This is a genomic window from Streptomyces sp. NPDC059009 (assembly GCF_042740175.1).
Classification (GTDB): Bacteria; Actinomycetota; Actinomycetes; order Streptomycetales; family Streptomycetaceae; genus Streptomyces.
This window is the reverse complement of record NZ_JBHYJB010000058.1, coordinates 1-57,162: the sequence shown is the minus strand read 5'-3', so window position 1 is coordinate 57,162 and position 57,162 is coordinate 1. Positions and strand designations below refer to the sequence as shown.

Genomic DNA, 57,162 nt, shown 5'->3' with positions numbered 1-57,162 from the left:
ACCGTTCTTGCGGACCTGGGCGAGGGAGACGTACACGTCGTTGGGACCGGGGAGGTAGCCCGACGTACGGATGAACGCGTAGTTGTCGAGGATGTCCAGGATGCCCGCGACGGGGATCAGGACGTCGTCCTCGGAGACCTGCGGCTCGTTGCCGAAGTCGTCGCGGCCGCGGCGGCCACGACGGTCCCGGTAACGACCGCGGCGGCCGCGGCGGCCACCCTCGAAGTCGTCGTCGTCCTGCGGGCCGTTGTCGCGCTGGCGGTCCTGGCGGTCCTGACGGCCGCCCTGCTGCTGGCGGTTGCCGCCCTGCTGGTCGTCGCCCTTGTTGCCGCGGCGGTCACGGTCGCGGCCACGGCCCTGACGGTCGCGGCGGCCCTGGCGGCCCTCCGTGTTGCCGTCCCCGGAGCCGTCGTTGTTCTTCCCCTCGGGCTGCGCGTCGGCCTTGGCCTCGCCCTTCGCCTCGGCGGTGACGGTCTCCGGGCTGCCCGCGTCGGCGGTGGCCCGGCGCCGGCGGCGGTCGCCCGTGCCCTTGTCGTCGCTCGCGGGCTGGCCCGGGATGTCGATCTGCTGCTGGCCCGCGGCCTTCGAGGTGGCCTTCTCGGCCTCGCTCTTGTCGGCGCCGCCCGCCTTCGCGGCCTTGTCACCGCTGTCGCCCTTGCCGGCCTTCTCCGCCTGGTCGGCGGCGGCCTCGCCGGTGCGGGCCTTCGAGGTGGCCCTGCGCTTCGGCTTGGTCTCGGCGGCGGCGTCGGCGGCCTTCGCCGGGGCCCCTCCCCCGGCCTGCGCCTCCTTGATGACCTCGATCAGCTGGCTCTTGCGCATCCGCGCGGTGCCCCTGATGCCAAGGCCCGATGCGACCTGCTGCAGCTCCGCCAGCACCATGCCCTCAAGGCCGGTGCCGCGGCGCCGCCGGGACCCGGCCGAAGCACCGGTGGCAGGCGCCGCAGAGGCGTCCGTGGCGGGCGTGTCGGCAGTCACGCCCATCAGATCGGTGGTGTCGCTCACGAAGGGTCCTTCCCTGGAGCGGACGTCGGCCTTCTGGCTCGGCGACCGGTTGTGCTGTCCGGCGGTCCTTGCTGTGTGGACCGTGCCGGGGCGGTGGTCCGCCAACGCGGCGGAAGAATTCACTGGTGATGGCGATTCCCGATGCGATGCCACAAAGGAGCTGTGTCACCCGGCTCGGTCACGCCGGTTCCGGAGCGTGCTCGGCACCGCTCAGTGCGGGGCACAGAGCAGTTTGGGAGGCTCCCGGAAGGATGGTTGTCCCGGACGGGGACACGAAGCACCTCGCCATGGATGGGTCGGGTGCAGACTTGAGGTTAACACTACCGGATCCAACAAACATTCCCCCTCTCGAAATCCGGCGACCTACCGGACATCACTGCGTCAGGGCGCAAGCGGCAGCACGCTCGCCCCCGCGGAATCAAGGGCGAGACGGTTGGCCGCCCAGCCCTCGCCCGCAAGCCGTGCGACCTTGTCGGCCGCACTGTCGTCGACCAGCGCGAGGACCGTGGGTCCGGCGCCGGAGATCACCGCGGGGACGCCGTCCGCGCGGAGCCGCTCCACCAGGGCGGCGCTCTCCGGCATCGCGGGAGCGCGGTATTCCTGGTGCAGCCGGTCCTCGGTGGCGGGCAGCAGCAGCTCGGGGCGCCTGGTCAGGGCCTCGACGAGCAGGGCCGCACGGCCCGCGTTGACCGCCGCGTCCACGTGCGGGACGGTGCGCGGGAGCAGCCCGCGGGCGGTCTCGGTGAGCACCGGCTTCCCCGGTACGAAAACCACCGGAACGATGGAATCGACGGGGTCCATCCTGATCGCACGCGCCGCTCCCCCGTCCATCCAGGAGAGCGTGAATCCACCGAGCAGACAGGCCGCGACATTGTCGGGGTGTCCCTCGATCTCGGTGGCGAGCTCGAGCAGCGCGGCGTCGTCGAGCCGGGCGTCGCCCCCTATCGTCACGGCGCGCGCGGCGACGATGCCCGCGCAGATGGCGGCGGACGAGGAGCCGAGGCCGCGGCCGTGCGGAATGCGGTTGGCGCAGACGATTTCCAGTCCGCGCGGCTGACCGCCGAGGAGGTCGAAGGCCGTGCGCAGGGAGCGCACGAGCAGATGCGACTCGTCGCGCGGGAGCGTCTCGCCGCCCTCGCCTGCGATGTCGATGTTCAGGCCGGAGTCGGCCACCCGGACGACCACGTCGTCGTACAGCCCCAGCGACAGGCCGAGGGCGTCGAAGCCCGGGCCGAGGTTGGCGCTGGTGGCGGGGGTGCGCACCCGGACGGCGGCGGCGCGGAACGCGGGACCGGCCATCGCTCGATGACTCTCCTTGAACTGCGTGATGTGTGGGACGTGCCACCGACGTGCCGGATGAACGACATCGCCCGAAGGCCCTGGGCGGCGGCAGTCCCGCGGCATATGCGGCGGGACGGGTTCGGTACAGCCTATCGAAGGAAGGTTCTGTGGCGACATAGGGCGCACAGGAGGCGCACGATGCGTGTCGCGAGCCCCCTGTGCACCCCCAACGGACGGCCGCCGGATGGAGCTTGAGGTTCCGGGGCGTAGTGCCCCCGTCGAGGAAGGTTATGCCAGGCCGAGGCGCTCGGCCGCGGCGGCCGCGTCGACCGGGACCGTGACGGGCTGCGGGGCGCCCGCGACCGCCCAGTCCGGGTCCTTGAGGCCGTTGCCGGTGACCGTGCACACGATCTTCTGGCCCTTGTCGACCTTGCCCTGCTCGGCGGCCTTCAGCAGACCGGCGACCGAAGCGGCCGACGCGGGCTCCACGAAGACACCCTCCTGGGACGCCAACAGCTTGTAGGCGCGCAGGATCTCACGGTCCGTCACCTCGTCGATGAAGCCGCCCGACTCGTCGCGCGCGGAGAGCGCGAAGTCCCACGACGCGGGGTTGCCGATGCGAATCGCGGTGGCGATGGTCGAGGGGTCCTTGACCACTTCACCGCGGACGAGGGGCGCGGAGCCGGACGCCTGGAAGCCCCACATGCGCGGCGTGCGCGTGGAGACCGAGTCCGCCGCGTACTCCTTGTAGCCCTTCCAATAGGCCGTGATGTTCCCGGCGTTGCCCACCGGCAGGACGTGGATGTCCGGGGCGTCGCCGAGCGCGTCGACGATCTCGAACGAGGCGGTCTTCTGGCCCTCGATGCGGAACGGGTTGACCGAATTGACCAGCGCCACCGGGTAGTTCTCGGAGAGGCCGCGGGCCAGGTTCAGGCAGTCGTCGAAGTTGCCGTCGACCTGGAGGATCTTCGAGCCGTAGACCAGCGCCTGGCCCATCTTGCCGAGCGCGATCTTGCCCTGGGGCACCAGGACGGCGCAGACCATGCCCGCGCGTACGGCATAGGCGGCGGCCGAGGCCGAGGTGTTGCCGGTGGAGGCGCAGATGACGGCCTTGGCGCCCTCCTCCTTGGCCTTCGTGATCGCCATCGTCATGCCGCGGTCCTTGAAGGACCCGGTCGGGTTGGCGCCCTCGACCTTGAGGTGGACCTCGCAGCCGGTGCGCTCGGAGAGCACCTGCGCGGGCACGAGCGGCGTGCCGCCCTCGCCGAGCGTGACGACCTGCGTGGTGTCCGAGACCGGGAGGCGGTCCCGGTACTCCTCGATGATTCCGCGCCACTGGTGGGTCATTGCTGGTTACTCTCCTTCAACCCGCATGATGCTGGCGACACCACGCACGGTGTCGAGGTTCCGCAGCGCGTCGACGGTGCCGCTGAGGGCGGCGTCGGGCGCGCGGTGGGTGACGACGACGAGGGACGCCTCGCCGTCCTTGCCCGACTGGCGGACCGTATCGATGGATACGCCGTGCTCCGCGAAGACCGTCGCCACCTGGGCGAGCACGCCCGGCTTGTCGGCCACGTCGAGGCTGATGTGGTAGCGCGTGACGACCTCGCCCATGGAGCCGACGGGCAGCTGGGTGTACGCGGAGTCGCCGGGCCCCGTGGCCTCGGCGAGCTTGTTGCGGCAGACGGCGACGAGGTCGCCGAGGACCGCGGACGCGGTGGGCGAGCCGCCCGCGCCGGGGCCGTAGAACATGAGCTGCCCGGCGGCCTCCGCCTCGACGAAGACGGCGTTGTACGCTCCGCGCACCGAGGCCAGCGGGTGGCTGAGCGGGATCATCGCGGGGTGGACGCGGGCGGTCACGGAGCCCCCGTCGGCGGCCCGCTCGCAGATGGCGAGCAGCTTGATGGTGCAGCCCATGCGCTTCGCGGACGCGAAGTCGGCGGCGGTCACCTCGGTCATGCCCTCGCGGTGCACGTCGTCCAGACGCACCCGGGTGTGGAAGCCGATGCCGGCCAGGATGGCGGCCTTGGCGGCGGCGTCGAAGCCCTCGACGTCGGCGGTCGGGTCGGCCTCCGCGTAGCCGAGCGCGGTGGCCTCGTCGAGGGCCTCCTGGTAGCCCGCCCCCGTCGTGTCCATGGCGTCGAGGATGAAGTTCGTCGTCCCGTTCACGATGCCGAGGACGCGGTTGACCTTGTCGCCGGCGAGGGACTCGCGCAGCGGCCGGATGAGCGGGATGGCGCCGGCGACGGCGGCCTCGTAGTACAGGTCGCGGCCGTGCTCGGCGGCGGCGGCGTGCAGGGCCGCGCCGTCCTGGGCGAGGAGCGCCTTGTTCGCGGAGACGACCGAGGCGCCGTGCTCGAAGGCGGTGGTGATGAGCGTGCGGGCGGGCTCGATGCCGCCGATGACCTCGACGACGACGTCGATGTCGCCGCGTTTGACGAGCGCCGTGGCGTCGGTGGTGACGAGGGCGGGGTCGATGCCCTCCCGCACCTTCGAGGGGCGGCGGACGGCCACCCCGGCCAGCTCGACCGGGGCGCCGATGCGCGCCGTGAGGTCATCGGCGTGCGTCGTCATGATGCGCGCCACCTCTGAGCCGACTACCCCACAGCCCAGCAGCGCCACCTTCAGTGGACGCGTACGCATCATGCGACCTCGTTTCCTTCTACTACTTACGACGGGTTAAGTCTCACCCACCGGAACGGACTTTCTAGCCCTTGTCCGGATCGTGAGACGTATATTTCATTAGCCGACATCGAGACGCAGGAGATCTTCCTCCGTCTCGCGCCGGACGACGACCCGCGCCTGACCGTCGCGCACGGCGACGACCGGGGGGCGCAGGGAGTGGTTGTAGTTGCTGGCCATGGAGCGGCAGTACGCGCCGGTCGCGGGCACCGCGATGAGGTCACCGGGCGCCACGTCGGCGGGCAGGAACGCGTCCCGTACCACGATGTCGCCGCTCTCGCAGTGCTTGCCCACGACGCGGGCGAGCATCGGCTCCGCGTCCGAGGTCCGGGAGACCAGGGCGACGCTGTACTCGGCGTCGTAGAGCGCGGTGCGGATGTTGTCCGACATGCCGCCGTCCACGGACACATAGGTCCGCAGGCCCTCCAGCGGCTTGATGGTGCCGACCTCGTACAGCGTGAAGGCGGTCGGCCCGACGATGGCGCGGCCCGGCTCGACGGAGATGCGCGGCATGCGCAGCTTCGCCGCCTCGCACTCGCGGGCCACGATCTCGCCCAGCGCCTTGGCGATCTCGTGCGGCTCGCGCGGGTCGTCGTCGCTCGTGTACGCGATGCCGAGGCCGCCGCCGAGGTCGATCTCGGGGAGCTCCACGCCGTGCTCGTCGCGCACCTCGGCGAGCAGCTGCACGACGCGGCGGGCGGAGACCTCGAACCCGGCCATGTCGAAGATCTGCGAGCCGATGTGCGAGTGGATCCCGATGAGTTCGAGCCCGTCGAGCTTCAGCGCGCGGCGCACGGCCTCGGCGGCCTGCCCGCCGGCGAGCGCGATCCCGAACTTCTGATCCTCATGGGCGGTGGCGATGAACTCGTGGGTGTGTGCCTCCACGCCCACGGTCACGCGGATCTGCACGGGCTGCCGCTTGCCGAGGCGCTCGGCGGTGTGCGCGACGCGGACGATCTCCTGGAAGGAGTCGAGCACGATGCGGCCGACCCCGGCCTCGATCGCCCGCTCGATCTCTTCCTGCGACTTGTTGTTGCCGTGGAAGGCGATGCGCTCGGCGGGCATCCCGGCGGCGAGGGCGGTGGCGAGCTCGCCGCCCGAGCACACGTCGAGGTTGAGCCCCTCCTCGTGCAGCCACTTCACGACGGCGCGGGAGAGGAACGCCTTCCCGGCGTAGAAGACGTCGGCGTCGGGCCCGAAGGCGTCCCGCCAGGCGCGGCAGCGGGTGCGGAAGTCGTCCTCGTCGAGGAAGTACGCGGGGGTGCCGAACTCCTCGGCGAGGCGCGTCACTTCGATCCCGCCGACGGACACGGCGCCGTCGGCGCCCCGGGTCACGGTGCGGGACCAGACCTTCGGGTCGAGGGCGTTCAGGTCGGTGGGCGGGGCACTGTAGTGGCCCTCGGGCAGGACGTCGGCGTGGCGGGGGCCTGCGGGGTGTGCGGAACGGCTCATGTCTCAGTCGTCTCTCTCACGTCTCACAAGTACTCAGGGGCGCTGATGCCGAGCAGGGACAGGCCACCGGCGAGCACCGTCCCGGTGGCTTCGGCGAGGGCGAGCCGGGACCGGTGGGCGGCCGAGGGTTTCTCGTCACCGAGCGGCAGGGCCGTGTGCTGGCAGGCCAGGAAGGCGTCGGAGGTGTCGACGAGATACCGCGCGAGCCGGTCGGGTGCGTGCCGGCGGTCGGCGGCGGCCAGGGTGCGGGGGTAGTCCGCGAGGGCTTCGAGGAGCGTACGCAGGGGCGCGGCCCGCTCCGCCGCCTCCGCCCTTTCCATCCTTACGTCACCGGGCTCGGCCTCGAGACCGAGGTCGGCCGCGTTGCGGAGGAGGGCGCGGGTGCGGGCGTGGGCGTACCGGACGCGGAAGAGCGGGTTGGCCTCGCCCTGCACCAGGTGGGAGCCGTCGACGCGGGGCCGGTCGTGGGCGGCCGGGTGCAGCAGGGCCCAGCGGGCGGCGTCGGCGCCGAGCCGCAGCAGTTCGGCGTGGTCCGCCGGGCGGACGGGCACGGGCCGGAGAACAGCGATCCGGTCCTCGGCGGGCGGGACCCCGTACCCATCGGCGTGCACCCCGAGCACCTCCACCCAGGCGGGCTCGGGGGCGGCGTCGCAGCTGACGCGGACGAGGGCGCCCTGGGAGCGGAGGATGCGGCGCAGGGCGTCGGCGAGGACGAGGGCGCGGGGCTCGTGCGGGGTGTGGAGCTGGACGAGGCGCTGCTCGGGGCCGCCTGCCGCCTCGGCGGGGTGGACGTGGCCGTAGTGCGGCCCTTGCTGGAGGATGTCGCGGACGACGGCGGCTTCGGCGCCCGAGGCGGACCCTTCGCCCCCCTGGGAACCACTGCCTCCGAGGTCTCTGGGGCCTCTGGGGTCTCCGGCGGCTTCGAGGGTGATGTTGAGGAACCCGGGGCCGGTGATCCCGACGTCGCCGATGCCGGGCTCCTGGCGGAGCCGGGCGGAGAGGATCTCGGCGACGCTCAGCGGGGGCTTCCCGGCGTCCCGCGCCACCTGCAGGGCCAGGTTCGTCGCATAGTCCCCGTGCCCCCCGGCCCGCGGCCGCTCCACCAGGACGCGCTCGGGCACGTCGCCGCGCAGCTCACCCGCGTCCACCGCGCGGCGCATGGCGCGCAGCACGGTACGGGAGAGCTCGACGGGGGTCATGGGGCAAGGGTATGGGAGGAGGGGGGACCGACCGCGACCCGGTTTCCCGATTGCGGGGCCGCCCGGGGCTGTGCGGACCCGCCCGTCCACGTCGAGCGGTCAGCCGCGGGTGCGCCCGGCGCGCTCGGTCTCGCCGGTCCGGTCCCTGGGCTCCAGCGGGTCGACACCCGATCCGGCCGCCGTCCCGCCCGCGGCCCGCTCCCTCAACTGCCGTACGGTCCGCACGAGTTCGGTGGGCTCGAAGGGCTTGGCCACGAAGGCGTCCACGCCGACGTCGAGGCCGCTCTCCACCTCGTACTGGGTGCAGGCGCTGACGATGACGACGGGGACGGCGGCCGTCCGCGCGTCGGCACGCAGCCGCGCCGCGGTCCGCAGGCCGTCGAGCCGGGGCATCACCACATCGAGCGTGACCACGTCGGGCCGCACTTGGTGGATGACGTCCAGGCACTCGGCACCATCGGCCGCGGTCACGACCTCGAAGCCCTCCAGCTCGAGGTTGACCCTGATCAGTTGCCGAATGACCTTGTTGTCGTCCACAACAAGCACGCGGCCGGACACGCCTGACACAACTCGAGAGTAGGTGCGTGCCCACCGCCGCGTCCGGGTTTTCCCCACTTCCGCCCCGCGCGGGGGCTCGGGCGGCGGCGGGGTTCCGCCCCGTGCGGGGGCTGCGGCGGGGTCGGGCCGGACCCCCGCGGGTGCGGAAATACCTGTTCATGGAGAGCCCGTGGGAGCTGGTAGGGTTCTACCCGTCGCCGCGCCCGCCGCGGATGACACGCCCCCGTAGCTCAGGGGATAGAGCAACGGCCTCCGGAGCCGTGTGCGCAGGTTCGAATCCTGCCGGGGGCACTCGCCGAGGATCAGCGGAAATCAAGCGCTGACCAGGGTGGATGCCGATTGAAGAGGGCGAGAGTCAGTCTCACTGACTCTCGCCCTTTCTCATTGTCTCTCGGTGTTCGCAACACACCTCCGACACGTCATGAACTCGCGGGAGAATTTCCACCAGGTGAGGTCCAACTCGGCCTCAGACTCGGCAACTTCTGCCGCTTCGCCCTGCCGCACTTCCGACTCAGGCGGACGCTGCTCAGGATCTACGCGGGCAAAGAGGGAGTGATCTCGGCCACGAGTCTGGGCCACAGGACGACGGCGTGAGGAACCGGCGCTCCGTGCTGATGGTGCGCCATGCCCTCGGCGGTGAGGACCAGTGGTCCAGCCGCTCCGACATGCGCCCATGGCCCCTGGAACGTGGCGCTAATGGCCCGGTCCCGCCTGGCCAGGGCGGGTCATGAGTGCCGCTCGGGGGGACCAGGGGCGGCGGCCCGTGCGGAACATGACGTCGGTGCGGCACAGCGCGCCGGTGCGGAGCTCCTCGACTTGCCCCAGGGACGCCAGCCTGGAGGCGGACTCGTCACCGAGGTAGAGGGAGCCCAGGGCCTGGACGGTCAGGCGGATGTCGGGGCGGCGCGTGGTGGGGGCGCATGACGAGCTGTCCGGGCCGCCGTCGAGCAGCCAGCGGCCCTGAGCGTGGCCCGCGGGGTCGTCGACCTCCAGTACCAGGGTGCCCTCGGCCGGATACGTGCGCGCGGACAAGGTGTGCGCCACATCCAGGATGCGCAGCCACATGTAGTCGCTCAACGCGGTGAGGCGCGCGGCCCGTGGGTCGCCGAGCCACAGGGGTGCGAGGGTGTCGGGCGCGCGGTAGGGCAGGTGCACAGTGCTCGCCCAGTCGACGGTGACCGCGTAACGGAGCAGGGCGCGTTCCGCCGCGGAGGTCAGGGTGACGAAGTCCGTGGTGCGCAGCGGAGTCTGAGGGAGCATCGATCCCCAGGTCTCCTCCGCCGTGAAGCAGAGCAGGCCGTCGGTCCTGCCGGTGCCCGGGTCGGTGTACAGGGCGTAGAAGGGCTCGGCCTGGGCCGTTCCCTGGTGCTCCCGCCGGTCGGTCGCGTCCCGCCACCAGTCCTCGGGGCGGCGCAGGGCGCCGGGTTGTGTGGCGCGGAAGCGCTCATACACGTCCGGAGCGCGCTTGAAGTACTCCGCGGCGTCGACGATCTCGACGCCGTCGAGGTCCGCGGTGTGGCGGCGGTCCAGGGCCGCACGGTGCACGTCGATCTCATACCAGGCCATCGTCGTCGCGGGGCCGAAGCCGAAGCGACCGTAGATCGGGTACTGCGCGGCGTCGAGGACGACGGCCGGGACCTGACGGGCGACCGCGTCCCGCAGGTCCATGTCCAGCATCCTGCTGAGCAGGCCGCGCCGTCGGTGGGTGCCCGCGACGGACACCTTGGAGACCGCCGCGACCGGCAGGTGGGCTCCGCCGGGCACCGTCAGCTCCTGGGCGGAGCTGCGGTACGTGCCGACGCAGCGGTCCTTGTCGAACGCACCGATGACCTGGTCCCGCGCCAGGGCATGGCGCAGGACCGACACGGCGTCCTCATCGACTTGATGGAGGTATCCGGTGCTCCAGGCGCGGACCCATTGGGGCAGGTCTTCGTTGGTGATGTGCCGCACGTCCACGGCGGTTTGGCTGTTCATCGCTGCACAACTTGCATCTCTCACGGGGTGGTTGGGCGACTGCCCGACGCAACTCTTGAGCAGGCTCCATGCCTTGGCAAGGCGATGCGTGTACGAGATGCGACCCGGGCGCGTTCGGTACGTATCGAACGTGCGCCGGTCAGGTCGTCCGGCGCAGGCCGAGTGACCTGATCAGGTCGAGCAGTTCGCTGCGGTAGAGGCCCCGGGGGTCGCGCGTCTCCTGGTTGAGGCGGCCGAAGACCTCGAGGGCCACCAGGCCGTACATGCGGCCCCAGACGCGGAGTCCGGCGGCGAGTGCGCTGGGCGGCAGGTGCGGGAAGGACTCACGGGCCAGGTCGGCGAACTCGGGGTGGAAGTCCGACCACGCGACGTCGGCGCCCGACACCTCCTGCGGCACGTGGTCCCAGGCGCCGTCGACCAGGCCGAGGAGCAGCAGGCAGGAGCGGCGGTCGGCCTTGGCCAGGACGCCGCCGTCCGCGGGCTCGTACCCCTTCAGCGGTTCGCCGTACACGAGGCAGAAGCCGGCGGGGTTACTGATGGCCTCCTCGCGGAACGCCTCGCCGACCGCGAGGACCCGGCCCGCCGGATCACTTGCGGGGACCTTGGCGAGCGCTGCCTCCTGGGCGTCGGCCGTCTTGGTGCAGAAGTCCTCGATGAGGGCGGCGAGGAGGTCGTTGCGGGTGTCGTAGTAGCTGTAGAGCGCGCTGGGCGTCATGCCCATCTCGCGGGCGATGCCCCGCAGCGTGATGGACGAGGCGCCGCCCTCCTCGAGGTGCTTGAGCGCGATCGCCTTGATGTCGCGCACCGTCTCCGCTCTGAGCCTGGCCCGTCGGCCCACCGGTTGCAGCTGCTCTGCCTGCTTCGTCGTAGTGCCCATGTTGACAGCGTACAGCGCTCGATGTTTTAGTCCCGTTCGAAACCAGAACAGTGTTCTGTAAACGTACGGCGCTCTCTCTTCCAGTAAGGCTCGCCCGTGACTGCACCACTCAACTCGCCGCGCACCGGCTCCGGGGCCCGGCTGGCTCTGCTCGCCTTCGCGCAGTTCATCATCACCATCGACTACAACATCGTGTACGTCGCGCTCCCCGACATCGGCAACGCGGTCGGCTTCTCCACGCAATCGCTGCAGTGGGTCGTCAGCGCCTACGCGGTGGCCTTCGGCGGGCTACTGCTGCTCGGCGGACGGGCCGTCGACCGCATGGGCGGACGCCGCCTGTTCATGGTCGGCCTCTCCTGCTACGCCGTCTCCTCCCTCATCGGCGGACTCACGACGGACCAGGGCGTCCTGCTCGCCGCGCGCGCCGTCCAGGGCATCGGCGGCGCCCTCCTCTTCCCCGCGGTACTCGCCCTGATCGCCACCAACTTCACGGAAGGCGCCGAGCGCAACCGTGCCCTCGCCGTCTGGGGCATGGCGGGCAGCTCCGGTCTCTCCGCGGGCGCGCTGCTCGGCGGCGTCCTGACCGACGGCCTCGGCTGGGAGTGGGTCTTCTACGTCAACGTCCCGCTCGCGGCTGGTGCCGCGCTGCTCGCGCCGAAGCTGCTCCCCGCCGACGCGCCCCAGCGCTCGGGCCATCGCGGCGGCTTCGACATACCTGGTGCCCTGCTGGTCACCGTGGGCGTCTCCGCTCTTGTCTTCGGCCTGGCCACCGGCCCCGAGGTCGGCTGGAGCGCGCCGCGCAGCGCCGGTGCGCTCGCGCTCGGTGCCGTGCTGCTGATCGCGTTCCTGCTCGTCGAGGGACGCAGCCGTGACCCGCTGATGCCGCTGCGGATGCTGCGCAACCGCAGCCTCGTGGTGGCCATGGCGATCATCTTCGTCTTCCAGGCCGCGCTTGCCGGCGGCTACTACTTCTTCACCACGTACGTACAGCCCGTCCTCGGCTACAGCCCGCTCAAGGCCGGCATCGCGTTCCTGCCGCTGACCCTGCTGTCCATGCTGGGGGCCGGAAAGCTCGCCGCCCCGCTGATCGCCCGCTGGGGCATGCGTGCCACCCTCGCCCTCGCGCTGGCCGTCAACGGCGTGGGCATCGGAGCCACCGGCCTCGGTATGAGCGTGAACGGGTCCTACTGGGCGGTCCTGCCGGGCATCGTCATCTGGGGCATCGGCGGTGGCGCGACCTTCGTCGCAGCCTTCGCGGCCGCCGGTTCCGGTGTCGCGCCGAACGAGCAGGGCGTCGCGTCGGCGCTGGCGTCCACCGCGCAGCAGGTCGGTGGCGCGGTGGGTCTGGCGATCCTGGTCGCCATCGCCAACTCCACGCTGGTCGACGGGGGTTCGGGCCCCACCGCCGCCTCCACCGTCGACGGCCTCCGGCTCGCCGGGCTGATCGCCGGGGCGACGCTGATCGCCGGGGCGGTGCTGGCCCTCGCCCTCAAGAAGCCTGCCGCCGCGGGAGCTTCGGACGTGGTCGCGTCGTCCGGTGACGCCGCCAAGGACCGTGTGCCCAGCGGACGTTGAGTCGGCCCACCCGAACGCCGTGCCACCCCTCGCTCACTGAGGGGTGGCACGGCTCCTGACGTACTGCCGAAACGGGGCCGTGCGGAACCCCAACGGTCCGTCGCGGCAAGGGTGTTCAGGAAGCGGGGAACGAGGCTTCGCACCGGCTCGGTGCGGAGTCCGGTACAGCGGAGTCCGGTACGTCGGAGGCCAGCCACCAGCCAAAGGAGGTGACCGCCGTTCCGATCACGACCCCCACGAGGCTCCCCCGCCAGCCCACCACGCGGCGCTGTCTGTCCGGTGCGACACTCTCCACCGCGCCGCCGTGCCCGCGCGGCTCCGCCGAGCCCTGCGGATACTGCTCACCGCGGGCCAGCCGGTCCCGCTCGCGCACCCACGCGTCGACCTCTTCCGGGTCGCGGCCGCAGGCCCGGACGAACGACTCGACGACTTCCCTGCGCGGCAGGCTCTCCCGCTTCAGCGCGGACGCCAGCGTGCTGTGCGGCAGCACGTCCCCGTTTTCGGCAGCCCGTCTCTCCAATTCCCGGTAAGCGAACCCGGATCTGTCCTTGACCTCACGCAATCGCTCCACAAACTCTCGCGAAGAGACCGACTGCCATTCCTCTGGAGTCCTGACGGAGTTCGCCATGGACTTCCCCCCTCTGTCTCATCATGCAGATGTAGCCGTCATCACAGGTGAGCGGCGTTCCGCTCGTATCGAACGCGCTCCGAACATACCCCGTACATGTCTTGCCTTGCCAAAACGGTGGTGTCGGAGAAAAGTTGGCGGCGAGGTCGATCAAGCCTGGCGGATCACATTTCGCAACAGCCTTGAATATCCCCGGGATTCGCTGATGCCCACCGAAGTGGAGCTGCTGCGAATTGCTTGATCTCCCACTTGTCTACGTAATCTTTCCTATGGGGGGACCGCAGTGAGCCATGGGCTCCTGTCCACCGAGACCACCGCTGATCTCCGTTCGGTGATGCGCCGCTTTCCCACCGGAGTGGCACTCCTGAGCACGGGGCGGGGCGACGAAGCGGTGGCGATGACGATCAACGCACTGATGTCCGTGTCCCTCGAGCCACCACGGATCCTCGTCAGCGTCCTCGACCACGCCCGGGCGCGGCCGGTCCTGGAGCGGACCGAGGAGTTCACCGTGAACCTGCTCGCCGGTGAACAGGCAGAGCTCGCCCGGCTCTTCGCCTCGCGGACGAAGCCGACCGGCGCCGGGCTCACGGACCACCTGCAGGCCATGAACCGGAACGGCACGGACTGCACTGTCCTGCCCGGCGCGCTCGCCACGCTCAGCTGCTCCGTGGAAGCCACCTACCCCGTCGGCGACCACAGTCTGTTCCTCGGCAGAGTCGAACGGGTCGTGGCCCCGGCAGACAGCTCCGCGCCCCTGCTGTTCCACCAGGGCGAACTCGCCGGCATGCCCGCCCTCGCGACGACCGGCACGCACTGACCCGCTCGTTCGCTTCTTCCCTCGCTCCATCTCCTTCGTCCGTCTCTTCCTCCCGTGAGGTGTGCCCGATGTCCGCCGTCCCCTCCGAAGCCCCCGTCACCAGCAGCCCCGGTCTGCGTGACCTGATCGACACGGTGATCCAGGCCGTGGGCGAGGACCGGGTCCGGTTCGCCGCCCCGGACGGCTCTGTGCCGCTGGCCCCGGGGGTCAACGTCAGCATGTTCCGGCCGCGTGACGTTCTCGGTGTGATCCGTCCCGGCACCGTGGCACAGGTCCAGGACGTCGTCAGGGCCTTCGCGGGCCGCGCCGAAGCGCCCGGCCTGCACGTGGTCAGCACCGGCCGCAACTGGGGTCTCGGCTCGCGCGAACCCGCCATGGACGGCGCCGTGACCCTGGACCTCGGTGGCCTCGACCGGGTGCGCGACCTGAACACCTCGGACGGCTGGGCCGTGGTCGAGCCCGGCGTCACCCAACTCGAACTCGCCACCCTCCTGTCCGGCACCGAGCGCATGCTCAACGTCACCGCGTCCTCCGGACACACGAGCGTCCTCGGCAACGCCGTCGACCGCGGCGTCGGCCTGCGCCGCCAGCGCACCCTGGACCTGGTGGGCCTGGAGGTCGTACTGCCGGACGGGGAGCTGATCCGCACCGGCTGGTGGCCGGAGCCCGGCCGCCGGACCCCGGTGAACGCCCACGGCCTCGGTCCCGCCCCGCTCTCCCTGTTCACCCAGTCGAACCTCGGCGTCGTCACCGCCGCCACGGTGCGCCTGCTGCCCCGGCCCGAGGCCCAGCGCGTCCTGCGCCTCAGCTTCGGCCAGGAGAACCTGACCGCGGCCCTCGACGAGCTGCGCCGCTGGACCGCCCAGGGCCTGGTCTCCGGGGTGCTCAAGGTGTACGACGCCGTGTCCACGGAGTCCTACGGTGGCGCGGGCGCCGAGTACTTGGCGCACGTGTGCGTCGACGGCACGCCCGCCTCCACGGCGGCCATGGCCGACCTGCTCGTCCAAGAGGCCCACGCCAGCGGCCTGTTCACGCGGGTCGTACGCAACGAGGTCGAGCCGGTGGCGCCGGACGACCTGGTCGCGCGCGTGGTGGAGTCCGCGTACTCCGGAGACCCCTCGCACAACGACACGATGCTCAAGTCCGCGGTGGGCCGGTCCGCCGACCTGGTGGACAGCGAGGGCGGCGGCTGGCTGTTCTTCCTGCCGCTCGTCCCGTTCGACGGGTCCTCGGTCAGCCACGCGCTGGCCCTGCTCGATCAGGTGCACGCCGAGACCGGGGCCCGGGCCGGGTCCACCATCAACGCCCTGGACCCGGACGTCATCGACCTCGTGGTCTCCTTCCGCTTCCCGCGTACCAGGGAGGCAGCCGAGCGCGCCCACCGCGCACTCGACCGCACCTACGCACTGTTCGCCGAAGCAGGCTTCATCCCCTATCGCCTGGACTCCGACCACCAGGCATGGGTCGACCGGCTCTCGCCCGACGACTCCGGCCGGGCGTTCGTGCGGCGGCTCAAGCAACAGCTCGACCCGAACCAGGTCATCGCCCCGGGCCGCTACGCCTGAGTGCCCACTCCGCCCTCGTGCGACACCCCCTCCGCCCCACCCGGTCCGCCGGACCGCCGACCCTCTCAGGAACCACCCATGACCATCATCGACACCCCCGCCCCGACGAGCGTCCCCAGCTCGGCGGCGGACATCCTGGCGCACGCCCGGCAGGCCGTGCCGGTACTGCGCGAGCAGTCGGCCGCGATCGAGGAGAACCGGCACCTGCCCGCCGCCACCGTGGCGCTGCTGCGTGAGTCAGGCGTGTTCCGCGCCGCCATGCCCGCCGCGTGGGGCGGCCCCGAGCTGACCTCCATGGAGCAGACCGAACTGGTCGAGACGCTCGCCACCGGCGATGTCTCCGCGGCTTGGTGCGCCATGATCGGCATGGATTCCGGCATCTACTCCGGTTACCTGGAGGAGGGCGTGGCCCGGGAGCTGTACCCACGGCTCGACATGGCCAATGCCGGTTGGATCCATCCCCAGGGCCGCGCGGAGCGCGTGCCGGGCGGCTACCGGGTCTCCGGCCAGTGGCGGTTCGGCAGCGGCTCCACGCATTGCGACGTCCTCGCGGCCGGCTGCGTCGTCCACCGGGACGGCGAGCCGGAGCCGGACCCGGTCACCGGCGAGGCGCGCCAGTGGCGGGTGATGCTGGCCCGGCCCGACCAGTACGAGATCCACGACACCTGGTTCACCACGGGTCTCGCGGGCAGCGGCAGCCGGGACTACAGCGTCACCGATCTGTTCGTGCCCGAGGAGCACTCGTTCTCCTTCGCCGCCCCGCACCGCAAGGGGCCGCTGCACGACTCCCAGGACGCCATCCTGCGGAAGATGGCGGGAGTTCCGCTCGGCATGGCCCGGGCCGCGCTGGACCACGTCCGCGGCCTGGCCGCCACCCGGGTCGACCGGGAGACCGGTACACCGTGGGTCGCGGACGCCCGGGTGCAGTCGGCCCTCGCACAGGCGGAGATGGAGCTGGCCGCGGCGCGGGCCGGGGTGTACTCCAGCCTGGAGGCCCAGTGGGCGGCCCTGGAGCTCGGCGGTGAGGGGGCCCGCGAGCATCGGGCGACCACCGCGCTCGCTCGCTACCACGCATTCCGTACCGGGCGCCGGATCGTGCACTCGCTCTTCGATCTGGTCGGCGGCGCCTCGGTATACCGCAAGAAGTCGCCGCTCGACCGGTGGCTGCGGGACGCCAACACCATGTGCCAGCACGCCGTCGCACAGGACTCGGTGCTGCGGACCGCCGGTGAGCTGCTGCTCGGCGGCGACCCGCGCAGCCCCTTCATCTGATCCCCCACCCGGGCCGCAGCGTCCGGGCCGATCCCAGTACGCACCAGGAGATTCAGTGTCCGACCACGCAACTCCCCGCAAGGTCATCCACGTCCGGGCCGGTGAAGGACCGTCGACCTGGCTCAGCGGCGACGCCTACACCGTCAAGCTGCGCCACGAGGAGTCCGGCGGCTCGCTCACCTTCATGGAGGCGTCCGTACCGCCGGGCGGCGGTCCGCCGCTGCACGTCCACGCCGATGCCGACGAGGCGTTCTATCTGCTCGCCGGCGAGCTGGAGATCACCGCGGACGGCGAGACACATCAGGTCGGCGTCGGGGACTTCGTGTTCGTCCCGAAGGGAACCGCCCACAAGTTCCGCAATCCGGGCGTCCACACGGCACGCCAATTGCTGCTCTTCACTCCGTCCGGTGTGGATCGATTCTTCCTCGAGGCTGGAAAGCAGGCCGTACCGGGAACTCCGCCACCCGCACCGGAACTTGAGGATCTCGCATACGTGAGCGCGGTCGGCGAGCGTTATCAGCTCTTCCAGGCCGACGCCTATCAAGGATCCGCTCGACAGGCTTGAGGCGAGAAATAGCCCCGAATCACTCGCTCTGAAAAGGAAATTGGCTCACCCATGCCGTTGGCAGTCTATGTACTGGGCCTTGGAATATTCTCCCAAGTCACCAGTGAATTCATGGTGGCCGGACTCATGGCCGAACTCGCGGGTGATCTCGGGGTTTCGGTCGCACAGATCGGCTATCTCATCTCCGTGTATGCGGCGGCGATGACGATAGGCGGCCCGCTCATGACACTCGGCCTCCTCAAAATGCCCCGCCGCCGGGCGCTCCTGTTGCTCTTCGGGGTCTTCCTCGTCGGCCAGGTTCTCGGCGCCACCGCCCCCGGCTACGAGGTCATGGTGGTGGCCCGGCTCATCACCGGAGTCGCCGCATCCGCTTTCTACGGCGTGGCGCTCGCGCTCTGCGCCGAGGTCGTGGGCCCCGAACTGCGGGGCAGGGCCATGTCGATCGTGCTCGGCGGCATGATGGTCGGCACAGTCCTCGGGCTGCCCGCCGCCTCCCTGATCGGCAGCAACTTCGGCTGGCGGGCGAGCTTCTGGGCCGTGGCCGCCCTCGCGGCGCTGGCCGCGCTCATCACCTACCTGCTGATCCCCGCCTCTCCACGGCCGGAAGTCTTCGGTGTGCGCGAGGAGTTGACCGCGTTCCGCAGCGGCCGCCTGTGGGCCGTGTACGCCACCAGCCTGCTGGTCATCGGGGCGACCTTCGCCGCGTTCAGCTATTTGACGCCGATCCTGACCGACGTCTCGGGGTTCTCGGCCGGTACGGTTCCGCTGCTGCTCGTCGGCTACGGAGCGGCGACCGTCCTCGGCAACTTCGTCGTCGGGCGGCTCGCCGACCGATTCACCCTCGCCGTACTCGCCGTCGGAGTCCTCGCGCTCGCCGTCTTCCTCACGGTCTTCGCCATCGGCGCGGGCAGTGGTGTCGTGGCCGTCGCATCCCTGATCGGCATCGGTCTCGTGGGGATCACCATGAACCCGGCCCTTGCGACCCGGGTGGTGCGTACCGCCAACGGCCGCCCCCTGGTCAACACCGTCCACACCGCCGTGATCACCCTCGGCATCATGATCGGCTCCTGGGCCGGCGGGCTCGGAATCAGCCAGGGCGGCGGACTGCGCTCCCCCCTGTGGATCGGCCTCGGCCTGGCCCTCGCGGGCTTCCTCACCCTGGTGCCCGACCTGCTGCGGCGCCCGGCGGCGGCGACGCCCGAGAACGCCCCGCTCCCCCTCTCCGAACCCACCGAACTCTCCACACCCGCCGAACTCTCCGAAAGGCACTGAACCCCTATGTCAAGCAACAGCGTCACACCCGGCCGAAGCCTCCCCCTGGCCGGGAAGGTCGCCCTCGTCACGGGCGGCAGCCGGGGCATCGGTGCGGAGACCGCCCGTCGACTCGCCGCCGACGGGGCGGACGTCGCGCTGACCTACGTCCGGGGTGCGGAACCGGCCCGGGACGTGGTCGCGGACATCGAGGCACTGGGACGGCGCGCCCTCGCCGTCCAGGCCGACGCCGCGGACCCGGCGGCCTCCCGGGCGGCGGTGGAGCGCACCGTGGCAGAGCTGGGGCGGCTCGACATCCTGGTCAACAACGCCGGGACCTGGTCCGGCGGGCCGCTCGAGGCCCTGACTGTCGCGCAGTTCGACGAGATCATCGCGGTCAATGTGCGGTCCGTGTTCGCCGCCACGCAGGCCGCCGCCGGGCACCTGGGAGAGGGCGGGCGCATCGTCACCATCGGCAGCTGCCAGGGCGACCGGGTCACGGGGCAGGCGCAGACTCTCTACGCGATGAGCAAGTCGGCGCTCAACGGCTTCACCAAGGGGGTGGCCCTCGAGCTCGGCGAGCGCGGCATCACGGCGAACCTCGTGGCCCCCGGCCCGATCCGGACCGACATGACGCCGACCGACCCGCAGCTCGTCGAGGGCTTCCGGTCCCGGACCAAGGTCGGCCGTCTCGGCACCACGACGGAAGTCGCCGCCCTGGTCTCCTACCTGGCGGGGCCCGACGCCGGATTCACCACCGGCGGGATCTTCGCCGTCGACGGCGGCACCAACATCTAGGGGCTGTCCGGCTGTTCGACAGACCCCGCAAGACCGCGGTCAGCGGGGGCCACCCCCGCTGACCGCTCGTTCAAACCCGATCGGAACTCCTCGTCTCATGTCCGGCAAGACCCAACTGTCCCGGCTGCCCTCGCTCACCGGGATGCGGTTCATCGCAGCGCTGCTGGTCTTCCTGTTCCACACGTCGCTGACCAGCGCCCCGGCCCTCAGCCCCTTCCACGGCGAACTCGCGGAGAGCTACCAGCGCGTACTGGACAAGGCCGGCTGGGTGGGGGTGTCCTTCTTCTTCATCCTCAGTGGCTTCGTACTGGCCTACTCGGCCCGCCCGGGCGACTCCCTCGGCGCCTTCCTGCGGCGCAGGCTGGTGAAGCTCTACCCCAACCACCTGGTCACGTTCGCCGCCTCCATGATTCTCTTCGCCGCGGCTGCGTCCACCTGGCGGCAGTGGCTCCCCAACCTCTTCCTGGTGCACACCTGGATACCCCGCACCGACAGCTTCTTCAGCGTCAACCCGCCCAGCTGGTCGCTGACATGCGAGGTCTTCTTCTACCTGTGCTTCCCGCTGCTCTTCCGCTGGATCAAGAAGATCGACCCGGCGTGCCTGTGGGCCTGGGCGGGTGCCGTCACCGCGGCCATCGTGCTCGTTCCTGCGGTCGCGTACCTGTGGCTGCCCGACGGCGTCATGCCCAACGGCTACCCGGTGTCCGAGTGGCAGTACTGGGTCGTCTACATGCTTCCGCCGGTCCGTACGCTGGAGTTCGTCCTCGGCATCCTGATGGCCCGGATCGTCCTGGCCGAGCGGTGGATCGGCGTCCGCGTCCTGCCGGTGACCCTGCTCCTCATCGCCTGCTACGTCGTGGCGCTCAACGTCCCCTGGCTGTTCAGCCTCAACGCCGCGACCGTCGTCCCGCTCGCACTGCTCATCCCGGCCGTCGCGGCCGACGACCTGCGGGGCCGGCCGTCGCTGTTCCGCGGCCGGGTCATGGTCCGGCTCGGCGAGGTGTCCTTCGCTTTCTATCTCGTCCACGCCGTGGTGATCACCGAGGTTCTCGAACTGGTCGTGAGGGGGCGGGAGTTGTCCGCCCTCCAGGGCGTCGGCGTCATCGTGCTCGAGCTGTCGGTCAGCCTGGCCCTCGCCTGGCTCCTGAACATCTGGGTGGAAGAGCCCGCGATGAAGCGCTGGAGCAGGCCGCGCCGTGACCGGATGCGCCCGCGCCCCGCGGCGGTGACCGCGGCCGTGGGCCAGGAACCGGCCGTGGTCCGGGAACCGGCCGCCGACCGTGAACCTGCCGCCTCCGGACAGACGTCCTGATGCGCGGCAGCACGCTGAAGGCCCGGCATCTGACGATGCTGGGCCTGGGCGGGGTGATCGGTTCCGGACTCTTCGTCGGATCCGGCACCGGCATCGCCGACGCGGGCCCCGGCATCCTGATCTCCTACGCCTTCGCCGGCGGTCTGACGGTGCTCATCATGCGGATGCTCGGGGAGCTCTCCGCGGCACTGCCGGACAGCGGCTCCTTCTCCTCGTACGCGGAGAAGGCGTTCGGCCCCTGGGCCGGGTTCACCGTGGGCTGGCTGCACTGGTGGACCCTGTGCATCGCCATCGCCGCGGAGTCGACCGCGGCCTCGGCGAGCCTGCACGCCTGGCTCCCGGCCGTGCCTCGCTGGGCTCTCATGACCGCCGTGATGGCCTTGTTCACCGCCGTGAACCTGACGGCGGTCGGTGTGTTCGGGGAGTTCGAGTTCTGGTTCGCCGGGATCAAGGTGGCCGCGATCGTGGTCTTCCTGGCCGTCGGCGCGGTGGCCGTCGTGGGCGGGCTGCCGGGCACGGCCGCCCCCGGCCTGGCTCATCTCACCGGGGACGGCGGGTTTCTGCCGCACGGCTGGGCCGCGGTCGCCACCGGGTTCATCGCTGTGCTGTTCGGCTTCGGCGGCATGGAGGTCGTCACCGTCGCCGCGGCGGAGTCGGACGATCCGGCCGCCGCGGTGGCGAAGGCGGTGCGCAGCGCCGTGTGGCGCGTCCTCGTCTTCTTCATCGGGAGCGTCGCGGTCATCGTGACACTGCTGCCAAGGGGCGAAACCGGCGCGGACCGCAGCCCGTTCACCTCGGTCCTCGACCGGCTCGGGGTTCCCGCCGCGGCCGGGATCATGGACGTGGTGGTGCTGATCGCGCTGCTCTCGGCACTGAACGCGAACCTCTACACGGCGTCGCGAATGGTCCATTCGCTCGCACAGCGCGGCGAGGCCCCCCGAAGTCTGCGACCGCTTTCCCGGCGGGGCGCGCCGTGCCGCGCGGTCCTGGTCTCCGCCGGCTTCGGCTTTGTCGCCGTGCTGCTCACCTACTGGTGGCCCGACACGGTGTTCCCCTTCCTGGCCAAGACGATCGGCGCGACCATGCTCTTCGTCTGGCTGTCGATCGCCGCCTCCCAGATCGTGCTGCGCCGCCGCTTGGAGGCGGACTCTCCGCACCTGCTGCGGCTACGGATGTGGGGCTTCCCCCTGCTGTCGTGGCTGGCTCTCGCGGCGATCTGCGGAGCCCTGCTCCTGATGGCCGTCACTCCGGGAGCCCGCGGTCAGCTGGCCGCGACGTCAGCCGTGGTGGCGGTGCTGTTGTGCGCCTCGGCCGCCCGGAGCACGCGCGTCCGACCTCACGCCCCGCCCTCGACCACCGCAGTGGGCATGCCCAGTGAGACGGCGACCGGGACTCGAACCAGCAGCTAGCTCTTCCGACATTTACCGGTTCCAGGCGATTTCACCGAAGCTCTCCCCATGCTCCGCCCCCCGCCGCCCCGCCACCGCCGCATCCGTCGTCACCCTGTCGGCGCCGGTCCAGCCTCCGGGCCCGGGCGGCGAACCCGTGTCCGCCTAGGGCCTGTCCGGCGGATCAGGCCGCATGATTCCGAGCCGTGCCACAGCCCGCGACCGCGGCAAGATCCGCCGGACAGGTCCTAGCCCTCAGAGAAGGCGTCCACGCCCGTGAGTTCGGCCGACAAGGACCAGAGGCGGGCGGCCGCGATGGGGTCCGTGGCGTAGGCGCGTACGCCTGTCCATGCTTCTTCGCTGGTGGTGAGTTCGGCGATGTCGCAGTCCTCGCAGTAGGCGCCGCCCCGGTCGTCGAGGAGGGGGGACGTGGCCGCCCAGACCGTGGTCGCCGCGCCCTGTTCGGGGGTCTTGAAGTCGGGGTGGATGACCGTTCCGGCTTCGTCGATCCAGCCCTTGGCGATCAGGTCCGCCCGGTCGAGGTGGCGCAGGAGCGGGGTGACGATGGCGCCGGGGTGGAGGGAGTAGGCGTGGATGCCGGAGGGGGCGGCGAGGGTGTCGAGGTGTGTGGCGAAGAGGGCGTTGGCCGTCTTCGCCTGGCCGTAGGCGAGCCACTTGTCGTAGCCCTCGGTGAAGTGGGGATCGTGCCGGCGGATGTCCGAGAGCTGGTGGCCCGCGGAGGAGACCGCGACGACGCGGGCGCCGGGGGCGAGCGCGGGCCGGAGGTGGTTGACGAGGGCGTAGTGGCCGAGGTGGTTGACGGCGAACTGGGCCTCCCAGCCGGGGCCCACCCGGCGCTCGGGGCACGTCGCGATGCCCGCGTTGGCGATGAGCAGGTCGATCGTGCGGCCCGTCGCCAGGAGGGTGCGGGCGAAGTGCTCGACGCTCGACAGGTCGGCCAGGTCGAGCGGTGCTGTCTCTGTTCGGGGGATCGTGGCGGTCGCCTGCTGCGCCGTCGTGGGGCGGCGGGCCGGGACCATGACGTGTGCTCCCGCGCGGGCCAGTGCTCGGGTGACCTCCAGGCCGAGGCCCGAGTAGCCGCCGGTGACGACGGCCAGCCTGCCCGTGAGGTCGATGCCGTGCAGGACCTCGTCGGCGGTGCTGCGGGCGCCGAACCCCGAACCGATCTTGTGCTGCGGTGTTCCCATGGCTGGGACCGTAGGAGCTCGACCTCGGTCTAGGTCAACGACGTCGTAGCGTGGGGGCATGGTTGATGGGGTCGGGGTCGGCCGCAGGGGCGGGCTGAGCATCGGGCAGGTTTCCGAGCGCACCGGATTGAGCGTGCACACGCTGCGGTTGTACGAGCGCGAGGGGCTCCTCATCGGTCCGGTGCGGCGGGATTCCGGTGGCCGTCGTCTCTACAGCGAGCTAGACGTGGAGTGGCTCGGCAACTGCACGAAGTTCCGGGCCTCCGGGATGCCGCTCGCCACCATCCGCCACTTCGCCGAACTCGCCCGCCGGGGACCGGGGAACGAGGCGGAGCGGCTCGCCCTGCTGCGGGAGCACGAGGCGGAGGTCCGGCGCCGGATCGAGGAACTCGACGCCTGTCTGAGCCTGATCCGGCGGAAGGTCGGGGTCTACGAGGAGCTCGTGGCGAACGGTGTGGCTGAGGATCCTTGGAGCTCCCGTCCTGACGGCCCCCGTCCTGAGAGCACCCCATCTGAGACCCGTCCTGAGGGCTCCCACTCCGGGAGCACCTATTCCGAGAGCTCCCATTCCGAGAGCGGCCACTCCGCGGCGGGGGCGTAGAGCCCGGACCGCGAGAGGGGGCCGGGAGCCCCGTAGGGCTCAGGCCGACGCGCGCTTCTTCGGTGTCGTCTTCTTCGCCGTCGCCTTGGACTGCGCCGTCTTCTTCGCCGTCGCCGACTTCCGCCCGCTCGTCGACGACGACGCCGTGCCCGTCTTCTTCGTCGATGCCGACGCCGATGCCGACGTCGACTTCGCCTTCTTGGCCGGGGCCTTCTTCGCCGACTTGGCCGTCTTCGCCGTCGACTTCTTGCCGCCCACCTGCTTGGGCTCCGCGCGGGCCGACTTGCGGGCGGGGAGGGGGGTGACCCGGGCGACCTTGCCGTCGTCCTTGCCATCGGCCTTGCCGTCGTCCGGTTCCTCGCCGCGGGCCGTGCGGGCCGCGCGGACGCTGTTCTCCAGGGCGGCCATCAGGTCGATGACCTTGCCGCCGCCCGCCTCGGCCACGGGGGCCGGGGCCTCGGGGGTGCCGCCCGCGACCTTCGCGGCGATGAGGTCCTCGACGGCCGCGCGGTAGTCGTCGTGCAGCGTCGAGATGTCGACCTCGCCCAGGGTGTCCATCAGGGCGTCCGCCAGGTCGAGTTCGGCGTCCCGCACGGTCACGTGACTGTCGGGGGCCACGCCCTCGGGGACGCGGATCTCGTCGGGCCACAGGAGGCCGTGCATCGCGATGACGTCGTCCACGACGCGGAGCATGCCGAGGCGCTCGCGGCCGCGCAGGGCGAACTTCGCGATGGCCACCTTCTGGCTGCGCTTGAGGGCCTCGCGGAGGAGTGTGTAGGGCTTGGCCGCCGGGACGCCGTTGGCCGACAGGTAGTACGCCGCGTCCATCTGGAGGGGGTCGATGCGGTCCGCGGGGACGAAGGCCACGATCTCGATCGTCTTGGCCGTGGGGATCGGGAGGGACGACAGGTCCTCGTCCGTGATCGGGATGATCGAGCCGTCCGCGTCCTCGTATCCCTTGCCGATCTCGGCCTGGGTGACCTCGCGGTCCTCCAGCTCGCAGACCTTGCGGTAGCGGATGCGGCCGCCGTCCTCCGTGTGGATCTGGCGGAAGGAGATCGAGTGGTTCTCGGTCGCGTTCACGAGCTTGATCGGGATGCTGACCAGACCGAAGGAGATCGCACCGTTCCATATGGATCGCACGTCCGGCACCTCACACCAGTAGGGAGGGGGGTGGGGGAAGGTAGCCCCGCCTTGGGGGCAGGCAGTCCCCGGCTTGGCGGCAGTTTGTCCGCGTTTGTGTGAGTCTCATCGTATGACGCCGATCACAGAGGTGGAGGGCCGACGCCTTGCGCTCAGCAATCTCGACAAGGTCCTCTATCCCGCGAGCGGCTTCACCAAGGGCGAGATGCTGCACTACTACGCGACGGCCGCGGGGTCGCTGCTCGCCCACCTCTACAACCGGCCCGTCTCCTTCCTGCGCTTCCCCGACGGGCCCGACGGCCAGCGCTTCTTCGCCAAGAACGTGCCGCCCGGGACCCCCGCCTGGGTGCGCACCGCCGACGTCCCGCGCTCGGACGGCACCGCCCGGCAGATCCTCGTCCAGGACATGGCCACGCTGATGTGGGCGGCCAATCTGGTGACGGAGTTCCATACGCCGCAGTGGCAGGCCGACGCCCCGGGGCGGGCCGACCGGCTCGTGCTCGACCTCGACCCGGGCGCTCCGGCCACCGTCGTGGAGTGCTGCGCGGCCGCGCTCTGGCTGCGCGACCGGCTCGCCGCCGACGGGCTGCACGTCTGTGCCAAGACCTCCGGGAGCAAGGGGCTGCACCTGCTCGCGCCGCTGGAGCCGACGCCGTCCGAACGGGTCACGGCGTACGCGAAGGAGCTCGCCGTCGAGGCGGAGCAGGCGCTGCCGGAGCTCGTCGTGCACCGCATGACGCGGAGCCTGCGCCCCGGCAAGGTCTTCGTCGACTTCAGCCAGAACGCGGCCTCGAAGACCACCGCCGCCCCGTACACGCTGCGGGCCCGGCCGGAGCCGACCGTTTCCACGCCGGTGACGTGGGAGGAGGTCGAGCACTGCCGGGAGGCGGCGGACCCGTCACCGCTCGTCTTCCGGGCGCCGGACATCGCGCCGCGGCTGCGGCTGTACGGCGATCTGCTCGGCCCGCTCATCAACCTCAACCGCGCCCGGCCGCTGCCGTGACCGCGCTCCCCTTTCCCACCCCGGTCTCGGTCGAGCTCGCCAAGGCGGTCAACTCGCTTCCGGAGAGCGGGGGTTGGGCGTACGAGCCGAAGTTCGACGGGCATCGGCTCGTCGTGCTCGTACGAGGCGGGGGCGGGAACGGGGGCGAAGGTGGTGTCGGGCTGCAGGCGCGGTCCGGGCGGACCGTCACCGGCGCCTTCCCCGATCTCGCCGCGGCCGCGGAGCGGCTGCCGCCGGGCACGGTCCTGGACGGGGAGGTCGTCGTGTGGCGCGACGGGCGCATCGACTTCGGTGCCGTGCAGCAGCGGGCGAACGGCACGCGCGCGCGTGCCGCCGCGCTCGCCCGCTCGCTGCCCGCCTCGTACGCCGCCTTCGACCTGCTCGCGGAGGGCGGTGCGGACTGCCGGGGGCTGTCCTACGAGGAGCGGCGCGAGCGTCTCGTACGGCTGCTCGGGCCGCTCGGGCCGCCGCTGCAGGCGGTGCCGATGACGACGGACCGGGAGCAGGCCCTGATCTGGTACGAGACGCTGCCCGCGACCGGGGTGGAGGGGCTGGTGGCGAAGCGGCTCGACTCGGTCTACCGGGGTGGGGCGCGGGCCTGGCTGAAACTGCGGCACAGCGATACGCGTGACGCGGTGGTCGTGGGCTTCACGGGGAGCCGGGGGCGGCCGCGGGCGCTGGTGGTGGTGTTGCCGGGGGACGGGAGTCCGGTGGTGTCGTCGCCGCTGGCGCCGGGGGTGCGGGTGGAGGCGGGGCGGGTGTTGCCGGAGCCGGTGGGGGTGGGGGTGGCTACCGCCTTGGGGATCGGGGAGGTGAGCTACTCGGCGTTGCCGGGGGAGCCGGTTGTCGTGGTGGAGGTGCTGCAGCGGTCTTCGGAGCGGCATGGGGTGGTGGGGGTGGTGCGGGTTCGGTGAGCGGGGGCGTAGGTGGGGTGCGGGTGGAGGGTGCGGGTGGAGGGTGCGGGTGGAGGGGGTGCGGGTGCGGTGCCGTCTCGGGTGTGGGGGTGCCGTTGTCGTGGGGACCGAGGTAGTGGGTCGCAGCCCGGCGACGTCGGGGGCCGTCCCGTGCCCACCCGTGCCGCCCCCTGGGCGGCCCAGCTGCCCACGGGACGGCGGACCCGATCGCAGGGTGGCGGGCCCGACCGGCACGAGCGGCCCGGTCGCCCACGGGGCGGTGGGCCCGGCCACGGGGCGGTGGGCCCGGCCACGGGGCGGTGGGCCCGGCCACGAAGTGGTCGGCCTGATGGTGGTGTGATCGGGGTCACTGGTAATCAAGTTTGACTAATGGAGGGGTCGGGCATATCGTTCTTGTCAGCTGGTCAAACTTGACTTGCTGGAGGGTGAAGTGACAGGAGAGCGCGTGACCTTTCTTCCCGAGACCGGATATGTGCCGACCGACGAGGATCGAGCCGGCCTCGATGCCTGGTTCGCTGCTTATGACGTGCAGAGCGGCAAGCGCGATGTGGAGGGCATGGCCGACCTGGCCGTGTTCCCGCTCAACCTGGTCAGCGACGACTCCGCGGGGAACGGGCGGACGGCGCAGTGGGACCGGGAGCAGTTCGTCGCGACCATGACGCAGGTGATGGGGGAAGGGAGTGAGGACATCGTCTTCGAGTCCCAGCGGACGCCCGTCTTTCTGTCCTCCGCCCTTGCCGTCGCGTTCACCGACTCCACGATGACCGCGGGCGGCGAGAGCCAGCAGCTGCGGTACGCCGACATCCTGGTCAAGCGGGACGGGCAGTGGGCGTTCCAGACCATGATTCAGGGCGGGTGGGGCGACAACCTGTGAGGCCGTGCGGTGCCGAGCGAGGGCTGCGGTCAGACCCGTAGCCAGGTGTGGCGGTCGCGGGCCAGTGCGTGCAGGGCCTCCACGTCCGCCGACTTCAGCACGGCGCCCGCACGGGCCAGCGCCGCCACGTCCGTGTCGTACACGATCCGCACGTCGCGTGGCGGTGCCGCGACATCGAGGTCCGCTCCCCCGGCCACGGCCAGGACGGGGCGGACCTCGGCCGTGAGCGCGAAGGAGGCGCGGCTCGCGTCCGCGCGGAGCGTGCGCAGGACGGGGCGCGGCTCCGCGCGGCCGACCGTGACCATCGGGTCGGCGATGCGCACTCGCTGCTTGCGGGCGTGGAGCGTGGTGACGCAGAAGAGGCCGCCGGGGCCGATCAGCAGATGGTGGATGCGGGAGCCGCCGGGCAGCGGGATGGAGTGCAGGGTGTGCCAGCCCGCGCCGTCGAGCCGGTCGAGCGCGTCCCCCACGGCCTGCTCGGCGGTGAGGGCGCGGTGGCGCGCGTCGGAGCGCAGCCTGCGGGCCGGGACCGGATCGCGGTCGAGGGAGATCTGGAGGGCCTCGCCGGGGCGGTTCGGGGCCAGGTCGTCGTCCGGGTGGAGGGTGAGGCGGGCCAGCTCGGCCGGGGTCGGCACCGGCGGCGGGCCGACCGTGACGCTGCCGGTCAGGAAGGGCGCCAGCACCTGCATGACGTCCGCCTTGCGGTCCTCGCTGAGGAGATTGACCCGGGACGCGTCCCGGTCGTACCAGGCGACATTCCTGCCGTTCGCAAGGCAGACGTACAGGCGCTCCTGACCATGCCTCCAGGCCGGCATGACACGCAGTCCGGTCACGCTCACCACCCCCTCGACCATGGGAGCAGCAGGGACGGCCCGGGGGCAAGAACCTCGCAGCCGCCAACGGAAGTTGGGGCGGTTTTGGGCCGTGTGCGGGCTGAGGCGTGGGAACTCCGTAACGGCACCGTCTGCACAGTTATGGCGCGCTGTTACAAAGCCGAAGAATCGCCGCAATAACGGACATCTAAGTTCGTTGTTGTCCAGCCGATGAGGCCGGAAACGATCAGCCGACCGACCCGCAGCAGGCCGACCGCAGGCCAGCCGACAGAGCGTAAGGAACGTCCCGTGAGCACCAAGCGCCGCCACTCCCTCGTCCGCACCGCCGCCCTCACCACTGTCGTCAGCGGGGCCCTGCTGATACCGGCCACCGCCGCCTTCGCCGACTCCCCCTCGACGGAGCCCACCACCCAGACCCAGACGCCGCAGCCCGACAAGGACAAGGGCACGGACAAGGGCACCGACCACGACAAGGGCACCGACAAGAAGACGGACGATCCGTCCGGCAAGAAGCAGGACAAGGGCGACAAGGACAAGGACAAGGGCGGGAACAAGTGGGGGCCGGTTTACGAGGTCACCCTGGGCAACGGCGCCAAGGCGAAGATCCAGAACCGCGGCGGCGCGTACGTCGCGACGATCATCGTCGGCGGCAAGAACATCGCCACCCTCTCCTCCACCCACCCGACGATCACCTACAACGGCGTGAAGTACGAGGTCTACCCCTCCAACGGCCACGTCGGCATCACGTACCTGAACGGCAAGAAGGACCAGGGCGGCAAGGGCCACAAGAAGGACCAGAACAAGGTCACGCCGCAGGACCGCAAGGGCGAGAAGACCGTCACCCCGAAGGGCGGCGTCAAGGCCGGCGCCGAGGGCGTGAGCGAGAGCGGGGACCCGGCATTCCTGGTGGCGGGCGGCGGCATGGCGGCCGCCGGTGCCGCGGGCCTCGGCTTCGCGATGCTGCGCCGCGGCCGCAGCGAGAGCTGATCCGCCTCGTCCCCACCCGGCCGGCCCCTCGCCCGCCACCGCCCTTCTCCGGAAGGGCGGTGGCCCCGCACCCTCCTGATTCCGCCCCCGGCGGGCCATCCTTCCCCGTGCCTAACCTCCCCTCAGGAGTTCTCGTGAGCACCCCCACCGACACCCTGCCGCCCGAGTCCCCCACCGACGGGACCCCCTCGCCCGCCCGGCGGCGCGGCACCCGGCTCGCGGTCGCCGCGGCCCTCACCACGGCGCTCGGCCTCGGCCTGATCGCCTGCGGCGAGAGCGGCAACAGCGGGCACGCCCCCGACGTGAAGGTCGACAACGCCTCGGCCGCGCACGCCAAGTCGGGCGCCACCCCGATGAAGAAGTCCAAGCCCACCGGCCTGCGCATCCCGTCCGCGGGCGTGGACGCGTCGTCGATGCTGGACCTCAGCGTGGGCGGCGACGGCGAGCTCGCGGTCCCGCCGGTCGACAAGGCGGACGAGCCGGGCTGGTGGACCGGGGGCGTCACCCCGGGCGAGAAGGGCGCGTCCGTGCTCGTCGCGCACTACGACACCGCGAACGGCCCCGCGCTGATGAAGAACGTCGCCAAAGTGAAGGTCGGTGACACCATCGAGGTACCGCGGGCCGACGGATCCACGGCGAAGTTCAAGGTGCGCGAGATTCAGCAGGTGGACAAAAAGAATTTCCCCACCAATAAGGTGTATGGGGCGACCGACCGTCCGGAGCTGCGCCTGCTGACCTGCGGCGGGCCCATCGTGGGCGGTCACCGCGCCGACAACATCATTCTCTACGCCGACCTCGTGCAGTAGACCGCCACCACCGGCGGCGGCTGCGCGGCCCGCAGGAGTCAGGAGTGCCGTGAAGCGCCGCAGCCACCTCGTGGTCGCCGCCGTCCTCGCCGTGTCCGTCGCGGCGCTGGCCGGCGGCTGCGGCGATCCCGGCGGGGTGCGCGGCGCCGGACCGACACCGACGGCGGACGGGCCGACCCACCTCTGGCCGAATCTGCCCCCGGCGTCCTCGCCCGCCGAGGACTACGGCGCCATAGAGAGCGTGACCGTCGACGACGTCACCGTGCCCGGCGGGGACCTGCACAAGGTCGACCCCGTCAAGGTCGTGCGCGCCGACTTCGTCGCCCACCCGGGGACGTACAGCCGCGGCGACACCGCGTACGAGAAGACGCTCCAGCAGTTGGAGGAGTGCGGGGAGAGCGCGGAGAAGGGCGGGGGCGGCGGCTCGTGCCCGCTCCTGAAGGCGTACTACCGGGATCTGACCGGGGACGGCAAGGACGACCTGATCGTCGGCGTGCACATGGCCAACGACGAGCTGGACATCCGCGTCTACGCCATGGAGCAGGGGAAGCTGACGCAGATCATGGAGATGGGGGACGCCGTCATCGGGGTGGAGCTGGCGGGGCGGCAGCTGATCGTCCGGGCCGTCTCCAGCCTGCCCGGATACGAGTACCGGACCTCCTGGTCCTGGGACGCGCACCAGAAGACGATGCTGCCGGCGAACGACGAGATCGTGCGCTCCAAGAGTGCGCCGCCGTCCGGGACCCCGGTGCCGTCGTCCGAGTCGCCGTCCCCCGCCGAGTCGCCCTCGCCCTCCGCGGGTGGCGGTCAGTGACCGGGCACCGGCTGCCGCGCGGGCCGCGGTGGCCCGCGTGGGCCTCGACCCTGACGTGGAAGGCCGCGGTCTTCATCACCGTCATGTGCTGCGCGCTCGCCGCGCTCCTCGGCGTCCTCGTCCATGTCTCGGTGACCAACCAGACCGTGAACCAGGCCCGGGAGCGCGCGCTCACCCGGCTCGAGGACGCCACCACGCACTACCAGGCGGGCGACCGCCTCGGGCCCGGGGCGGGCGTCGATCCGCCGGGCCTGCCCGAGCAGCTGCGGAAGCTCGCGGTGAGCGGGCAGCGCGCCACGATGGTCGGCGACCACGACTCCCGGCCGACGATGTGGGCGGCCGGGCCCGCGGACGGGGGCCGGGCGATCGCCGTCGAGGTCGACTACGCGCAGGGGGCCCGCACCATCGACGGGCTCGACCGGGCGATCGTCGGTTCCTCGGCGCTCGCGATCGGGGCGACGCTGCTCGTGGGCGCCTTCGCCGTGACCCGGGTGACGCGACGGCTGCACCAGACGGCGCAGGTCGCGCGGAAGATCAGCAAGGGGGACCTGGACGCCCGGGTGAACGATCTGCGGACCCATGACCCCGCCCGCCACCAGGACGAGGTGGCCGCCGTCGCCGGGGCCCTCGACACCATGGCCTCCTCGCTGCAGGGCAAGCTCCTGAGCGAGCAGCGGTTCACCGCGGACGTGGCGCACGAGCTGCGGACGCCGCTGACCGGGCTGCACGCGGCGGCCGAGCTGCTGCCGCCGGGGCGGCCGACGGAGCTGGTGCGGGACCGGGTCGCGGCGCTGCGCACCCTCACCGAGGACCTGCTGGAGATCTCGCGGCTCGACTCGCGCAGTGAGCGCCTCGACCTGGACACCGACCGGCTCGCTCCACTGGCGGAGCGGGTGGTGCGGGCTTCCGGGACGGAGACGGAGATCCAGGTGGTGCGGGATCTGCGGGTCGAGACGGACCGGCGGCGGCTGGAGCGGGTGCTGGGGAATCTCGTCGCCAACGCGCACAAGCACGGGGCGGGGCCCGTGGTGCTGACCGTGGACGGGCCCGTGATCACTGTGCGGGACCACGGGGAGGGGTATCCGGACTATCTGGTGGAGCACGGGCCGCAGCGGTTCCGTACCGAGGGGGGTACGAAGGGGCATGGGCTGGGGCTGACGATCGCGCTGGGGCAGGCGCGGGTGCTGGGGGCTCGGCTGGGGTTCGCCAATGCGGTGGACGGGGGGGCTGTGGCCACGTTGACCCTGCCGGGGGTCGAGGCGGGCGAGGAGGGTGGGGGCGGGGGCGCCCCAATGGGCGTATCCGACCGGTCGGATGTGGCTGAGCCGTAGGCTTCTTCGCCCTCTCCGCCCCTGACCGTCCCGTCCCGGGGCTCCGCCCCTGACCCCGTTCGGCCTGAACGGCCTCGTCCTCAATCGCCGGACGGGCTGGACGGACGTGCGGGGGGTTGGAGGCGCTTTTAGTGTGAATTGCGGCCTATGTGGGCCATGGGCCGCCTCGGTCCTGTCCTTCCCTCAGAGGAGGCCCCATGTCACAGCGGTCGACCCGTACGCTCACCCGGTTCGGCATAGCCGTCGCCGGTGGTGCTCTCACCGCGCTCACCGTCGTCGGTCCCGCTGTCGCCGCCGACAGCGCCGGCAGCGCCAACAATCCGCCGCCCGTCTACAAGGGGCGCATCACCGCCAAGTCCGGGCTGCTGCTGCGCGACGCGCCCACCCGGGGCAGCCACGTCATCCGCAGCGAGCCCTACGGCAGGGTCGTCAGCATCTTCTGCAAGACCACCGGTGACACCGTGGACCGGAACAACCTCTGGTACCTGCTCGCCGACGGCACCTGGGCGTGGGGGGCCGCGCACTACATCTCCAACATCGGGCAGGTCCCCCGCTGGTGCTGAGCGCGTGAGCGCCCCCTAGGTCGTTTTGGCCGACATCGTGCGCAATCAGTCGATTGGGGCATCTTGCTTGCTACGTTCCCGGCATGACCGGAACAACCGCGGACAAGGCACCCCACGGTGTCCCCGATGTCCCCGCCGTCCCCCCGGTCCGACTCCCCCGGCGGCGCGGCACCGAGCTCACCCTGATCGTCGTCGCCGTCCTGCTCTCCGTGTACGGCTACTGCGATGTCGGCCTCGCGCACAACGGCTCCGTCCCGCCCGGCGCCGCAGGTTACGGCGCCGGGCTCGGCGTGCTCGCGCTCCTCGCGCACCTCGCGGTCCGCCTCCGTGCCCCGTACGCGGATCCGCTGCTCCTGCCCATCGCCGTGCTGCTCAACGGGCTCGGGCTCGTGCTCATCTACCGGCTCGACCTGGAGACGCCGGGGGACGAGGCGGCGCTCACGCAGCTCGTCTGGTCGACGGTCGGGGTCGCCCTCTTCATCGGGGTCGTGGTGCTGCTGCGCGACCATCGCGTGCTGCAGCGGTATGCGTATGTGTCGGTCGTCGCTGCGCTCGTGCTGATGATCGTGCCCATCTTCTTCCCCGCCGTGAACGGGGCCCGCATCTGGATCCGGATCGGCGGCTTCTCCATCCAGCCGGGCGAGTTCGCGAAGATCCTGCTCGCCGTCTTCTTCGCCAGCTACCTCGCCGCCAACCGCAACGCCCTCGCGTACACCGGCCGCACCCTGTGGAAGCGCCTCAAGTGGCTGCAGCTGCCCACCGGCCGGGTGCTCGGGCCGATCGTCGCCATCTGGCTGATCAGTGTCGGGGTGCTCGTGCTGGAGCGGGACCTCGGGACGTCCCTGCTGTTCTTCGGGCTGTTCGTGGTGCTGCTGTACGTGGCCACCGGGCGCACCGGGTGGATCGCCGTGGGGCTGCTGCTCGCGGGGGTCGGGGCGTTCGTGGTCGGCTCGCTGGAGCCGCACGTGCACCAGCGCGTCGAGGACTGGCTGCACCCCTTCGCCTCCATCGACGCGGGGCAGGGACCCAATCAACTCGCCCAGTCCCTCTTCGCGTTCGCGGCCGGGGGCATGCTCGGCACCGGGCTCGGGCTCGGCCACTCGATCCTCATCGGGTTCGCCGCGAAGTCCGACTTCATCCTGGCGACGGCGGGCGAGGAGCTCGGGCTCACCGGGCTGTGCGCGATCTTCCTGCTGTACGCGCTGCTCGTGGAGCGCGGCTACCGGGCCGGGCTCTCGCTGCGGGACCCCTTCGGGCGGCTCCTCGCGATCGGGCTCGCCTCGATCGTGGCGCTCCAGGTCTTCGTCATCGCGGGCGGTGTCATGGGGCTCATTCCGCTGACGGGGATGGCCATGCCCTTTCTCGCACAGGGAGGTTCGTCCGTCGTCACGAACTGGATCATCGTCGCGCTCCTCATCCGGGTCAGTGACTCCGCGCGCAGCCAGCCCCTGGCGGAGGGGGTCGCATGACCCGGTACATCCGGCACGCCGCCGCCTTCTGCGCGCTGCTGCTCGTCGCGCTCCTCGTCAACGCCACGCGCGTGCAGGTCGTGCAGTCCGAGTCGCTCGACGACAACCCCGCCAACCGCCGGGGGGCCATCACCCGCTTCGACCAGCCGCGCGGCGACATCATGGTGGACGGGCGCACGGTCACCGGGTCCAAGGACACCGGCGAGCAGCTCCGCTATGAACGGACGTACACGAACGGGCCGTTGTACGCCCCCGTCACCGGCTTCGCCTCCCAGGTCTACGGCACCACCTTCCTGGAGCACGCCGAGGACGACATCCTCTCCGGCACCGACCCGATGCTCGCCCCGCTCCCCCTGTGGAACGACATCACCAGGAGTCAGAACCCCGGCGGCAGAGTCGTCACCACCCTCAACCCGGCCGCCCAGCAGGCCGCTTACTCCGGTCTCGGCGGCAAGAAGGGCGCCGTCGCGGCGATCGAGCCCGCCACCGGGAAGATCCTCGCGCTCGTCTCCACGCCCTCGTACGACCCGGGACGGCTCTCCGGCACCAGCTCGTCCGTCACCAGGAGCTGGTCCTCGCTCAACTCCGACCCTGACAAGCCGATGCTGAACCGGGCGCTGCGGCAGACGTATCCGCCGGGCTCCACGTTCAAGGTGGTGACGGCGGCGGCGGCGCTCGACGCGGGGACGGTCACCGACCTGGACGCGCCGACCGAGTCCCCCGACCCGTACACGCTGCCCGGCACCAGCACGCAGCTCAGCAACGAGGTGGAGGGCTGCACCGACGCGCCGCTGCGGTACGCCTTCGAGTGGTCCTGCAACACCGTCTTCGCGAAGCTGGGGGCCGATACGGGGCTCGCGCCCATGGCCTCCACCGCGCAGAACTTCGGCTTCAATGACGGTGACTTGAAGGTTCCTTCGAGCGTGGCGACATCCCATTTCGACACGTCCATGGACAAGGCGCAGCTCGCCCTGTCGTCGATCGGGCAGTACGACACGCGGGCCACGCCCCTGCAGATGGCGATGGTCTCGGCCGCCGTGGCGAGCGGGGGGTCCGTCAAGTCGCCGTACCTGGTGGACAGGACGACCACCGAGGACGGGGACACGGTGAACTCCGGCGGTACGAAGACGCTGCACCAGGCGATGAATCCGGGGACCGCGATGCAGCTGCGGGAGCTGATGACGGATGTCGTGGAGGAGGGGACCGGGAAGAACGCGGCGATTCCCGGGGTGACGGTGGGGGGCAAGACGGGGACGGCGCAGCACGGGGTGGACAACTCCGGTACGCCGTATGCGTGGTTCATCTCGTGGGCGCAGGGGCCCGATGACGGGGAGCCGGCGGTGGCGGTGGCCGTGGTGGTGGAGGACGCGTCCGCCGATCGGGGGGACATCAGCGGGGGTGGGAGTGCGGCGCCCGTTGCTCGTGCCGTGATGGAGTCGGTGCTCGGGTCTTAGGGGTTTTTCCCTTTCCCCAAGCCCGCCCCTTCCCGAAACCGCCGCTCCGCGGCCCTGGGGCGCTCCCTTCTTGGGGCTTCGCCCCTTGCCCCCATCGGCCTGAACGGCCTCGTCCTCAAACGCCGGACAGGCTGAGAAGGGGGCGGGGGCGGTGCTGAACGCCGCCTCGTCCTCGAGCGTCGGACGGGCTAGTCGCGCCCTGCGTCGATCGCCTCCTGCACTTCCTCCACTCGCTCCTGCTCCTCCGCCGCGAACCTCTCCGCGTCCAGCTTCTCCGCGATCTCCTCGTCCTGCTCCATGAGCTGGTCGAGGTTGGCGTTGCCCAGGTCGAAGACGCCCATGTCCACGTATGCCTCCTGGAGGCGTTTGCCCCACAGGCCGATGTCCTTGACGCAGGGGACGATGCGGGAGAAGAGCAACTGGCGGAAGAGGGCCAGGTATTCGGACTGTTCGCTGTACTCGTCCGCCTCCGCCCTGGAGATGCCGAGGTTCTCCAGGACCTCGACGCCGCGCAGGCGGTCGCGCATCAGGTAGCAGCCCTCGATGACGAACTCCTCGCGCTCGCGGAGTTCGGCGTCGGTGAGCTGCTTGTAGTAGTCGCGCAGCGCCATGCGGCCGAAGGCGACGTGGCGGGCCTCGTCCTGCATCACATACGCGAGGATCTGCTTGGGCAGGGGCTGGTCCGTGGTGTCGCGGATCATGCCGAAGGCGGCGAGCGCGAGGCCCTCGATGAGGACCTGCATGCCCAGGTACGGCATGTCCCAGCGGGAGTCGCGCAGGGTGTCGCCGAGCAGCGACTGGAGGTTGTCGTTGATCGGGTAGAGGCGGCCGACCTTCTCGTGCAGGAAGCGGCCGAAGATCTCGGCGTGCCGGGCCTCGTCCATGGTCTGGGTGGCGGAGTAGAACTTCGCGTCCAGGTTGGGGACGGATTCGACGATGCGGGCGGCGCAGACCATCGCGCCCTGCTCGCCGTGGAGGAACTGGCTGAACTGCCAGGAGGCGTAGTGGTTGCGCAGCTCGCCCTTGTCCTTGTCGGTCATCTTCGCCCAGTGGCGGGTGCCGTAGAGCGTGAGGGCCTCGTCGGGGGTGCCGAGGGGGTCGTTGGGGTCGACCTCCAGGTCCCAGTCGATGCGCTTGGCGCCGTCCCACTGCTTGTCCTTGCCCTTCTGGTAGAGGGCGAGGAGGCGGTCGCTCCCGTCGTCGTACTCCCAGCTGAAGCGGGCTGAACCGGCCGCGGGCACCGACCAGTTGGGCTCACTCGGCGGCTTCGTGTAGAGCTCATGCGTCGACATACTCCGCAGGCTCACACGCTCCTAGACGTGGGGTCAACAAGTTGTACAGGGGCGTGCACGAGGGATTGACGACGTTGCTGACAGGTAGTCTCATAAAGAGTGACCGGCGGTAACTCGCCATGTGTGCAAGCGAGTTCGAGTCCACCCAGTACGTCACGAGAGTTCAGGGGCAGTCATGACGACCATGACGGACGACGACCTGACCGCGCTGCGGGACGCGCTCGGGTTCCTCAAGGACCGTGAGCAGGTGGCCGAGCGCCTCCTCGAGTCCTCCGCCAAGCACTCCTTCGACCCGGACGAGGAGCTCGACTGGGAGGCGCCGGTCGAGGACGGCAAGTGGTTCTGGCCGCCGGAGCTCGTGTCGCTGTACGACACCCCCCTGTGGCGGCGGATGTCCGAGGAACAGCGGATGGACCTGGCCCGGCACGAGGCGGCGTCCCTTGCCTCGCTCGGCATCTGGTTCGAGATCATCCTGATGCAGCTGCTCGTCCGGCACATCTACGACAAGCCACTGACCAGCAAGCACGTGCGGTACGCGCTGACGGAGATCGCCGACGAGTGCCGGCACTCCATGATGTTCGCCCGCATGATCCACAAGGGCGGCGCCCCCACGTACCCCGTCACCTGGATCAACCACAACCTCGCCCGCGTGCTGAAGACGGTCTCGACGACGCCCGGCTCCTTCGCCTGCACGCTGCTCGGCGAGGAGATCCTGGACTGGATGCAGCGGCTGACCTTCCCGGACGAGCGCGTCCAGCCCCTCGTACGGGGCGTCACGCGCATCCATGTGGTCGAGGAGGCCCGCCATGTCCGGTACGCGCGCGAGGAGTTGCGGCGCCAGATGGTGTCGGCGCCCGCGTGGGAGCGCGAGCTGACGCGACTCAGCTGCGGGGAGGCGGCGCGCGTCTTCTCCCTCGCCTTCGTGAACCCCAAGGTCTACTCGGATGTCGGGCTCGACCGGCGCGAGGCGGTGGCGCAGGTGAAGGCGAGCAGGCATCGGCGGGAGGTCATGCAGACCGGGGCGAAGCGGCTGACGGACTTCCTCGACGACATCGGGGTGATGCGGGGGGTCGGGCGGAGGCTCTGGAGGTCTTCGGGGTTGTTGGCGTAGGGGCAGGACGGGCCAGGGCGGGGCGGGCCTCGGTGTCGGCGCAGGGGCGTCAGTAGGCCACCTCACCCCTCAGGTGCGCGAGAACACGGTTACGCTGCGGAGCATGACCTCGCCCGCTCCCACCCGCGCCTACCGGCGCCTCAGCGTCGAGGAGCGGCGGCGGCAGATCATCACCGCCGCGCTCACCCTCTTCGCGCACCGCGCCCCCGAAGAGGTCTCCCTCGACGACGTGGCGGAGGCCGCCGGGGTGTCGCGGCCGCTGGTGTACCGCTACTTCACGGGCGGCAAGCAGCAGTTGTACGAGGCCGCGCTGACCTCCGCCGCCGACGCGCTCACCGACTGCTTCGACGAGCCGCCGGAGGGGCCGCTCTCGCTGCGGCTCGCGCGGGCGCTCGACCGGTACCTGGCCTTCGTCGACGAGCACGACGCGGGGTTCAGCGCGCTGCTGCAGGGCGGCAGCGTGGTGGAGACCTCGCGGACGACGGCGATCGTGGACGGGGTGCGGCGGGCCGCGGCCGAGCACATCCTGTCCCACCTGGACGTGGCGGATCCGGGGCCCCGGCTGCGGATGACCGTCCGGATGTGGATCACGTCCGTGGAGGCGGCCTCGCTGATCTGGCTCGACGCGGAGAAGGAACCGCCGGTGGAGGAGTTGCGGGACTGGCTCGTGGAGCAGTTCATGGCGGTGCTCACGGTGACGGCCGGGCGGGATGCGCAGACCGCGGACGTCGTGCGGTCCGCGCTCGGCATGGAGACGTCCGAGGGGCCGGTCGCCGCGCTTGCGCGGCGCGTGCTGCCTGTGGTGAGTGACGCGGCGCATCTGCTGTGAGGTGTGGTGGGGGGCAGCTGTGAGGCGGGGTGGGGGTCAGCTGTGACACTGGTCGGGTGAAGAGCGAAGACACCCCGTTCGTGGGCGGGCCCCTGGACGGCCGCGTCCTTCCTGTTCTGCTCGGCCCGACGGGTCACCCGCCGAAGGTCTACCGCGTCCCGGTGCCGGACGACGCGGGCGGGCCCCCGACCGTCCTCGTGTACCGCCGGGTCCAGGCGGCCAGGAGTGGGCGGTTGGGGCTGCATCAGGGGTGGCTTTACGAGTACGACGACGGGGGCGGGGGCGGGTCCGAGGGTGGGGCCGGGGGGCTCAAGGGACTCAAGGGGCTGAAGTGGCCGTGGTCCAAGCCGGAGCGTGGGGCGGGGGCGGGCTCGGACTCGGGGGCGGGGCCGGAGTAGAGGGCGGGGCCGGAGTAGGGCCCTGTGCGGGTGTGGGGGTGGGGGTGCCGTTGTCGTGGTGACCCGAGGTAGTGGGTCGCAGCCCGGCGACGTCGGGGGCCGCCCCGTGCCCACCCGTGCCGCCCCCTGGGCGGCCCAGCTGCCCACGGGGCGGTGGGCCCGATCGCGGGGTGGCGGGCCCGACCGGCGCGAGCGGCCCAGCTGTCCAGCTGTCCACGGGACGGTGGGCCCGATCGCGGGGTGGCGGGGTGGGCGGGCTGACCAGCACGGGTGGGGTGGGTGGCCACGGGGTGGGCGGGCTGACCGGCACGGGTGGGGTGGGTGGCCACGGGGTGGGCGGGCTGACCGGCACTAGCTGGGTGGCGGGTTGCGGCGTGAGTGGACCAGGCGGCTGCAGGGTGGTGGGGGCGGGGGCAGTTGGGCGCGGGGTGGGGGTGTGGCAAGTGTGGCGCGCCGGGGTGGGGGGGATGAGCCCTGGACGAGTGATGGTGTTGCGCCGAGCGATCCGTGTCCGCGAGCGGGGGGCCCGGGGGCGGCTGATGCTCGCGGTGCGGGGCGGAGGGGCCGCTCCCGCACCGGAGGTGATGAGGTGTCAGGCAAGCTGCTGCAGCGGGTTTGTACGGCCGCCGTCGCGGGGGTGCTGCTCGCGGCCGCGCCCCCGTCTCTGTCTCCGTTTCCCTTTCCGTCTCCGGCTTATGCCGCCCCCGTCCCTGCGCCCGGACCGGGCGTCGGCGGCGCCGCCGGGCGTTCCGTGGCCGAGTTGCTGACGGACCTTCAGGGGCTGTACCAGAAGGCCGAGGAGGCGTCCGAGGCGTACAACACCACGGCGGACAAGCTGAAGAAGCAGCGGGCCGAGGTGAGGAAGCTCGGTGGGGAGCTCAGCAAGGCGCGGACGTCCGTGCGGGACAGCAAAGGGGCCGCGGGACGGTTCGCGCGAGAGCAGTATCAGGGGGGCATCGCGGGTGAGTACCCCCCGTATCTGCGGCTGCTCCTCGCTCGCGACCCCCAGCAGGCCCTCGACCAGGGGCACGTCCTCGGGCGGGTCGCGGCCGAGCGCGCGGCGGCGGTGGAGCGGCTCGTCGGGGGCGAGCGGAAGGCGGCCGGGCTCGCGGGCGCGGCGCAGCAGGCCCTCACCTCTCAACTCGCCCTGGCGGAGCGGGAGAAGAAGGATCGGGACACGGTCAAGAAGCAGCTGAACGATGTCGAGGAGTTGTTGGCCGCGTTGAGCGAGGACCAGCTCGCGCAGTTGCGGCAGGCCGAGGACGCCGGGACGGCGGACGCGCAGCGGAAGTTCCTCGCGTCGGGCGCGCTGAGCGGCAGCGCGGGTGCGGCGGCGGCCGGGGCGCCGTCGCGGGCGCCGTCGCGCGAGGGCGACCGGGCCCTCGCGTACGCGGTGCGGCAGATCGGCAAACCGTACGAGTGGGGCGCGCAGGGCCCGAAGAGGTACGACTGCTCCGGTCTCACCTCGCAGGCGTGGGGGCACGCGGGGCGGGACATCCCCCGGACCAGCCAGGAGCAGTGGGCGCAGCTCCCCCGCGTGCCGCTGAGCGAGCTGCGCCCCGGCGACCTGGTCATCTACTTCCCCAAGGCCACGCACGTGGCGCTGTACCTGGGCGACGGCATGGTGGTGCAGGCACCCCGGCTCGGCGCCCGCGTGAAGGTCTCACCGATCGCGGCGAACCCGCTGCTCGGGGCCGTCCGGCCGGATCCGGGGGCGGGCGCCATGGGTGGCTACCGGCCGCCCCGGCTGCCTCGGGGGGCGATGTCCGGGTCGGATCTGGGATACGGGGAGGTGGGTCCGCCCCCGGCGGCGCGGTAGATCACGAGCGGCGCGCGACTCGGCCACCCGCGCCGCACCCGCCGTTGTGGGCTGCCCGGCGCGGGCGGGTCCGGGGTCCCCGCGCCTCACGGGCCCATGGCCCCCACGTCCACCACCCCCTACCATCGGCGGCCGTGACCCAACTGATCAGGGAGCTGCGGCCGGGCGACCCCGTCGCGCTCGGTCCGTGGCGCCTCCTGGGTGTGCTCGGCGAGGGCGGCATGGGGAGCGTCTATCTGGGGCGGAGCGGGCGGCGGGTGGCCGCCGTCAAGACGCTGCGGACCCAGTTCCTCGACGATCCGCACTTCCTGGCCCGGTTCCGGCGGGAGCGGCAGGCCGCGGGGGCCGTGCGCAGCCCGTATGTCCCGCGCGTCCTCGGGGCCGACTTGACCGCGAGTGGCGGTCAAGTCCCGTGGATCGCGACCGAGTTCGCCGCCGGGCCGACCCTGGAGCGGTGCGTCGACGAGCGCGGGCCGCTGCCCGCCGACTCCGTACGCGCCCTCGGCGGCCTGCTCGCCGCCGCGCTCGCCGCGCTGCACCAGGCCGGGGTCGTGCACCGGGACCTCAAGCCGTCGAACGTCCTGCTCACCGTCGCCGGGCCCCGCCTCGTCGACTTCGGCATCGCCCGCATGCCCGCCGCGACCGCCGTGACGGTGACCGGGCAGCGCCCCGGTTCCGCCGGGTACATGTCGCCCGAGCAGGTGCTGGGGCGTGAACTCGGGCCGCCCAGCGATGTGTTCACGCTGGCCTCGGTGCTGGTGTACGCGAGCACGGGGCACCACGCCTTCGGAGGCGACGGCGGGCCGGCCCTCGCCGATTACGGCATCGTCCACGAGGAGCCGGATCTGTCGCCGCTGCCAGGGGTGTTCGCCGGCGAGCTGCGCCCTTGTCTGGCCAAGGACCCGGGCATCCGCCCGACGGCCGGGGAGCTGGCAGCACTGTGGGAGGTCCGCGGTTCGCACCGGGCGAACGCGTGGCTGCCCGAGGACGTCCTGCGGGACGTACGTGAATGGGGGCGCCACGCCGGGGAGTTGACCGGTGCGTGGCCGTCGGGGCCGTGGTCCCGGCGCCGGGTGCTCGGCGCGGCGGGCGGTGCCGCGCTGCTCGCCGGGCTCGGGGGTGCGGGGTGGCGGTGGCTCGACGGAAGCGGCGGGGGTGACGGTCCGGGCGGTGAGGTCCCGTTGTGGGACGGTGCGCCCGGTGAGCGGCCCGAGCCGCTGTGGAGCGCGGACGGCCTCGCCCCCGGGATGCCGTTCGGCCCCGCACGCGCCGGTGAGGTGTTGCTGGTCGCGGACAGGGGGCGGGTGGTCGCTCTCGATCCGCGCACGGGTGACCGGCTCTGGCGGCACGAGGGAGCCCGGGCGCCGGCGCCGGTCGCTCCGTGGCCGGCGCTGATCGGGCGGGACGGGGTGCTGCGTGGCTTCGACTCCCGTACGGGAGAGGTGAGTTGGCGGGGCCCTGATGGACTCGCGCGGCTGCTCGCCGTGGCGGAGGGCGAGGGCGGGGGCACGGTGTACGCGGCGGATTCCGGCGGGCATGTCGTCGCAGTCCGGCGGGGTGCGGAGCGGCCGCTGTGGCGGTCCGAGGAGCCCCTCGCCGAGGAGGGGGGCGCGGTGGCCGTCGCGGGCGGCGGGCGGCTGCTCGTCACCGCCGAGGACGGGACCTTGCACGCTCTCGACTCCGGTTCGGGAGAGCGGAGTTGGACGGTGAAGGGTGTTCCGCGCGGCTCGCGGGCCGCCCTCGGCGGCGGGTTCGCGGTCGTCGGCGGCACGAAGCTGCGCGGCCTCGGCCTGGACCGCGGCACGGAGCGGTGGCGGGCTCGACCCAACGGGGACGCGGGGCAGTTCGGGGCACCCGTGGTCCACGCGGGTCTGGTGTATGCCGCCGACGGGGGCGTGATCCGCTCCCTGCGGCTCGACGGCGGCGCCGACGTCCGGGAGATCAGCGGACCAGACGGGACCTACGCGGTGACGCAGCCGGTCGTGGCGACCCACGGCCTGTACGTCCCGCTGACGAACGGCGCCGACGGGGTCGCCGCGCTGCCGCTGACCGGCGACTCGGAGCGCTACCGTTTCGCGCCCGTGACCCAGGGAGACGAGGCGTGGGCCGTGGTCGCGGCCGGTGGGGTGGTGGCGGTGCAGAACGGGGGGCGCCTGTACGCGCTGCCCAGGTTCTGAGCCTTCACTTCCGTCCTCTGCTCCCTCCCGATACTCCCTCGTGTACGGAACCGATCGCTCCCGCCCTCTCGTCCTCCCCGTCGCGCCATACCGTTCCGCTGAGCCCGGTGGGACGATAACTACCCTATGGGGAACGGAGGTTGGGCATTGGTGGCGGCACCGACCGGCGGCCTGGAGGAGCTACGGGACGCTGATCCCGCGCGCATCGGGGCGTACTCGCTGCTCGCGCGGCTGCGGGAGGGCGCGTCCGCCGTGGAGTATCTGGGCCGGGACCGCGACGGCGACACCCTGTCCGTACGCGCGCCCCGGCCGGACCTCACCGGCTCCCCCGCCCTCCTGCGGGCCTTCCGGTCCGAGGGCGAACTCGCCGCGCGGGCGGCCGGGCCCTGGGTCGCCCCGGTGCGGGAGGCGGCCAAGGGCCGCCTCGTCACGGCGTACCGCCCTGCTCTCACCCTCGCCGCCGCCGTCGACCGGCACGGCCCGCTCCCGGAGCACACCGTACGGCTCCTCGGCGCGGCCCTCGCCGAGGTCCTTGGGCGGCTGCGGCCACTCGTCCCCGTCCACCAGGGGCTCGCCCCGCACACGGTGCTGCTGGCCGCCGACGGGCCGTTGCTCGCGGGGTTCGGGCCGCTGGCCGCCGCGACCTCCGTGGACATGGACACGGCCGGTACGGGGCTTCGGCTCACCCTCGGGTTCCTCACCCCCGAGCAGGTCGCGCGGCGCGCGCCCGGGCCCGCGTCGGATGTCTTCGTCCTCGGGCTGCTCCTGGTGTACGCGGCGACCGGGGGCAGCCCCTTCGGCCCCTCCGCCTCGGCCGCCCCGGATGCGATCGCCACCGCTGAGCCCGACCTGGGCGGCGTACCGGAGCGACTGCGTCCGCTGCTCGCACGCTGCCTCGACAAGGATCCGGCGCGGCGCCCCGAGCCGGAGGTGATCGCGGCGGGGCTCGCGCCCGGCGGGGTCGCCGGGCTTGCGCGGGAGGGGTGGCTGCCGGGGGCGCTGGTGGCGGATCTCGCCCGACAGGCCGCCGTTGTCATGGCGCGGGAGACGCCCGGGGAGGGGCAGGCGCCGACCGCCCTGGCCGCCCCGGACCCGACGGCCACCCTGGTCGGCCCGGACCCGGCGAAGACGGCAGTCGACGGCGAGCGGCAACCGGCTCCGACGGCGAGGAGGGTGCCCCTCGTGTCGCGGCGCACCCTCCTCGCCGCCGGAGCGGGGATGGCGGCGGGTGCGGCCGGTGCCGTGCCGCTCGCGCGCGGTTTCGGCGGCGAGCGCGCGCCCGCGAAGGCCGTCGCGGCCGCCACGCGCCCGGCGCGACAGGTGGCCGGTACGGCGCCGACCGCACTGTGGCACTACAAGGCGGTCGAGCCGACGACCAACGGCGTCCCGCTCGTATGGCGCGACGAGGTGCTGGTCATCCCCAACGTCGGCAACACCGTCGGGGTCGACGTGCGCACCGGAAAGGTGCGCTGGACCAAGCCGTTCAGCTGCGACGCCGGGCCGGTGGCCGTGGGGGACGACCTCCTGCTCGCACCGACCCTCCGCGGCCTCGTCCGCTTCTCCGCCAGGACCGGCACGGTGCGCGACACCACCCAGACCTACGGCGTCGGCGCGTTCGTCGCCCAGGAGGCCGGGCGCCTGTGGTTCACGCACTCGGGCAAGAAGGGCGGCCAGTACCTCGTCTGCTACGACTACGCGGAGGGCGACGAGGTGTGGCGCACCGAGCTGCCGAAGGACTACCCGGGCGACGTGCGGGTGGCCGTGGGCGAGAAGTCCGTCTATGTACAGCGCTTCACGGACCCGACGGGCATGGACGCCAAGGGGAAGGCACGGTTCTTCGCGGTCGACCGGGAGAGCGGCGACGAGCGGTGGGAGAGGTCATACGGCAAGGTCCGGGCCAAGGACTACGCATGGGTGACCCCCCAGGGCGTGCTCTGCGCCGACGAGGACGCGAAGCTCAAGGGCTACGACCTGGAGAGCGGCAAGCACCTGTGGACGTACAAGAACGAGCTCGGCAGCACCACCACGGCGCCGCGCGCGCTCCTGGCCCGGGGCGACTCGCTGTACTTCGCCGACAGGAGCAGAGTCGTGGCATGCGCCAACGCCCGTGACGGAAAACGCCGTTGGGTGTCCGGTCCGCCGGACCACGAGAGAGTCACCAACGACTACACGGCCGTGGCGGCCGGCCCGTCGGGCACCCCGCTGTACCACCTCGGCTGGGGAGCGGTCCGGGCCATCGACCCCGAGGACGGCAGGAGCCTGTGGGTCTTCCAGGCAGTGAGCGAAGCGGAGGACCTCACACTCGGCTGGCAGGTGTTCAGCGGCACGAAGACCGCCGTGTTCGCGCGGGACGGCAGCAAGCACTACTACGCCCTGCCGGTCGGGTGAGCACCGTGCCCGACACCGTTCAGGACCCCTCCCCGCTCCAGCCCCTCCACCCCGGCGACCCCGACTCCATCGGCGGCTTCACGCTCCTCGGGCGGCTCGGCGAGGGCGGCATGGGCGCGGTGTACCTGGCCCGGTCCGAGCGTGGACGCGTGGTCGCGCTGAAGGCGGTGCGTGCACACCTCGCGCGCGAGCCCGAGTTCCGGGTGCGGTTCCGCCTGGAGGCGGAGGCCGCGCGCACGATCGGGGGGCGGCACGGGGCGACGGTCGTGGCCGCCGACACCCAGGGGACCGTGCCCTGGCTGGCCACCGAGTACGTGCTCGGGCCCTCGCTCGCCGAGGCCGTCGAGCGGTACGGGCCGCTGCCCGAGCCCGCCGTACGGGCCCTCGGCGCCCGGCTCGCCCGCGCGCTCGCCGACATCCACGGCTCGGGGCTCGTGCACCGTGACCTCAAGCCGTCGAATGTGCTGATCACGGCCACCGGCCCCAGAGTCATCGACTTCGGCATCGCCCGTGCCCTGGGAGCGGGACGCCTCACCCGTACCGGCCAGGTCCTGGGCACGCCCGCCTTCATGTCGCCCGAGCAGGCGATGGGCCGCGCGCATGAGCCGCCGGGCGACGTGTTCGCCCTCGCCGCCGTCCTGGTCTTCGCGGCGGCCGGGCACGGGCCGTTCGGCGGCGCCGGGAACGCGGAGATCCTGCATCGCGTACGCCATGCGGAGCCGGAGCTGACCGGGGTTCCGGATGCGCTGCTCCCGGCCCTGAGCCGCTGCCTGGCCAAGGAGCCGGACGCGCGGCCGCCGGCCGGCTCGCTCACCGGTGAACTCGGCGGACAACTCGGCGGCGCCGACGGCGACTTCGCCGCGCTGCTGCCCGGCCCGCTCCTCGCCGACCTGGGCCGCCGCGTCGCCGGAATGTGGGAGCTGCGCCCGTCCCGGCGCCCCGGGGGCGAGCCCACCACCGGCGCCCCGCCCGACGGGGGACCCGCACGGCGCCGGCTGCTGCTCGCCGGAGCGGGCGGGGTGCTCGCGCTCGGGGCGGCCGGAGCGGTGTGGGCGGCGTCCGAATCCGGCAACGGCCGTTCGGGCGGCGCGCGTTCGGGCCCCTCGCCCCGGGCATCCGGACTCGCGCCCGAGCCGCTGTGGTCGTACGACGCGAAGGCCGAGGCCACCCTCGCCGGGATCAGGGGCGGCGTGCTCGTCGTCCAGGTCGGCGACGAGAACGACAAGCGGTCGGTCGTCGGACTCGACGCCAGGACCGGCAAGGTGGTCTGGAAGCAGCCGAAGTACGTCACCTTCGAGGAGACGGGAAACGGACACCTCGTCCGTGACCCGAAGATCGTGGGGATCGAGGAGCCGCTGTTCCGTCTCGACGCCGGGACCGGTGAACTCTCCCGATTTCCGGGGCAGTTGCGGAGCCCCCGGCTGGATGACATCGGCGTCGTGGCCGCCACCTCCGACACGGTGTACCTCCAGGGCCGATCCGGCCGGCTGTCCGCCGTCGCCGCGTACGCGACGGACAGCGGCGAGCGGCTCTGGCTCCACCGAACCGGTGACTCCGACGAGCTGGGGACCGGAGCGGTGGCGGGCGGGCTGCTGCTCCTCACCACCCCGAGGGATGTGGTGGCGGTGGGCCGCGACGACGGCCGGGGACGCTGGCGGGTCCGGGCCGCCACCAAGGACGCACCTGTGCTCGAAGCGGTGTACCCCGAAGCCGTCGCGGACGGCCGCGTCCACATCGGCGGCTCCGAGGTCCGTACGCTCGACCTCGCCACCGGGACGATCCGCTGGCGCTTCGGCGCCGACCGCCTGCCCTACCCCGACGGCCAGCCCCACTACGGGCCCCCGGCCGTCCGGGGCGACACCGTCTACACGGTCGGGCTCGCCGTCCGCAGCGACCGGAACCCGCGCGCGAACGGGCACGACCTGCTCGCCCTGCGCGCGTCCGACGGCAAGCTCCTGTGGACGTATCACGTCGACGGCGCCCTCACGCAGGACTCCCCGCCGCGCTTCGATGGCGGCAGGCTGTACCTGAGCACGGGCACCGTCCCCCAGCCCCTGCTCGCCGTCGGCCTCAAGGCCCGCCGCCCGCCCTGGACCTACCGCAGCGGCCTCGAGGACGACGGCCGCATGGCGGTCGGCGAGGGCTGGAGCCGCTCCGCCGTGCGCATCGCCGACGACAGACTCCACCTCTCCGTCGGCACCCGCGTCCTCACACTCCCCCTGTGACCCCCGCCGCGACCTCCGCCAGGTACGCCTCGGCCTTCTCCGGCTCGTAGAAGTAGTTCTCGAAGTCGGCCGGGTCGTTGAAGCCGTTGGCGAATCGATGCGCCACGGGCGGGAGTTGACCTGCCGCGCCCAGCAGGTTCAGGACGTGCTCCGGCGGGGCGCCCAGCATCGCGTTGGTCCACTTCGTGACGTGCTGCGCCGTGTTCCAGTAGCGGTCGAACGCCGACTGCATCCACGCCTCGTCGAACTCGCGGTCCCCGTGCTCCACGATCGACGCGAGGTACGAAGCCGCGCACTTGGAGGCCGAGTTGGAGCCCTGGCCGGTGATCGGGTCGTTGGCGACGACCACGTCGGCCACGCCGAGGACCAGGCCGCCGCCGGGCAGCCGGCCGATCGGCCCCCGCACCGTCGGGGCGTAGCGGCCCGCCAATGTGCCGCCCGCGTCGGTGAGTTCGACGTTCGTGGCGCGCGCGTACTCCCAGGGCAGGAACTTCTCCAGGAGTTCGAGCGTCAGCGCCAGGTGCTCGGAGGGGTCCTTCACGCCCTGGAAGACGTCCAGGGGGCCGCCGGGAATGCCCTCCCAGAAGAGGATGTCAGCGCGGCCCGACGTGGTCAGGGTCGGCATGACGAAGAGCTCGCCGACGCCGGGGACCAGGTTGCAGCGGACCGCGTCGAACTCGGGGTGCTCGGGGCGCGGGCCCAGGCCGTGGACGTAGGCGACGGCGAGGGCGCGCTGCGGGGCGTCGTACGGGGAGCGGGCCGCGTCGCGCTCGAACATCGAGACCAGTTCGCCCTTGCCCGCCGAGACCAGGACGAGGTCGTAGGTGCGGGAGAAGTAGTCGAGGTCGGAGACCGCCGCGCCGTGGATGACCAGCTGGCCGCCGCGCTGGGCGAACGTCTCCATCCAGCCCGCCATCTTCACGCGCTGGTCGACCGACTGCGCATAGCCGTCCAGCTTGCCGACCCAGTCGATGACGCGAGCCGACTCGGGCCCCGCCACGGAGACGCCGACGCCCTCGATCCTCGGGGCCTGGGACTCCCAGAAGTTGAGCTTCAGGTCGCGCTCGTGCTGGAGCGCGGTGTGGAACATGCACTGCGTGGACATGACCCGGCCCGACCGGATCTCGTCCGCCGTGCGGTTGGACATCAGGGTGACCTCGTACCCCTGCGCCTGGAGTCCGAGGGCGATCTGGAGCCCGGACTGGCCGGCTCCGACGACGAGTATCTTGCGCATGGGAAACCTTGAACCTTCTGACGGACGGAGGCGGGTCTTACTCGGGGGTCGCTTCGAGGGCGTGCCCGACCAGGGCGAGGAGCGACTCGATCACCGGGATGCGCCGGCGGGCGTCCATGATGAGGACCGGTATCGAGTGCGGGATCGTCAGGGCCTCGCGGACGTCCTCCGCCGCGAACTCCTTGGTGCCGTCGAAGTGGTTGACCGCCACGACGTACGGGAGGCCGCAGCTCTCGAAGTAGTCGAGGGCCGGGAAGCAGTCGGACAGGCGGCGGGTGTCGGCGAGGACCACCGCGCCGATCGCGCCGCGCACCAGGTCGTCCCACATGAACCAGAAGCGCTGCTGGCCCGGGGTGCCGAAGAGGTAGAGGACCAGGTCGTCGTCGAGCGTGATGCGGCCGAAGTCCATGGCGACCGTCGTGGTCGTCTTGTCGGGGGTCGGGGTGAGGTCGTCGGTGTCCTCGCTCGCCCGGGTCATCAGCGCCTCCGTCTGGAGGGGCGTGATCTCGGAGACGGTGGTCACCAGCGTCGTCTTGCCGACGCCGAAGCCGCCCGCGACGACGATCTTCGTGGCTATGGGGGCGCGGGTGGTGTCGGTCTGCCAGGCCCGCAACTCGCCCGCGTCCTCGATGAGTTCGATGGCCTCAGAGGCGGCGGAGTCCACTCAGCACCCTTTCCAGCAGCGCGCGCTCGGGGCGTCCGGGGCCGTGGCCCGTGCCGTACACGCGGATCTTTCCCTGGTCGGCGAGGTCGCTGAGCAGCACGCGGACCACACCGAGTGGCATCTTCAGGAGCGCGGCGATCTCGGCCACGGTGCGCATGCGGCGGCAGAGTTCGACGATGGCGCGCATCTCCGGCATGCCCCGTCCCGCACCCGTGCCGCCGCCCTGACCCTGCGTCAGTTCGCGTCGCTCCTCCGGCGCTTCGAGCGCCGCCACAAACGTTTCCACCAGCAGGACGTGGCCGAAGCGGGTGCGGCCGCCGGTGAGGGAGTACGGCCGGACCCGGGCGGGCTTCCGGTCGCCGCCGCGCACCGGGAGCTTGGAGGTGTTCGCCGATGCGCCCAGCGTGCTCATCGGGGGCTCTCCATCGACTGGCGCAGCTCGCTGCGGAGTTCGGGGGTGAGCACATGTCCGGCGCGGCCGACGAAGAGCGCCATGTGGTACGCGACGACGCTCATGTCGCAGTCCGGCGTCGCGTGCACACCGAGCAGGGAGCCGTCGCTGATCGACATGACGAAGAGGCTGCCCTCCTCCATGGCGACGACCGTCTGTTTGACTCCGCCGCCCTCCATGAGCTGGGCGGCGCCGAGGGTGAGGGAGCCGAGCCCGGACACGATGGTGGCCAGGTCGGCGCTGGATCCCTTGGGGCCCTCGGGCTGTGCCAGGGGGCGCCGGTCGATGTTCTGGCCGGGGTCGGACGAGAGCAGCAGCAGCCCGTCGGACGAGACCACCGCGACCGACAGCAGACCTGGCACCTCCTCGACGAGGTTCGTCAACAGCCAGTGCAGGTTGCGGGCTTCGCTGCTCAGTCCGGTACTGAGTCCGGTGCGCGTGGGCGCAGTCAACTGCTTGCCTCCTCGACTGTGTCCCCCATGACGTCTGCGGCTTCTGCGGTGGTTTTGTTACTGCTGGTGCCTTCGGTACGTTCCGTGCGTCCCGTCGTCTCCGCCGGTTCGCCGGCGATCTCGGCCTCGGCGTCGCGGCGGCCGCTCTTCGCGCCCTGGTGGAAGCCGCCGAGACGGCGGCGCAGCGCCTCCGCGTCCACCGATCCGGTCCGGGGCTTCGGCGGGGCGGCGGGCGCGGGCGCGGCCGCCTTGGGGGTGCGCTTGGGCAGGCCCTTGTCGGTGACGCGCTCCCACTTGGGGGCCCTGGCGGACTCGTCGGCGGGGGCCGCGGGGTCCGGGTCGGGCTCACGCTCGTGCACGGGCTCCGCGGCCGCGGGCTCCGGTGTCAGGGGTTCCCGTATCCCGTGCTCCGGTGTCGGCTCGGGCGGCTGGGGCACCTGGGGCGGGATGAGCTCCATGGTGGTCTCGGCCGAAGGCACGGGCTCGGGCTCGGGCTCAGGTGCGGGTGCGGGTGTGGGTGTGGGTGCGGGTGTGGGTGCGAGCACGGGCTCGGGCTCGGGTTCCGGCTCGGGCGCGCGCTCCGGCTGCTCCCCCAGCGACCACTCCGCCGCCGCGATCAGCGGGTCCGGCTGTGCGGACGAACGGCTGGGCAGGACATTGGAGTTGGCCTCGGCGTCCGCGCCCGGCAGATGCACCAGCGGCACTCCCCCGCCCAGCGACGCGCCGCCGCCCAGGGGCGGGACGACCGCCGACGGGGCGTCGGCCAGGATGTCCGTGGGCAGCACCACGACCGCCGCGACACCGCCCGGCTTCTGCTCGCGCAGCCGCACCCGCACCCCGTGCCGGGCCGCGAGCCGGGCCACCACGTACAGGCCGAGTCCGAGTCCGGCCTCCTCGTCGGCGTGCTGCTCGTACGCGGCGTCCGGGTTGAAGTCCGCGAGGCGGGCGTTCAGTTCGCGCATCCGCTCGGTGGTGACGCCGATGCCCTCGTCGCGCACGGAGAGCATCACCTCGCCGCCCTCCAGGAGCCAGCCGGAGACCTCGACGGAGAGGTCCGGGGGCGAGAACGACGTGGCGTTCTCCAGGAGTTCGGCGAGCAGGTGGCTGACGGCGTCCGCGACGAAGCCCGCGACGTGGGCGTGCGGCGGCAGCGCGGCGATGCGCACCCGCTCGTACCGCTCGATCTCGCTGACCGCGGCCCGCACGACGTCGACGAGCGGCACCGGGCCGGGGTGCTGGTGGCCGTGCTCGGCCCCGGCGAGGACGAGGAGGTTCTCGCTGTGGCGGCGCATGACCGTGGCGAGGTGGTCGAGCTTGAAGAGCGTGGCGAGCCGGTCGGGGTCCTGCTCGCGGTCCTCCAGGCCCTCGATGACGGCGAGCTGCCGCTCGACCAGGCCGAGGGTGCGCAGGGCGAGGTTGACGAACGTGCCGTGGATGGACCGCTTGACCTGCTCCAAGTGGGCGGCCGCGGCGGCGAGTTCGGCGCGCAGCTCCTCGCGCTCGTCGGCCATGGACTGGCCCCGGCCGACCAGGTGCTTGCGGTCGGACTCCAGGGTGGTGAGGCGCTCGGTCAACGCGGCGGCGCGCTCGTTCAGGATGTTGACGGAGCGGACGACCTGGGCGAACTCGTCGTCGCGGCCGGTGAAGCGGATCGGCTCCGCGGGCGGCGCACCGGCGGCCCGCTCGGCGGTGGCGAGGCGCGCGGAGCCGAGGCGCAGCACGGCGAGCGGCCGGGTCAGCGTCCGGGCGGTGGCCATGGCGACGCCGACGGCGGCCAGCAGGCAGCCGCCGACGAGGGCGACGCGCAGCTCCAGGGCGGTGACGTCGTCGTCGCGCAGCCGCTCCAGGTCCTTGGTGCGCCGGTCGGCGAGCGAGGACTCGGCGCCGCGCATCGTGTCGACGCGGGCCGAGAGCGCGGCGTCGACCTTGGCGCGGTCGTAGCGCTGCTCGGCGGCGGAGAGCGTGGGCTGGTCGGTGAGCCGGGCCAGGTACTTGTCGGCGGTGTCGACCTCGGAGCCGGTCACGGTCGACTCGTAGGTGGTGCGGGCGTCGTCGGGGGCGGCGTCCAGGAAGTCCGCGAGGGCGGCCTGTTCGCGCACCCGGGCCTGCTGGGCGGCGGCGCTGAGGCCGTCGCGGCGCTTGGCGTCGGCGGCGGACCCCCCGGCGGCGCGGGGCAGGCCGGTGACCGGGTCGAGGGTCGTGGCCGTGCCGGTGGAGCGGGGCACGGCGAGGGCGGCGAGCAGCAGTCCGCGGGTGGCGGCGGCCTGCTCGACGGCGTGGTCGAGGTCGGCGAGGGCGAGGCCGCCGGGGCCCGCCTCGGGCGGCAGCTTCTCGGCCAGCTCGCGGGTGAGCCCGTGCAGTTCCCCGATGGCCTTCGAGTACGCGACGTGGGCGGCGAGCGCGCTGGCCCGGCCGGTGACCGCCGATCTCCGTACGGCGGCGATGTCCGCGAGGTCGCGGCGCAGCTCGGCGGGGAGCTCCCCGGCGCGCAGCTCCTCGATCTGCCGGTCCACGCGGGCGCTGCGGCTGTCGGCGGGGCGCTTGCTCTTGGGGCGCCCGGCGGCGATGTAGGAGGTGACGTCGTCGCGCTCGTCGGCGAGGGCGTGGCTGAGCGAGACGGCCTGCTGGGTGCGCTCGCCGAGGGTCACCAGGTCCTGTGCGTCGCTCAGCCTGTCGGAGGCGGCGACGACGGCGGGGGCTCCCGCTCCGGCGACGGCGGCGGCCACCACGGCGACGGCGACGATCAGGCGGGAGCGGACGCGCTTGGTGGGCGGGGCGGGGCGGGTGGCGGCAGCGGGGGCGGCGGGGGCGGTGGCCGTCGGGTCCGGGGCTTGCGGGGCTTCTTCGGGTCCGGGGGCTCTGTCGTCGCCGTCGGCCGCGTCGGCGTCGTCGGGGGTGTGGCCGGAGGTGGTGGTCGCGCCCGGCGTGGCCGTGGTGGTGGCCTGCTTGCCTTTGCGCCGAGGCCGCATTTTCTGCACCGGTGCTCACATTCTTGACTCGTCTGCCCTTGGGCCCGGGTGACGATCCGTCAACACGAGCGACGCTCCCCGGTACGGGTCCTGACCCTTCCAGTGCCGGTGAACGGCGGTCGCGCATCGCCTGCCTGGCCACCCGAAGGAGTGAACATCGGCCGGGAGTTGGCGGGCAAGTCCCGTCCCGGACCGCACGGGCCTGCGGCGGGGCGCCGGTTGGACGTCTCCGGCGGGCTTTGGCAAGATGCGCCGCCACACCCCGCCGGAAGCGATCATTCCAGCCAAAACCCGGCGGTTGCGCCGCCGCTGCGGGCCGATCTCCCGTATCGATTCGGCTTCTTGTGGGTGCTGTGAAGGGGTCGTGCAGACTGGCTGGATGCGCATCGAACTCGCCACTCGACCCGGTGACCCCGCCCGCCCCAATGAGGACTACGCGTCAGTAGCCCTGCCCGCGTCCGGTCGGGGCGGTGCGCTCGTCCTTCTCGACGGCGTGACGCCCCCGCGCGGGGACGACGGCTGTCTGCATTCCGTTCACTGGTTCACGGCCCGGCTCGGCGGCGCACTGGGTGAACTGTCCGTTTCACGGCGGGATATGGCGCTGCCGGAGATCCTCTCGGCCGCGATCGAGCGCACAGCGGACGCCCATCGTCAAACCTGTGACCTTTCTCACCCGCGCACGCCGCAGGCCACGGTGGTCCTCGTCCGGTGGGACGAGGAGCAGGTCGAGCACCTGGTCCTTTCGGACTCGGCGCTGCTGCTCGCGCGGCCCGGGGGCGCGGTGGATGCCGTCCTGGACCACCGTCTCGCGCAGCTGCCGCCCGCGGTCCGGGCGCGGCGGGACGCGGTGCGGGCACTGCCGCGGGGGTCGGCCGAACGGGAGGCCGCGGGGCGGGAGTACGCGGCGGCGGTCGAAGCCCTGCGGAACGCGGAGGGCGGCTTCTTCACCGCGGCGGCGGACCCTTCCGTGGCCGGGCTCGCCGTGACCGGGTCGGACGACCGGGACGCGGTCACCGGCCTGGTGGCGCTCACCGACGGGGTGGGGCGCTGGGTGGAGACCTTCCGTGAGGGCGGGTGGGAGGACCTCTTCGCCCTCGTACGGAAGGAGGGGCCCGAGCGGGTCGTGGAGCGGGTCCGGGAGCTGGAGTCGGGCGACCCTCTGTGCGCCCGGTTCCCCCGGGGCAAGGTTCACGATGACGCGGCGCTGGTCCACGTGGAGCTCTTCAGCCCGTCCGGCGTTTGAGGACGAGGCCGTTCAGGCCGGCAGGGGGTCCGGGGGCGAAGCCCCCGGGACAGCGCCCCACCCGCTACGTCGCCTCCGCACTCGCGTTCAGCTGCCGCAGCAGCCGCGCCAGTTCCGCCACCTCCCGCCGGTCCCACCCGGCGAGTTGGCGCACGTAGCGTTCGCGGCGGCCCGCTCGTACCGTGCGGACGCGGTCGCGGCCGTCCGGGGTGAGCCGGACCAGCCAGGCGCGGCCGTCCGCCGGGTCCGGCTCGCGGGCGAGGAGGCCCAGCTCCTCCAGGGCGCGCAGTTGGCGGCTCATCGTCGCCTTGCCGACGCCGATGTACGCCGCGAGGTCGGTCGCCCGCTGCGGCCCGGCCTCGTCCAGGCGCACCAGCAGGCCGTACGCGGCGGGTTCGAGGTCCGGGTGGACCTCGCGCGCCATCTCGCCGGACGAGGCCCGGGCGCGGCGCAGAAATACCGTCAACTCCCGTTCGAGCGCCAGGAATTCGTGGTCTACGCCACTCTCGGGACTCCCCGGCCGCCCGCCCGGGGCACTCTCTCGGTCCACACCCTCGTGCACGTCAGCACCCATCCCGCACTTTCCCGATCCTGAAAGTTTCCGCCATTCTCGGCCATCGCCGCAGCTCCGCCAGTATTTCGCAGGCGTAGACCAACGGCAGCCCCCTGGACCTCTTCCCACGCACGGGTCTACGTGCGTAGCGTCATGGGTGACATGTTCACACCATTACTAGGTGACATGTCGACCCGGCCCGACAGTTGGTCCCCCCACCGAGCTCCGCCCGAGCTCCACCGAGGCCCTTCGGAGGCACGCAATGCCCGTGCACAGACCCGGTACCGCCCGCAGATCCCCCGGCTCCCGCCGGACGGCGATCCTGTTCGCCGTCGTGTCAGCCCTGTCCGCGCTGGCTCTCCTCTTCACCCTGCCCGGGGCGGCCGCCGCCCAGTCCGACGACGTGCCGCCGCGCGGCTCGGCCCACATGGGCATGGGCGTCGCCGAGCACGACGGCCAGGGCCCTGCCCCGAGCGACGGGAACGCCGCGAGCGTCGAGGGTGTCGACGTCAGCAGCCACCAGGGCAACGTCGCCTGGCAGACCCTCTGGAACAGCGGGGTGCGGTGGGCCTACGTCAAGGCCACGGAGTCCACCTCCTACACGAACCCGTACTTCGCCCAGCAGTACAACGGCTCCTACAACGTAGGCATGATCCGCGGCGCGTACCACTTCGCCACCCCCGACACCACGAGCGGCGCCACCCAGGCCAACTACTTCGTGGACCACGGCGGCGGCTGGTCCAAGGACGGCAAGACCCTGCCGGGCGCGCTCGACATCGAGTGGAACCCGTACGGGGCGGCCTGCTTCGGCAAGTCGGCGAGCGGCATGGTCAGCTGGATCCGGGACTTCCTCAACCAGTACAAGGCGCGCACCGGGCGGGACGCCGTGATCTACACGGCCACGAGCTGGTGGAAGCAGTGCACCGGCAACTACGGCGGCTTCGCCGCCAACAACCCGCTGTGGATCGCCCGCTACAACACGAGCCCCGGCGAACTGCCCGCGGGCTGGGGCTTCCACACGATCTGGCAGTACACGTCGACGGGCCCCACGGTCGGTGACCACAACAAGTTCAACGGGGCGTACGACCGCCTGCAGGCGCTCGCCAACGGTTAGGCACGCTCGGACGCGCGAAGGCCCGGACCCCGTACGGGGTCCGGGCC

General features: G+C 72.1%; 49 protein-coding genes and 1 tRNA gene (1 of these 50 only partly in view). 30 read left to right on the top strand and 20 right to left on the bottom strand.

The window, feature by feature from the left end:
* The 7 genes from rho to ACFWYM_RS40260 all read right to left on the bottom strand — a co-directional run.
* A protein-coding gene (rho, locus tag ACFWYM_RS40290) for a transcription termination factor Rho (RefSeq protein ID WP_384849100.1) crosses the window boundary here: on the bottom strand, nt 1-1,002 show its beginning. 1,017 nt of this gene lie to the left of the window's left edge; the window shows 1,002 of its 2,019 coding nt (coding positions 1-1,002); its start codon is at nt 1,000-1,002; the stop codon falls past the left edge of the window.
* Nucleotides 1,003-1,383: 381 nt separating this feature from the next.
* The gene (gene thrB, locus ACFWYM_RS40285) at nt 1,384-2,301 is read right to left on the bottom strand and encodes a homoserine kinase (RefSeq protein WP_384849097.1); all 918 of its coding nucleotides are present in this window, start codon (nt 2,299-2,301) and stop codon (nt 1,384-1,386) included.
* A gap of 270 nt (nt 2,302-2,571) precedes the next feature.
* Nucleotides 2,572-3,630, bottom strand: coding sequence for a threonine synthase (thrC, locus tag ACFWYM_RS40280; protein ID WP_384849095.1), 1,059 nt, complete (start codon nt 3,628-3,630; stop codon nt 2,572-2,574).
* 6 nt (nt 3,631-3,636) lie between these two features.
* Nucleotides 3,637-4,926, bottom strand: coding sequence for a homoserine dehydrogenase (locus tag ACFWYM_RS40275; RefSeq protein WP_384849109.1), 1,290 nt, complete (start codon nt 4,924-4,926; stop codon nt 3,637-3,639).
* 99 nt (nt 4,927-5,025) lie between these two features.
* On the bottom strand, nt 5,026-6,417 hold the full coding sequence (gene lysA / locus ACFWYM_RS40270) for a diaminopimelate decarboxylase (protein WP_384849092.1): 1,392 nt from the start codon (nt 6,415-6,417) through the stop codon (nt 5,026-5,028).
* 23 nt (nt 6,418-6,440) lie between these two features.
* A complete protein-coding gene (nrtL, locus tag ACFWYM_RS40265) occupies nt 6,441-7,616 on the bottom strand; it encodes an ArgS-related anticodon-binding protein NrtL (RefSeq protein ID WP_384849089.1) in 1,176 nt (391 codons plus the stop codon).
* Nucleotides 7,617-7,715: 99 nt separating this feature from the next.
* Nucleotides 7,716-8,231, bottom strand: coding sequence for a response regulator (locus tag ACFWYM_RS40260; RefSeq protein WP_384849087.1), 516 nt, complete (start codon nt 8,229-8,231; stop codon nt 7,716-7,718).
* 162 nt (nt 8,232-8,393) lie between these two features.
* On the opposite strand from ACFWYM_RS40260, the gene ACFWYM_RS40255 reads away from it, so the two are divergent.
* A tRNA-Arg gene (locus ACFWYM_RS40255) sits at nt 8,394-8,465 on the top strand.
* A 402-nt stretch (nt 8,466-8,867) separates the two neighbouring features.
* Here ACFWYM_RS40255 and ACFWYM_RS40250 read toward each other — a convergent pair.
* Nucleotides 8,868-10,148, bottom strand: coding sequence for a GNAT family N-acetyltransferase (locus ACFWYM_RS40250; RefSeq protein WP_384849084.1), 1,281 nt, complete (start codon nt 10,146-10,148; stop codon nt 8,868-8,870).
* Nucleotides 10,149-10,287: 139 nt separating this feature from the next.
* Nucleotides 10,288-11,025 carry a TetR/AcrR family transcriptional regulator gene (locus ACFWYM_RS40245; RefSeq protein ID WP_384849081.1) on the bottom strand — a complete coding sequence of 246 codons (738 nt, stop codon included), beginning with the start codon at nt 11,023-11,025 and terminating at the stop codon, nt 10,288-10,290.
* 96 nt (nt 11,026-11,121) lie between these two features.
* Between ACFWYM_RS40245 and ACFWYM_RS40240 the strand changes: the two genes are divergently transcribed.
* Nucleotides 11,122-12,600, top strand: a complete 1,479-nt coding sequence (locus ACFWYM_RS40240) for an MFS transporter (RefSeq protein ID WP_384849078.1) — start codon at nt 11,122-11,124, stop codon at nt 12,598-12,600.
* A 115-nt stretch (nt 12,601-12,715) separates the two neighbouring features.
* Here the strand turns inward: ACFWYM_RS40240 and ACFWYM_RS40235 are convergent, their stop codons facing one another.
* Nucleotides 12,716-13,228 carry a helix-turn-helix domain-containing protein gene (locus tag ACFWYM_RS40235; protein ID WP_384849075.1) on the bottom strand — a complete coding sequence of 171 codons (513 nt, stop codon included), beginning with the start codon at nt 13,226-13,228 and terminating at the stop codon, nt 12,716-12,718.
* Nucleotides 13,229-13,511: 283 nt separating this feature from the next.
* On the opposite strand from ACFWYM_RS40235, the gene ACFWYM_RS40230 reads away from it, so the two are divergent.
* The 8 genes from ACFWYM_RS40230 to ACFWYM_RS40195 all read left to right on the top strand — a co-directional run bounded on the left by ACFWYM_RS40230 (nt 13,512) and on the right by ACFWYM_RS40195 (nt 22,217).
* On the top strand, nt 13,512-14,045 hold the full coding sequence (locus tag ACFWYM_RS40230; RefSeq protein ID WP_384849072.1) for a flavin reductase family protein: 534 nt from the start codon (nt 13,512-13,514) through the stop codon (nt 14,043-14,045).
* Between the two features lie 68 nt (nt 14,046-14,113).
* A complete protein-coding gene (locus tag ACFWYM_RS40225) occupies nt 14,114-15,610 on the top strand; it encodes an FAD-binding oxidoreductase (protein WP_384849069.1) in 1,497 nt (498 codons plus the stop codon).
* Between the two features lie 78 nt (nt 15,611-15,688).
* Nucleotides 15,689-16,882 (top strand): acyl-CoA dehydrogenase family protein, encoded by a 1,194-nt coding sequence (locus ACFWYM_RS40220; protein WP_384849066.1) that lies wholly within the window; start codon nt 15,689-15,691, stop codon nt 16,880-16,882.
* A gap of 55 nt (nt 16,883-16,937) precedes the next feature.
* On the top strand, nt 16,938-17,447 hold the full coding sequence (locus ACFWYM_RS40215) for a cupin domain-containing protein (protein WP_384849063.1): 510 nt from the start codon (nt 16,938-16,940) through the stop codon (nt 17,445-17,447).
* 51 nt (nt 17,448-17,498) lie between these two features.
* A complete protein-coding gene (locus ACFWYM_RS40210; protein WP_384849060.1) occupies nt 17,499-18,719 on the top strand; it encodes an MFS transporter in 1,221 nt (406 codons plus the stop codon).
* 6 nt (nt 18,720-18,725) lie between these two features.
* A complete protein-coding gene (locus ACFWYM_RS40205) occupies nt 18,726-19,496 on the top strand; it encodes an SDR family NAD(P)-dependent oxidoreductase (RefSeq protein ID WP_384849057.1) in 771 nt (256 codons plus the stop codon).
* A gap of 97 nt (nt 19,497-19,593) precedes the next feature.
* Nucleotides 19,594-20,808, top strand: coding sequence for an acyltransferase family protein (locus ACFWYM_RS40200; protein ID WP_384849054.1), 1,215 nt, complete (start codon nt 19,594-19,596; stop codon nt 20,806-20,808).
* Nucleotides 20,808-22,217 (top strand): amino acid permease, encoded by a 1,410-nt coding sequence (locus tag ACFWYM_RS40195; RefSeq protein WP_384849052.1) that lies wholly within the window; start codon nt 20,808-20,810, stop codon nt 22,215-22,217. Before ACFWYM_RS40200 ends, ACFWYM_RS40195 begins: the two co-directional genes overlap by 1 nt.
* Before the next feature lie 227 nt (nt 22,218-22,444).
* Here the strand turns inward: ACFWYM_RS40195 and ACFWYM_RS40190 are convergent, their stop codons facing one another.
* Complete coding sequence (locus ACFWYM_RS40190; RefSeq protein ID WP_384849049.1) at nt 22,445-23,404, bottom strand: SDR family NAD(P)-dependent oxidoreductase; 960 nt, start codon at nt 23,402-23,404, stop codon at nt 22,445-22,447.
* 58 nt (nt 23,405-23,462) lie between these two features.
* On the opposite strand from ACFWYM_RS40190, the gene ACFWYM_RS40185 reads away from it, so the two are divergent.
* Complete coding sequence (locus ACFWYM_RS40185; protein ID WP_384849046.1) at nt 23,463-24,005, top strand: MerR family transcriptional regulator; 543 nt, start codon at nt 23,463-23,465, stop codon at nt 24,003-24,005.
* Nucleotides 24,006-24,044: 39 nt separating this feature from the next.
* Here ACFWYM_RS40185 and ACFWYM_RS40180 read toward each other — a convergent pair whose 3' ends face one another.
* A complete protein-coding gene (locus ACFWYM_RS40180; protein ID WP_384849043.1) occupies nt 24,045-25,148 on the bottom strand; it encodes a Ku protein in 1,104 nt (367 codons plus the stop codon).
* 112 nt (nt 25,149-25,260) lie between these two features.
* On the opposite strand from ACFWYM_RS40180, the gene ligD reads away from it, so the two are divergent.
* From ligD to ACFWYM_RS40165, 3 genes are all read left to right on the top strand, one after another.
* A complete protein-coding gene (gene ligD / locus ACFWYM_RS40175; RefSeq protein ID WP_384849040.1) occupies nt 25,261-26,151 on the top strand; it encodes a non-homologous end-joining DNA ligase in 891 nt (296 codons plus the stop codon).
* Nucleotides 26,148-27,065, top strand: a complete 918-nt coding sequence (locus tag ACFWYM_RS40170; RefSeq protein ID WP_384849038.1) for an ATP-dependent DNA ligase — start codon at nt 26,148-26,150, stop codon at nt 27,063-27,065. Before ligD ends, ACFWYM_RS40170 begins: the two co-directional genes overlap by 4 nt.
* Before the next feature lie 445 nt (nt 27,066-27,510).
* Nucleotides 27,511-27,939: a nuclear transport factor 2 family protein gene (locus ACFWYM_RS40165; protein ID WP_384849037.1), complete on the top strand. Its 429-nt coding sequence runs from the start codon at nt 27,511-27,513 to the stop codon at nt 27,937-27,939.
* 29 nt (nt 27,940-27,968) lie between these two features.
* Here ACFWYM_RS40165 and ACFWYM_RS40160 read toward each other — a convergent pair whose 3' ends face one another.
* On the bottom strand, nt 27,969-28,772 hold the full coding sequence (locus ACFWYM_RS40160) for a nuclease-related domain-containing protein (RefSeq protein WP_384849034.1): 804 nt from the start codon (nt 28,770-28,772) through the stop codon (nt 27,969-27,971).
* Between the two features lie 288 nt (nt 28,773-29,060).
* Between ACFWYM_RS40160 and ACFWYM_RS40155 the strand changes: the two genes are divergently transcribed.
* From ACFWYM_RS40155 to ACFWYM_RS40125, 7 genes are all read left to right on the top strand, one after another.
* A complete protein-coding gene (locus ACFWYM_RS40155) occupies nt 29,061-29,759 on the top strand; it encodes a hypothetical protein (RefSeq protein WP_384849031.1) in 699 nt (232 codons plus the stop codon).
* Nucleotides 29,760-29,893: 134 nt separating this feature from the next.
* Nucleotides 29,894-30,565, top strand: a complete 672-nt coding sequence (locus ACFWYM_RS40150; protein ID WP_384849028.1) for a class F sortase — start codon at nt 29,894-29,896, stop codon at nt 30,563-30,565.
* Between the two features lie 49 nt (nt 30,566-30,614).
* Nucleotides 30,615-31,379, top strand: a complete 765-nt coding sequence (locus ACFWYM_RS40145; protein ID WP_384849025.1) for a hypothetical protein — start codon at nt 30,615-30,617, stop codon at nt 31,377-31,379.
* A gap of 83 nt (nt 31,380-31,462) precedes the next feature.
* A complete protein-coding gene (locus ACFWYM_RS40140; protein WP_384849106.1) occupies nt 31,463-32,710 on the top strand; it encodes an ATP-binding protein in 1,248 nt (415 codons plus the stop codon).
* A gap of 197 nt (nt 32,711-32,907) precedes the next feature.
* On the top strand, nt 32,908-33,273 hold the full coding sequence (locus tag ACFWYM_RS40135) for an SH3 domain-containing protein (protein WP_384849022.1): 366 nt from the start codon (nt 32,908-32,910) through the stop codon (nt 33,271-33,273).
* An 83-nt stretch (nt 33,274-33,356) separates the two neighbouring features.
* Nucleotides 33,357-34,742 carry an FtsW/RodA/SpoVE family cell cycle protein gene (locus tag ACFWYM_RS40130; protein WP_384849020.1) on the top strand — a complete coding sequence of 462 codons (1,386 nt, stop codon included), beginning with the start codon at nt 33,357-33,359 and terminating at the stop codon, nt 34,740-34,742.
* Nucleotides 34,739-36,196: a penicillin-binding transpeptidase domain-containing protein gene (locus ACFWYM_RS40125; protein WP_384849017.1), complete on the top strand. Its 1,458-nt coding sequence runs from the start codon at nt 34,739-34,741 to the stop codon at nt 36,194-36,196. The genes ACFWYM_RS40130 and ACFWYM_RS40125 overlap by 4 nt, the downstream gene beginning before the upstream one ends.
* Nucleotides 36,197-36,384: 188 nt before the next feature.
* Here the strand turns inward: ACFWYM_RS40125 and ACFWYM_RS40120 are convergent, their stop codons facing one another.
* Nucleotides 36,385-37,488 carry a ferritin-like domain-containing protein gene (locus ACFWYM_RS40120; RefSeq protein WP_384849014.1) on the bottom strand — a complete coding sequence of 368 codons (1,104 nt, stop codon included), beginning with the start codon at nt 37,486-37,488 and terminating at the stop codon, nt 36,385-36,387.
* Between the two features lie 175 nt (nt 37,489-37,663).
* On the opposite strand from ACFWYM_RS40120, the gene ACFWYM_RS40115 reads away from it, so the two are divergent.
* The 7 genes from ACFWYM_RS40115 to ACFWYM_RS40085 all read left to right on the top strand — a co-directional run bounded on the left by ACFWYM_RS40115 (nt 37,664) and on the right by ACFWYM_RS40085 (nt 48,435).
* Nucleotides 37,664-38,599, top strand: a complete 936-nt coding sequence (locus tag ACFWYM_RS40115) for a diiron oxygenase (RefSeq protein ID WP_384849011.1) — start codon at nt 37,664-37,666, stop codon at nt 38,597-38,599.
* Nucleotides 38,600-38,702: 103 nt separating this feature from the next.
* Nucleotides 38,703-39,428 carry a TetR/AcrR family transcriptional regulator gene (locus tag ACFWYM_RS40110; RefSeq protein ID WP_384849008.1) on the top strand — a complete coding sequence of 242 codons (726 nt, stop codon included), beginning with the start codon at nt 38,703-38,705 and terminating at the stop codon, nt 39,426-39,428.
* A 56-nt stretch (nt 39,429-39,484) separates the two neighbouring features.
* The gene (locus tag ACFWYM_RS40105) at nt 39,485-39,826 is read left to right on the top strand and encodes a hypothetical protein (protein ID WP_384849005.1); all 342 of its coding nucleotides are present in this window, start codon (nt 39,485-39,487) and stop codon (nt 39,824-39,826) included.
* 589 nt (nt 39,827-40,415) lie between these two features.
* Complete coding sequence (locus ACFWYM_RS40100) at nt 40,416-41,645, top strand: NlpC/P60 family protein (RefSeq protein ID WP_384849003.1); 1,230 nt, start codon at nt 40,416-40,418, stop codon at nt 41,643-41,645.
* Between the two features lie 134 nt (nt 41,646-41,779).
* Complete coding sequence (locus ACFWYM_RS40095; RefSeq protein ID WP_384849000.1) at nt 41,780-43,822, top strand: PQQ-binding-like beta-propeller repeat protein; 2,043 nt, start codon at nt 41,780-41,782, stop codon at nt 43,820-43,822.
* A gap of 150 nt (nt 43,823-43,972) precedes the next feature.
* The gene (locus ACFWYM_RS40090) at nt 43,973-46,210 is read left to right on the top strand and encodes a PQQ-binding-like beta-propeller repeat protein (RefSeq protein ID WP_384848997.1); all 2,238 of its coding nucleotides are present in this window, start codon (nt 43,973-43,975) and stop codon (nt 46,208-46,210) included.
* 5 nt (nt 46,211-46,215) lie between these two features.
* Nucleotides 46,216-48,435 carry a PQQ-binding-like beta-propeller repeat protein gene (locus tag ACFWYM_RS40085; protein WP_384848994.1) on the top strand — a complete coding sequence of 740 codons (2,220 nt, stop codon included), beginning with the start codon at nt 46,216-46,218 and terminating at the stop codon, nt 48,433-48,435.
* On the opposite strand, the gene ACFWYM_RS40080 is transcribed toward ACFWYM_RS40085, so the two are convergent.
* From ACFWYM_RS40080 to ACFWYM_RS40060, 5 genes are read right to left on the bottom strand one after another with little or no spacing between them, the layout of a single operon-like run.
* Entirely contained in the window at nt 48,419-49,669 is a 1,251-nt protein-coding gene (locus ACFWYM_RS40080; RefSeq protein WP_384848991.1) for a styrene monooxygenase/indole monooxygenase family protein, read from the bottom strand. The genes ACFWYM_RS40085 and ACFWYM_RS40080 overlap by 17 nt on opposite strands.
* A gap of 37 nt (nt 49,670-49,706) precedes the next feature.
* Complete coding sequence (locus ACFWYM_RS40075; RefSeq protein ID WP_384848988.1) at nt 49,707-50,333, bottom strand: ATP/GTP-binding protein; 627 nt, start codon at nt 50,331-50,333, stop codon at nt 49,707-49,709.
* Nucleotides 50,314-50,745: a DUF742 domain-containing protein gene (locus ACFWYM_RS40070; RefSeq protein WP_384848986.1), complete on the bottom strand. Its 432-nt coding sequence runs from the start codon at nt 50,743-50,745 to the stop codon at nt 50,314-50,316. The genes ACFWYM_RS40075 and ACFWYM_RS40070 overlap by 20 nt, the downstream gene beginning before the upstream one ends.
* Nucleotides 50,742-51,236 carry a roadblock/LC7 domain-containing protein gene (locus ACFWYM_RS40065; RefSeq protein WP_384848983.1) on the bottom strand — a complete coding sequence of 165 codons (495 nt, stop codon included), beginning with the start codon at nt 51,234-51,236 and terminating at the stop codon, nt 50,742-50,744. The genes ACFWYM_RS40070 and ACFWYM_RS40065 overlap by 4 nt, the downstream gene beginning before the upstream one ends.
* Entirely contained in the window at nt 51,233-54,205 is a 2,973-nt protein-coding gene (locus tag ACFWYM_RS40060; protein WP_384849103.1) for a nitrate- and nitrite sensing domain-containing protein, read from the bottom strand. Before ACFWYM_RS40060 ends, ACFWYM_RS40065 begins: the two co-directional genes overlap by 4 nt.
* Before the next feature lie 379 nt (nt 54,206-54,584).
* Here ACFWYM_RS40060 and ACFWYM_RS40055 point away from each other — a divergent pair, with 379 nt between their 5' ends.
* Nucleotides 54,585-55,448 (top strand): hypothetical protein, encoded by an 864-nt coding sequence (locus ACFWYM_RS40055; RefSeq protein WP_384848980.1) that lies wholly within the window; start codon nt 54,585-54,587, stop codon nt 55,446-55,448.
* A 64-nt stretch (nt 55,449-55,512) separates the two neighbouring features.
* On the opposite strand, the gene ACFWYM_RS40050 is transcribed toward ACFWYM_RS40055, so the two are convergent.
* On the bottom strand, nt 55,513-56,022 hold the full coding sequence (locus tag ACFWYM_RS40050) for a MarR family winged helix-turn-helix transcriptional regulator (RefSeq protein ID WP_384848977.1): 510 nt from the start codon (nt 56,020-56,022) through the stop codon (nt 55,513-55,515).
* 241 nt (nt 56,023-56,263) lie between these two features.
* On the opposite strand from ACFWYM_RS40050, the gene ACFWYM_RS40045 reads away from it, so the two are divergent.
* The gene (locus ACFWYM_RS40045) at nt 56,264-57,115 is read left to right on the top strand and encodes a lysozyme (RefSeq protein ID WP_384848974.1); all 852 of its coding nucleotides are present in this window, start codon (nt 56,264-56,266) and stop codon (nt 57,113-57,115) included.
* Nucleotides 57,116-57,162: the final 47 nt, after the last annotated feature.

Bases quoted from the DNA above. Each gene is read 5' to 3' on its own strand.
- thrB (WP_384849097.1), bottom strand. From the start codon at position 2,301: ATGGCCGGTCCCGCGTTCCGCGCCGCCGCCGTCCGGGTGCGCACCCCC.
- thrC (WP_384849095.1), bottom strand. From the start codon at position 3,630: ATGACCCACCAGTGGCGCGGAATCATCGAGGAGTACCGGGACCGCCTC.
- ACFWYM_RS40275 (WP_384849109.1), bottom strand. From the start codon at position 4,926: ATGCGTACGCGTCCACTGAAGGTGGCGCTGCTGGGCTGTGGGGTAGTC.
- lysA (WP_384849092.1), bottom strand. From the start codon at position 6,417: ATGAGCCGTTCCGCACACCCCGCAGGCCCCCGCCACGCCGACGTCCTG.
- nrtL (WP_384849089.1), bottom strand. From the start codon at position 7,616: ATGACCCCCGTCGAGCTCTCCCGTACCGTGCTGCGCGCCATGCGCCGC.
- ACFWYM_RS40250 (WP_384849084.1), bottom strand. From the start codon at position 10,148: ATGAACAGCCAAACCGCCGTGGACGTGCGGCACATCACCAACGAAGAC.
- ACFWYM_RS40245 (WP_384849081.1), bottom strand. From the start codon at position 11,025: ATGGGCACTACGACGAAGCAGGCAGAGCAGCTGCAACCGGTGGGCCGA.
- ACFWYM_RS40235 (WP_384849075.1), bottom strand. From the start codon at position 13,228: ATGGCGAACTCCGTCAGGACTCCAGAGGAATGGCAGTCGGTCTCTTCG.
- ACFWYM_RS40225 (WP_384849069.1), top strand. From the start codon at position 14,114: ATGTCCGCCGTCCCCTCCGAAGCCCCCGTCACCAGCAGCCCCGGTCTG.
- ACFWYM_RS40220 (WP_384849066.1), top strand. From the start codon at position 15,689: ATGACCATCATCGACACCCCCGCCCCGACGAGCGTCCCCAGCTCGGCG.
- ACFWYM_RS40210 (WP_384849060.1), top strand. From the start codon at position 17,499: ATGCCGTTGGCAGTCTATGTACTGGGCCTTGGAATATTCTCCCAAGTC.
- ACFWYM_RS40205 (WP_384849057.1), top strand. From the start codon at position 18,726: ATGTCAAGCAACAGCGTCACACCCGGCCGAAGCCTCCCCCTGGCCGGG.
- ACFWYM_RS40200 (WP_384849054.1), top strand. From the start codon at position 19,594: ATGTCCGGCAAGACCCAACTGTCCCGGCTGCCCTCGCTCACCGGGATG.
- ACFWYM_RS40195 (WP_384849052.1), top strand. From the start codon at position 20,808: ATGCGCGGCAGCACGCTGAAGGCCCGGCATCTGACGATGCTGGGCCTG.
- ACFWYM_RS40190 (WP_384849049.1), bottom strand. From the start codon at position 23,404: ATGGGAACACCGCAGCACAAGATCGGTTCGGGGTTCGGCGCCCGCAGC.
- ACFWYM_RS40185 (WP_384849046.1), top strand. From the start codon at position 23,463: ATGGTTGATGGGGTCGGGGTCGGCCGCAGGGGCGGGCTGAGCATCGGG.
- ligD (WP_384849040.1), top strand. From the start codon at position 25,261: ATGACGCCGATCACAGAGGTGGAGGGCCGACGCCTTGCGCTCAGCAAT.
- ACFWYM_RS40140 (WP_384849106.1), top strand. From the start codon at position 31,463: ATGTGCTGCGCGCTCGCCGCGCTCCTCGGCGTCCTCGTCCATGTCTCG.
- ACFWYM_RS40135 (WP_384849022.1), top strand. From the start codon at position 32,908: ATGTCACAGCGGTCGACCCGTACGCTCACCCGGTTCGGCATAGCCGTC.
- ACFWYM_RS40130 (WP_384849020.1), top strand. From the start codon at position 33,357: ATGACCGGAACAACCGCGGACAAGGCACCCCACGGTGTCCCCGATGTC.
- ACFWYM_RS40125 (WP_384849017.1), top strand. From the start codon at position 34,739: ATGACCCGGTACATCCGGCACGCCGCCGCCTTCTGCGCGCTGCTGCTC.
- ACFWYM_RS40120 (WP_384849014.1), bottom strand. From the start codon at position 37,488: ATGTCGACGCATGAGCTCTACACGAAGCCGCCGAGTGAGCCCAACTGG.
- ACFWYM_RS40115 (WP_384849011.1), top strand. From the start codon at position 37,664: ATGACGACCATGACGGACGACGACCTGACCGCGCTGCGGGACGCGCTC.
- ACFWYM_RS40110 (WP_384849008.1), top strand. From the start codon at position 38,703: ATGACCTCGCCCGCTCCCACCCGCGCCTACCGGCGCCTCAGCGTCGAG.
- ACFWYM_RS40080 (WP_384848991.1), bottom strand. From the start codon at position 49,669: ATGCGCAAGATACTCGTCGTCGGAGCCGGCCAGTCCGGGCTCCAGATC.
- ACFWYM_RS40070 (WP_384848986.1), bottom strand. From the start codon at position 50,745: ATGAGCACGCTGGGCGCATCGGCGAACACCTCCAAGCTCCCGGTGCGC.
- ACFWYM_RS40060 (WP_384849103.1), bottom strand. From the start codon at position 54,205: ATGCGGCCTCGGCGCAAAGGCAAGCAGGCCACCACCACGGCCACGCCG.
- ACFWYM_RS40055 (WP_384848980.1), top strand. From the start codon at position 54,585: ATGCGCATCGAACTCGCCACTCGACCCGGTGACCCCGCCCGCCCCAAT.
- ACFWYM_RS40050 (WP_384848977.1), bottom strand. From the start codon at position 56,022: ATGGGTGCTGACGTGCACGAGGGTGTGGACCGAGAGAGTGCCCCGGGC.
- ACFWYM_RS40045 (WP_384848974.1), top strand. From the start codon at position 56,264: ATGCCCGTGCACAGACCCGGTACCGCCCGCAGATCCCCCGGCTCCCGC.